The 57,671-nt window shown below is 42.0% G+C and carries 54 protein-coding genes and 3 pseudogenes (2 of these 57 cut by a window edge); 8 read left to right on the forward strand and 49 right to left on the reverse strand.

The annotated features are described in order from the left end of the window. Window positions 1-691 (forward strand): annotated as a pseudogene (locus tag STO1_RS09190) (transposase) (its annotated part extends 597 nt beyond the left edge of the window); the annotation flags it as partial. 264 nt (window positions 692-955) lie between these two features. On the opposite strand, the gene rpsD reads toward STO1_RS09190, so the two are convergent. The 10 genes from rpsD to STO1_RS09245 form a co-directional block, all read right to left on the reverse strand. Beyond that, window positions 956-1,567 (reverse strand): 30S ribosomal protein S4, encoded by a 612-nt coding sequence (rpsD, locus tag STO1_RS09195; protein ID WP_000092756.1) that lies wholly within the window; start codon window positions 1,565-1,567, stop codon window positions 956-958. Window positions 1,568-1,768: 201 nt separating this feature from the next. Then, window positions 1,769-2,803, reverse strand: a complete 1,035-nt coding sequence (locus tag STO1_RS09200) for a sensor histidine kinase (protein WP_096422898.1) — start codon at window positions 2,801-2,803, stop codon at window positions 1,769-1,771. After that, entirely contained in the window at window positions 2,800-3,498 is a 699-nt protein-coding gene (locus STO1_RS09205; protein ID WP_096422900.1) for a response regulator transcription factor, read from the reverse strand. Before STO1_RS09205 ends, STO1_RS09200 begins: the two co-directional genes overlap by 4 nt. Window positions 3,499-3,578: 80 nt before the next feature. Further along, window positions 3,579-5,699 (reverse strand): SSURE domain-containing protein, encoded by a 2,121-nt coding sequence (locus STO1_RS09210; RefSeq protein WP_096422902.1) that lies wholly within the window; start codon window positions 5,697-5,699, stop codon window positions 3,579-3,581. A gap of 157 nt (window positions 5,700-5,856) precedes the next feature. Then, window positions 5,857-6,522 (reverse strand): potassium channel family protein, encoded by a 666-nt coding sequence (locus STO1_RS09215; protein WP_001283890.1) that lies wholly within the window; start codon window positions 6,520-6,522, stop codon window positions 5,857-5,859. Between the two features lie 13 nt (window positions 6,523-6,535). Continuing rightward, window positions 6,536-7,915, reverse strand: a complete 1,380-nt coding sequence (locus STO1_RS09220; RefSeq protein WP_096422904.1) for a TrkH family potassium uptake protein — start codon at window positions 7,913-7,915, stop codon at window positions 6,536-6,538. A 33-nt stretch (window positions 7,916-7,948) separates the two neighbouring features. Beyond that, entirely contained in the window at window positions 7,949-8,713 is a 765-nt protein-coding gene (locus STO1_RS09225; RefSeq protein WP_096422906.1) for a nucleoside phosphorylase, read from the reverse strand. A gap of 272 nt (window positions 8,714-8,985) precedes the next feature. Beyond that, a complete protein-coding gene (locus STO1_RS09235) occupies window positions 8,986-9,609 on the reverse strand; it encodes a TetR/AcrR family transcriptional regulator (RefSeq protein ID WP_084940375.1) in 624 nt (207 codons plus the stop codon). 39 nt (window positions 9,610-9,648) lie between these two features. Next, entirely contained in the window at window positions 9,649-10,731 is a 1,083-nt protein-coding gene (locus tag STO1_RS09240) for an ABC transporter permease (protein ID WP_096422908.1), read from the reverse strand. Between the two features lies 1 nt (window position 10,732). Continuing rightward, the gene (locus tag STO1_RS09245) at window positions 10,733-11,449 is read right to left on the reverse strand and encodes an ABC transporter ATP-binding protein (protein ID WP_096422911.1); all 717 of its coding nucleotides are present in this window, start codon (window positions 11,447-11,449) and stop codon (window positions 10,733-10,735) included. Between the two features lie 422 nt (window positions 11,450-11,871). On the opposite strand from STO1_RS09245, the gene STO1_RS09935 reads away from it, so the two are divergent. Continuing rightward, the gene (locus tag STO1_RS09935; protein ID WP_231869998.1) at window positions 11,872-12,426 is read left to right on the forward strand and encodes a hypothetical protein; all 555 of its coding nucleotides are present in this window, start codon (window positions 11,872-11,874) and stop codon (window positions 12,424-12,426) included. Window positions 12,427-12,546: 120 nt separating this feature from the next. Here STO1_RS09935 and STO1_RS09260 read toward each other — a convergent pair whose 3' ends face one another. Next, window positions 12,547-13,782, reverse strand: coding sequence for a carbohydrate-binding domain-containing protein (locus tag STO1_RS09260; RefSeq protein ID WP_096422913.1), 1,236 nt, complete (start codon window positions 13,780-13,782; stop codon window positions 12,547-12,549). A gap of 284 nt (window positions 13,783-14,066) precedes the next feature. Next, window positions 14,067-14,630, reverse strand: coding sequence for a sugar O-acetyltransferase (locus STO1_RS09265; RefSeq protein ID WP_096422915.1), 564 nt, complete (start codon window positions 14,628-14,630; stop codon window positions 14,067-14,069). Window positions 14,631-14,806: 176 nt separating this feature from the next. Here STO1_RS09265 and STO1_RS09270 point away from each other — a divergent pair, with 176 nt between their 5' ends. The 3 genes from STO1_RS09270 to STO1_RS09280 are packed head-to-tail and all read left to right on the forward strand — an operon-like array spanning window position 14,807 to window position 17,074. Continuing rightward, complete coding sequence (locus STO1_RS09270; RefSeq protein WP_096422917.1) at window positions 14,807-15,112, forward strand: rhodanese-like domain-containing protein; 306 nt, start codon at window positions 14,807-14,809, stop codon at window positions 15,110-15,112. A gap of 20 nt (window positions 15,113-15,132) precedes the next feature. Continuing rightward, window positions 15,133-16,788, forward strand: a complete 1,656-nt coding sequence (locus STO1_RS09275; RefSeq protein ID WP_096422919.1) for an FAD-dependent oxidoreductase — start codon at window positions 15,133-15,135, stop codon at window positions 16,786-16,788. Continuing rightward, window positions 16,778-17,074, forward strand: coding sequence for a rhodanese-like domain-containing protein (locus STO1_RS09280; RefSeq protein WP_096422921.1), 297 nt, complete (start codon window positions 16,778-16,780; stop codon window positions 17,072-17,074). The genes STO1_RS09275 and STO1_RS09280 overlap by 11 nt, the downstream gene beginning before the upstream one ends. 306 nt (window positions 17,075-17,380) lie before the next feature. On the opposite strand, the gene STO1_RS09285 is transcribed toward STO1_RS09280, so the two are convergent. The 14 genes from STO1_RS09285 to STO1_RS09350 form a co-directional block, all read right to left on the reverse strand. Then, the gene (locus STO1_RS09285; RefSeq protein ID WP_000185157.1) at window positions 17,381-17,638 is read right to left on the reverse strand and encodes a metal-sensitive transcriptional regulator; all 258 of its coding nucleotides are present in this window, start codon (window positions 17,636-17,638) and stop codon (window positions 17,381-17,383) included. A 196-nt stretch (window positions 17,639-17,834) separates the two neighbouring features. Further along, on the reverse strand, window positions 17,835-18,377 hold the full coding sequence (locus STO1_RS09290; RefSeq protein ID WP_007522615.1) for a DUF3592 domain-containing protein: 543 nt from the start codon (window positions 18,375-18,377) through the stop codon (window positions 17,835-17,837). Window positions 18,378-18,453: 76 nt separating this feature from the next. Continuing rightward, on the reverse strand, window positions 18,454-19,092 hold the full coding sequence (locus STO1_RS09295; RefSeq protein ID WP_007522613.1) for a hypothetical protein: 639 nt from the start codon (window positions 19,090-19,092) through the stop codon (window positions 18,454-18,456). A 16-nt stretch (window positions 19,093-19,108) separates the two neighbouring features. Then, the gene (locus STO1_RS09300; RefSeq protein WP_007522611.1) at window positions 19,109-19,774 is read right to left on the reverse strand and encodes a hypothetical protein; all 666 of its coding nucleotides are present in this window, start codon (window positions 19,772-19,774) and stop codon (window positions 19,109-19,111) included. A 1-nt stretch (window position 19,775) separates the two neighbouring features. Then, window positions 19,776-20,348, reverse strand: coding sequence for a hypothetical protein (locus STO1_RS09305; protein WP_033583574.1), 573 nt, complete (start codon window positions 20,346-20,348; stop codon window positions 19,776-19,778). A gap of 304 nt (window positions 20,349-20,652) precedes the next feature. Further along, window positions 20,653-21,507, reverse strand: coding sequence for a VOC family protein (locus tag STO1_RS09310; protein ID WP_096422923.1), 855 nt, complete (start codon window positions 21,505-21,507; stop codon window positions 20,653-20,655). Between the two features lie 110 nt (window positions 21,508-21,617). Next, window positions 21,618-22,655: an aldose epimerase family protein gene (locus tag STO1_RS09315; protein ID WP_000649395.1), complete on the reverse strand. Its 1,038-nt coding sequence runs from the start codon at window positions 22,653-22,655 to the stop codon at window positions 21,618-21,620. A 146-nt stretch (window positions 22,656-22,801) separates the two neighbouring features. Then, window positions 22,802-23,797, reverse strand: a complete 996-nt coding sequence (gene lacD, locus STO1_RS09320) for a tagatose-bisphosphate aldolase (protein ID WP_096423012.1) — start codon at window positions 23,795-23,797, stop codon at window positions 22,802-22,804. 10 nt (window positions 23,798-23,807) lie between these two features. After that, a complete protein-coding gene (locus STO1_RS09325; protein ID WP_096422925.1) occupies window positions 23,808-24,974 on the reverse strand; it encodes an SIS domain-containing protein in 1,167 nt (388 codons plus the stop codon). Window positions 24,975-25,197: 223 nt separating this feature from the next. After that, window positions 25,198-25,602, reverse strand: coding sequence for a PTS sugar transporter subunit IIA (locus tag STO1_RS09330; protein WP_084437459.1), 405 nt, complete (start codon window positions 25,600-25,602; stop codon window positions 25,198-25,200). 3 nt (window positions 25,603-25,605) lie between these two features. Then, window positions 25,606-26,427: a PTS system mannose/fructose/sorbose family transporter subunit IID gene (locus STO1_RS09335; protein WP_000185293.1), complete on the reverse strand. Its 822-nt coding sequence runs from the start codon at window positions 26,425-26,427 to the stop codon at window positions 25,606-25,608. After that, window positions 26,414-27,319 carry a PTS mannose/fructose/sorbose/N-acetylgalactosamine transporter subunit IIC gene (locus tag STO1_RS09340; RefSeq protein ID WP_096422927.1) on the reverse strand — a complete coding sequence of 302 codons (906 nt, stop codon included), beginning with the start codon at window positions 27,317-27,319 and terminating at the stop codon, window positions 26,414-26,416. The genes STO1_RS09335 and STO1_RS09340 overlap by 14 nt, the downstream gene beginning before the upstream one ends. A 26-nt stretch (window positions 27,320-27,345) precedes the next feature. Then, window positions 27,346-27,822 carry a PTS sugar transporter subunit IIB gene (locus STO1_RS09345; protein ID WP_000156968.1) on the reverse strand — a complete coding sequence of 159 codons (477 nt, stop codon included), beginning with the start codon at window positions 27,820-27,822 and terminating at the stop codon, window positions 27,346-27,348. Further along, the gene (locus tag STO1_RS09350) at window positions 27,819-29,606 is read right to left on the reverse strand and encodes a glycoside hydrolase family 35 protein (protein ID WP_096422929.1); all 1,788 of its coding nucleotides are present in this window, start codon (window positions 29,604-29,606) and stop codon (window positions 27,819-27,821) included. The genes STO1_RS09345 and STO1_RS09350 overlap by 4 nt, the downstream gene beginning before the upstream one ends. Before the next feature lie 279 nt (window positions 29,607-29,885). On the opposite strand from STO1_RS09350, the gene STO1_RS09355 reads away from it, so the two are divergent. After that, window positions 29,886-30,644, forward strand: coding sequence for a GntR family transcriptional regulator (locus STO1_RS09355; RefSeq protein WP_162281877.1), 759 nt, complete (start codon window positions 29,886-29,888; stop codon window positions 30,642-30,644). Window positions 30,645-30,842: 198 nt separating this feature from the next. Further along, window positions 30,843-32,441: pseudogene (locus tag STO1_RS09360) on the forward strand (G5 domain-containing protein); the annotation flags it as partial. 57 nt (window positions 32,442-32,498) lie between these two features. Here the strand turns inward: STO1_RS09360 and purB are convergent. The 8 genes and pseudogenes from purB to STO1_RS09400 all read right to left on the reverse strand — a co-directional run bounded on the left by purB (window position 32,499) and on the right by STO1_RS09400 (window position 39,237). Beyond that, a complete protein-coding gene (purB, locus tag STO1_RS09370) occupies window positions 32,499-33,797 on the reverse strand; it encodes an adenylosuccinate lyase (RefSeq protein WP_000610728.1) in 1,299 nt (432 codons plus the stop codon). A 60-nt stretch (window positions 33,798-33,857) separates the two neighbouring features. Further along, window positions 33,858-35,267 carry a hypothetical protein gene (locus tag STO1_RS09375; protein WP_004262537.1) on the reverse strand — a complete coding sequence of 470 codons (1,410 nt, stop codon included), beginning with the start codon at window positions 35,265-35,267 and terminating at the stop codon, window positions 33,858-33,860. 361 nt (window positions 35,268-35,628) lie between these two features. Then, window positions 35,629-36,720 carry a 5-(carboxyamino)imidazole ribonucleotide synthase gene (gene purK / locus STO1_RS09380; protein ID WP_096422931.1) on the reverse strand — a complete coding sequence of 364 codons (1,092 nt, stop codon included), beginning with the start codon at window positions 36,718-36,720 and terminating at the stop codon, window positions 35,629-35,631. Then, a complete protein-coding gene (gene purE, locus STO1_RS09385) occupies window positions 36,707-37,198 on the reverse strand; it encodes a 5-(carboxyamino)imidazole ribonucleotide mutase (RefSeq protein ID WP_096422933.1) in 492 nt (163 codons plus the stop codon). The genes purK and purE overlap by 14 nt, the downstream gene beginning before the upstream one ends. A 31-nt stretch (window positions 37,199-37,229) precedes the next feature. Next, a complete protein-coding gene (locus tag STO1_RS09940) occupies window positions 37,230-37,346 on the reverse strand; it encodes a phosphoribosylaminoimidazole carboxylase (RefSeq protein WP_096423014.1) in 117 nt (38 codons plus the stop codon). A gap of 94 nt (window positions 37,347-37,440) precedes the next feature. Continuing rightward, window positions 37,441-38,703 (reverse strand): phosphoribosylamine--glycine ligase, encoded by a 1,263-nt coding sequence (gene purD, locus STO1_RS09395; protein WP_096422935.1) that lies wholly within the window; start codon window positions 38,701-38,703, stop codon window positions 37,441-37,443. A gap of 120 nt (window positions 38,704-38,823) precedes the next feature. Beyond that, window positions 38,824-38,892: pseudogene (locus STO1_RS10025) on the reverse strand (IMP cyclohydrolase); the annotation flags it as partial. 69 nt (window positions 38,893-38,961) lie between these two features. Beyond that, window positions 38,962-39,237 carry a helix-turn-helix domain-containing protein gene (locus tag STO1_RS09400; protein ID WP_033685261.1) on the reverse strand — a complete coding sequence of 92 codons (276 nt, stop codon included), beginning with the start codon at window positions 39,235-39,237 and terminating at the stop codon, window positions 38,962-38,964. A 114-nt stretch (window positions 39,238-39,351) separates the two neighbouring features. Between STO1_RS09400 and STO1_RS09405 the strand changes: the two genes are divergently transcribed. Further along, entirely contained in the window at window positions 39,352-40,524 is a 1,173-nt protein-coding gene (locus STO1_RS09405) for an AIPR family protein (RefSeq protein WP_096422937.1), read from the forward strand. Window positions 40,525-40,621: 97 nt separating this feature from the next. On the opposite strand, the gene STO1_RS09410 is transcribed toward STO1_RS09405, so the two are convergent. From STO1_RS09410 to plsX, 15 genes are all read right to left on the reverse strand, one after another. After that, window positions 40,622-41,973 (reverse strand): IS3 family transposase gene (locus STO1_RS09410; protein WP_096423016.1). Its coding sequence is split into 2 segments (ribosomal slippage): window positions 40,622-41,532 and window positions 41,532-41,973, totalling 1,353 coding nucleotides; the frame shifts between segments, so codons are not numbered across the junction. A 147-nt stretch (window positions 41,974-42,120) separates the two neighbouring features. After that, window positions 42,121-43,668 carry a bifunctional phosphoribosylaminoimidazolecarboxamide formyltransferase/IMP cyclohydrolase gene (purH, locus tag STO1_RS09415; RefSeq protein ID WP_096422939.1) on the reverse strand — a complete coding sequence of 516 codons (1,548 nt, stop codon included), beginning with the start codon at window positions 43,666-43,668 and terminating at the stop codon, window positions 42,121-42,123. Window positions 43,669-43,683: 15 nt separating this feature from the next. After that, window positions 43,684-44,229 carry a phosphoribosylglycinamide formyltransferase gene (gene purN, locus STO1_RS09420; protein WP_007522571.1) on the reverse strand — a complete coding sequence of 182 codons (546 nt, stop codon included), beginning with the start codon at window positions 44,227-44,229 and terminating at the stop codon, window positions 43,684-43,686. Beyond that, on the reverse strand, window positions 44,226-45,248 hold the full coding sequence (gene purM, locus STO1_RS09425; RefSeq protein WP_096422941.1) for a phosphoribosylformylglycinamidine cyclo-ligase: 1,023 nt from the start codon (window positions 45,246-45,248) through the stop codon (window positions 44,226-44,228). The genes purN and purM overlap by 4 nt, the downstream gene beginning before the upstream one ends. A 165-nt stretch (window positions 45,249-45,413) precedes the next feature. Beyond that, window positions 45,414-46,910: an amidophosphoribosyltransferase gene (purF, locus tag STO1_RS09430; RefSeq protein ID WP_007522567.1), complete on the reverse strand. Its 1,497-nt coding sequence runs from the start codon at window positions 46,908-46,910 to the stop codon at window positions 45,414-45,416. 93 nt (window positions 46,911-47,003) lie between these two features. Continuing rightward, window positions 47,004-50,729 (reverse strand): phosphoribosylformylglycinamidine synthase, encoded by a 3,726-nt coding sequence (locus STO1_RS09435; RefSeq protein WP_096422943.1) that lies wholly within the window; start codon window positions 50,727-50,729, stop codon window positions 47,004-47,006. A 14-nt stretch (window positions 50,730-50,743) separates the two neighbouring features. Then, on the reverse strand, window positions 50,744-51,451 hold the full coding sequence (gene purC, locus STO1_RS09440; protein ID WP_033583550.1) for a phosphoribosylaminoimidazolesuccinocarboxamide synthase: 708 nt from the start codon (window positions 51,449-51,451) through the stop codon (window positions 50,744-50,746). Window positions 51,452-51,617: 166 nt separating this feature from the next. Beyond that, on the reverse strand, window positions 51,618-52,967 hold the full coding sequence (gene comB, locus STO1_RS09445; protein ID WP_096422945.1) for a competence pheromone export protein ComB: 1,350 nt from the start codon (window positions 52,965-52,967) through the stop codon (window positions 51,618-51,620). Window positions 52,968-52,979: 12 nt separating this feature from the next. Continuing rightward, window positions 52,980-55,133: a peptide cleavage/export ABC transporter ComA gene (gene comA / locus STO1_RS09450; protein ID WP_096422947.1), complete on the reverse strand. Its 2,154-nt coding sequence runs from the start codon at window positions 55,131-55,133 to the stop codon at window positions 52,980-52,982. Window positions 55,134-55,568: 435 nt separating this feature from the next. Beyond that, the gene (locus STO1_RS09460; protein ID WP_061588472.1) at window positions 55,569-55,757 is read right to left on the reverse strand and encodes a hypothetical protein; all 189 of its coding nucleotides are present in this window, start codon (window positions 55,755-55,757) and stop codon (window positions 55,569-55,571) included. 38 nt (window positions 55,758-55,795) lie between these two features. Further along, on the reverse strand, window positions 55,796-55,966 hold the full coding sequence (locus STO1_RS09465; RefSeq protein WP_007522555.1) for a H354_08695 family bacteriocin-like peptide: 171 nt from the start codon (window positions 55,964-55,966) through the stop codon (window positions 55,796-55,798). A 231-nt stretch (window positions 55,967-56,197) separates the two neighbouring features. Continuing rightward, window positions 56,198-56,374 carry a class IIb bacteriocin, lactobin A/cerein 7B family gene (locus STO1_RS09475; RefSeq protein WP_007522553.1) on the reverse strand — a complete coding sequence of 59 codons (177 nt, stop codon included), beginning with the start codon at window positions 56,372-56,374 and terminating at the stop codon, window positions 56,198-56,200. A 282-nt stretch (window positions 56,375-56,656) separates the two neighbouring features. After that, window positions 56,657-56,833 (reverse strand): hypothetical protein, encoded by a 177-nt coding sequence (locus STO1_RS09775; protein WP_021164730.1) that lies wholly within the window; start codon window positions 56,831-56,833, stop codon window positions 56,657-56,659. Then, window positions 56,814-57,050 carry an acyl carrier protein gene (locus STO1_RS09480; RefSeq protein WP_007522551.1) on the reverse strand — a complete coding sequence of 79 codons (237 nt, stop codon included), beginning with the start codon at window positions 57,048-57,050 and terminating at the stop codon, window positions 56,814-56,816. The genes STO1_RS09775 and STO1_RS09480 overlap by 20 nt, the downstream gene beginning before the upstream one ends. Before the next feature lie 5 nt (window positions 57,051-57,055). Continuing rightward, on the reverse strand, window positions 57,056-57,671 hold the 3' portion of the coding sequence (plsX, locus tag STO1_RS09485) for a phosphate acyltransferase PlsX (RefSeq protein WP_096422949.1). Its footprint extends 377 nt past the window's final position; 616 of the gene's 993 nt are visible here — the last part of the coding sequence; its start codon lies off the right edge, out of view; it ends in the stop codon at window positions 57,056-57,058.

The following is a 57,671-nucleotide window of genomic DNA, read 5'->3' on the forward strand; positions in this document are numbered from 1 at the left end:
CAGGTCCGAAATAGCGTGAAAATCATTACCATGGACATGTTTAGTCCCTACTATGACTTAGCTAAACAGCTTCGATTTCTAATTTCTAGGCTCAGGCTGAAACAGGCCCCCAGACTGTTTCACTCCCAAATGCTAAAATCATGCTGGACCGTTTTCACATTGTACAACATCTCAGTCAGCCTATGAGTCATGTCCGTGTTCAAATCATGAATCAGTTTCATCGAAAGTCTCATGAATACAAGGCTATCAAGCGCTACTGAAAGATCATCCAGCAGGATAGCCGTAAATTTAGTGATAAGCGATTTTATCGCCCTACTTTTCGTCTGCACTTGACGAATAAAGAAATTCTAGGCAAGCTTTACAAGCTTTTGAGCTATTCAGAAGACTTGAAATACCACTATAATGTCTATCAGCTCTTGCTTTTTCACTTTCAGAACAAGGAGCCTGAGAAATTTTTCGGACTTATTGAGGACAATCTAAAGCAGGTTCATCCTCTCTTTCATACTGTCTTTAAAACCTTTCTAAAGAACAAAGAGAAAATCGTCAACCTCTCCAATTACCCTATTCCAACGCAAAATTAGAAGCAACGAATAATCTCATCAAACTCATCAAGCGCAATGCCTTTGGTTTTCGGAACTTTGAAAACTTCAAAAAACGGATTTTTATCGCTCTGAACATCAAAAAAGAAAGAGACTGGGACAAAAGTCTAACCTTAAATATAAAAAGCGAACAAAATCAGTTATCTGACACTCAGAATTCTGTCTTGTTCGCTTTTTTGTCTAATCTATCGATTTTAAAAATTTATAATAAAGAATTCCTAAAATCAAAATCTTTTTGTTCCAGACTCTTTCTAGATCTTAGCTGACTTCAACCCACTACAGTTGATAAAGAGCCGTTTTTTAAGACAAAGCAAAAAGCCCACTGTTGTAGGCTTTCTGTAAGATATTTCTTAAAATTAAAGCATTTTGTTGTAGAATTCAACGACAAGTGCTTCGTTGATTTCTGGGTTGATTTCGTCGCGTTCTGGCAAGCGAGTCAATGAACCTTCCAATTTTTCAGCGTCGAATGAAACGAATGCTGGACGTCCAAGAGTAGCTTCTACTGCTTCAAGGATAGCTGGAACTTTCAATGATTTCTCACGAACTGAAATCACTTGACCTGGAGTTACGCGGTATGATGGGATATCAACGCGTTTTCCGTCAACAAGGATGTGACCGTGGTTTACGAATTGACGAGCTTGACGACGAGTAGTCGCAAGACCAAGACGGTAAACAACGTTATCCAAACGACGTTCCAAAAGAAGCATAAAGTTGAAACCTAGGATTCCGCCTTTGATCTTAGTAGCTTGTACGAACAAGTTACGGAATTGTTTTTCACCTACACCGTAAGTGAAACGAAGTTTTTGTTTTTCAGCCAATTGCAAACCATATTCTGACAATTTAGAACGGTTGTTTGGTCCGTGTTGTCCTGGTACGTAGTTACGACGTGCCAATTCTTTACCTGTACCTGTAAGTGAAAGGCCAAGGCGACGAGCTTGTTTCCAAGATGGTCCTGTATAACGTGACATATGTATGTCCTCCTGATATAAATAATATTTGGCGGAAATAGTCACTTAGAAAGCCCTGATTCGTGCAGATGCCCTTCGCCTAAACAGCCAAGGTTACTTGTCATAAGACACCTGTTGACGAGCTTCATGCTTTCCTGCTGCTATTTCACACAAAGGCTATTGTACCATGAAAAGCTAGATTTGTAAAGGGGTTTTACGCCTTTATTTTAAATTAAGGCTGAATGTAAACTTGCTTCCTAAGCCATATTGACTTTCTGCTGTGATTTCCCCACCAAGCTGATGGGCTAGTTCTCGCGCAATCGCAAGACCAAGACCATGACCACCTGTCTTCATGTTACGCGAAGTTTCTACACGATAAAGTCGTTTAAAGATCTTTTCCAAATCCTCAGGAAGGATCCCCTGACCCTCGTCTTTCACACTGATTCTCAGCTCTTGTTCTGTTAATTGGGCAAGAACCTCGATTCTGGTTCCTGGTTCTGAATATTTAAAGGCATTGTTTAACAAATTGACCAGAATGCGGGAAAGTTTGTCAGGATGGCTCTTGATTTTCGCCAACTCAGGTGATACTTGAATGTAAACATCCCGCTCCTCTTGTTCAATCTGGAGTTGAAATTCACTCATTGACTCAATCAACAGCTGATCTAAAAAGACCTCTTCGACTTCCTCATCAGCAGTTTCTTGAGGTTGTGTATTGAGAGTCAAAACATCCAATTCCTCCACTAGCTTGTTTAGACGCTCAGTTTGCCGACCAATCGTGGTTAAGTAGTGGAGTCGCTCCTCTTCCTTAATAACTCCATCTAGAATTCCCTCCACAGTAACCTGAATAGAGGTAATGGGAGTTTTAATATCGTGAGAGAGCTGCGCAATCATCATTCTCTTTTCTTGCTCGCTCTCATCAAGTGATTGAAAGGTAGCTTGCAAATTGTGGGACATGTCATTAAAAGCCTGGCCCAGCTCTTGAAATTCTAATGGGCCTTTGGTTTCAATTTCTGCGCTGAAATCCTTGCCTGCTATATCCTGAGCTTGTTTTTTCAAATGTTTCAGAGAAGAAAAAACAGGCGACAAAAGAAAGATGCTCACTGCAGCGCCAATGAAACTAGCAATCAAGGTCATTCCAACTAGAAAGTAAACTTCACTTTTCTCGATCAACATTCGTTGGACTGCCCAGAAAACGACCAAAATCGTTAGCAGAGTCGACACTAGATACCCCACTAAAATATAGTTTTTTAATTTCATTTTCTACCTCTTGATCTTTCCATCTTATAGCCCAAACCCCAGACAGTTTTGATAGCAGGAGCATTTGAATTTGTATACTTGGTCAACTCTTGCCTCAAAGCATGGATATGAACATTGAGTGTATTGGTATCATCCACATAGTCCTCTTGCCATACCTTCTCGTAAAGTTCCGTCTTTGAAAAGACTCTCTCGGGATTGCTGGCTAATACCCATAGAAGTTCAAAGGATTTTACTGTCAATTCCAAAGGTTGCTCCCCAATGCGAACTTCATGAGTCACATGGTTGATTACCAAGTCACCAAACTCGATCTGTTCTGTCTCTCCTCCACGGCTAAGGCGACGCAAGATATTATTCACTCTTAAAACCAATTCGCGTGGGCTAAAGGGCTTGACTATAAAATCATCTGCCCCCAAACTTAAGCCATAAATCTTATCCTGTTCGCTTGTCTTAGCAGTTGTAAAGAGGAAGGGTTGATCCGGAGCGATATACTGAACTTCACTGATAAAATCATAACCGTCCATATTGGGCATCATGATATCTGTGATGATGAGGTCGATAGATTTTTTTCTGAAAAGTTCTAATCCCTCCTTGCCATCATGGGCGACTAAAACATCGTATCCTGCCTGTAAAAGATAGCGGTTTTGAATATCTAGAATATCTATCTCATCATCAACCAGCAAAATTGTCTTTTTCATCTGACACTCCTTCGATAAAAACAGTGTTATACTTGCTTTAGTATAACACTATTTTCTCTAATATTTAAATGATTTGAATCTTAATCTTCTCGTTTGGTTGTCAAACCCAAAAGTCCAACAAGGCCTGCCAAGGCTAGACCAAAGATACCAAGGCCAGCTGTAGCTGTTTTAGCTTCCCCAGTATTTGGTAGCATCGCTTTATCATCTTTTTTCATCATATTAGTCATTGGGCTAGAAGCTGGTTGATCGGTCTTCATGTCTGACATACGATGATTTGTGCCCATCATACCCTCAGTTGTACCTGTAGAGCCTGTTTCAGAAGGTTTCGTATTCATCTGACCTTGTTGAGATGGTGTTGACGCCATTTCTTTTCCACGAAGCTGAATCGTTACTTGACGAGTAGCTACTAGATTGCTCAAATCAGGTTTGCCATCTTTAGCTCCATAGACTTTAACAGTAGCTAGATATGTATGGGTTCCGTTAGCTCGAAGTTGATCCAGCAAGGCCTGACCATCTTTGCCAACCGTATTGCCATTCAAATCCACTTCGTAGAAATATTGGCCTTTAGCCAAGCCTTCAAGTGGCAATAGGGCAGGATTTTTAGCTGTTCCGTTGTCTGACCATGGGGCTTTGTCTGAAGCTTTTAACAAGAGGCGAGTCAACATACCATCTCCACCAAAAGCTTCGTACGGAATAACTTGGTTAACACCTGCCAAGAATGGACCTGGAACATTTGCTTTTTCAAGGTAGCTAGCTGGAACATCAATGCTATTTTTGATGTTATTAGCAACAGAGTCTTTAACCTGATTTGATGTGGTCAAGCCAGACTCTTTAACCTGATTTGGTGTGGTCAAACCATTCAAATTAACAGTCAAATCTTTAGTCGCTACCAGATTAGTTAAGTCAGGCTTGCCGTCTTTTGCACCGTACACCTTGATAGTAGCTTTATAGCTTTGTGTACCATTTTGTTTTAAGAGATCAAGTAGCTCTTTATCAGATTTACCTTGGGTGCCTGCTAAATCCACTTCGTAGAAGTAAAGGCCTTTGCCCAATTTTTCTACTGGTGGAAGAGCAGGATTTTTAGCTGAACCGTTGTCTGACCATGGAGCCTTGTCGGATGCTTTCAAGATCAGGCGAGTTAACATGCCGTCTCCAGCGAAGAATTCATATGGAATGACTTGGTTGACACCAGCTGTAAATGGGCCTGGGAAATTGGCTTTGTCAAGGTAGCTAGCCGGAACATCTACTGTGTCTTTAGTATTGTCAGCCACACCTTTTTGGACTTCAGCTGAGGTGGTCAAACCATTCAAGTTGACATCCAAATCTTTAGTTGCTACCAGATTAGTTAAGTCAGGCTTGCCGTCTTTTGCACCGTACACTTTGATGGTAGCTTTATAGCTATGTGTGCCATTTTGTTTCAACAAGTCAAGCAGCTCTTTATCAGATTTACCTTGGGTGCCTGCCAAGTCCACTTCATAGAAGTAAAGGCCTTTGCCCAATTTTTCTACTGGTGGAAGAGCGGGATTTTTAGCTGTTCCGTTGTCTGACCATGGAGCCTTGTCAGAAGCTTTCAAGATAAGGCGAGTCAACATACCGTCTCCAGCGAAGAATTCGTATGGGATGACTTGGTTGATACCGGCGGTGAAGGGACCAGGAAAGTTAGCCTTGTCCAAGTAAGTGGCTGGGACATCTACTGTATCTTTTGTATTGTCAGCCACACCTTTTTGGACTTCAGCTGGGGTGGTCGCTGGTTGTGCTTCACTAGCTTCACGGTCTTGTCCAGAAACTGTAGGCGCAGGACTTTCCACAGGTTTAACTGCATCTTCTGTTTGTTTCTTAGAGTCAGGTTGTGCTTGTACTTCTTCTTTTGGCGCTACTGCCGGCTCTTTAGCAGTTGCGTCCGCTTTTTCTGAAGAGCTTGTAGTATCCAAGCTTGCTTTAGGTGCTGAGTCTGCTTGTTCTGAAGGAAGAGCTACATCGACTGCTTTTTTGAGAACCTCTGCTGGTAAGTCGCTCTTTTCACTCACCGAAGCAGCGTCTGGCACGACTTGGGCAGGGGTCGGATTGACGACATCAGCACGTGCAGAACTTGGTTGACCAACTAGGACAAAGAAGCCACTAGCCACAACAACTGAAGCAACACCGACACTGAGACGGCGAATAGACCAACGAGTATATCTCTGATTTGGATTGAATTTCATAGGATTCTCCTTAGAGTTTTTCTTTATTTGATGGCTCTAGTATAATCTCCTAAAATTAAAAAGGATTAAGAAAAAGTTAAAATTTTTCTTAAATCCCTCTTATAAAATACTTATATTGATTCATTAATCATTGGGGAAGAAAACAGCCCTTCCTCTCCTACTCACTAAGCTCTGTTAGAGTATCCAAATGTTGGTTATTAATCACCGCCATGATATAGGCGCCTGACCGTAAAAGGTCATCGGGGCCGAATTGAACATCTAGAGGAGAATTTTCATAGTCACGAAATCCAAGTACATTGAGATTGTATCGCCCACGTAAATCTAGCTGGCTAAGGCTTTTCCCCGCCCAAGATTGGGGGATTCTCATCTCGACAATTGAAACATTCTTGTCCAACTGAAAGACATCTACGCTGTTATGAAAGAGAATTCTCTGCGCTAACGAACGCCCCATTTCAAATTCCGGTGAGATGACCGAGTCCGCACCAATTTTCTCCAGTACCTTTTTGGCCATATGACTTTTTACCTTGGCAATGACGGTCGGCACCCCTAGACTTTTACAGTGCATGACTGCAAGAACACTGGATTCTAGATTTTCCCCCGTTGCGACAACCACGGTATCGCAGGTGTCAATTCCAGCTGATAGAAGGAGTTCTTCATCCGTGATATCTCCAACAACCCCACGCGCCAGCACGGGTTCAAATTGATTAATGCGCTCCTCGTGGTCATCAATAGCAATGATATTCATATGATGCTTGGCAAGAGCAGCCAAAACACTACTCCCAAAAATTCCCAAACCTAAAATTCCAATTGTCCGATCTGACATCGTTTTTCCTTTCTTATCCGATAGTGATATCTGCTTTCATATAGTGAATCAAATCTTTCTTGTCTGGCTTATATTCTGCTAAGCTGACCAGTAGTGTCAAGGGGCCAATACGGCCAATAAACATCAGCAACATAACGATACTAAGGGCTAACTTACCTAACTCTGGTGTTAAATTTGCCGTTACCCCAACAGTAGCAAGTGCTGAAATGGTCTCAAACATGAGATAGATAAAGCGCGGATTTCCTTCTGCTGTTATCCCTAGTAAAATCAAGCCCAGTAAGAAAGTCAACAAGAAGATAATAAAGACACTGAAAGATTTTTGTACGGTTCGAGGTTCAATGGTCCTCCGAGCTACATTGGCATGAGGCAAGCCCAATAATTCACTGCGAGCAAAGACCAACAAGACAAAGAAGGTCGTAATCTTGAGTCCCCCTGCTGTCCCTCCAGGTGCCCCGCCCAGAAACATCTGCAAAATGTAGATCAGTAAGGTAACTGGTCGAGCCTGGGTGTAGTCAATAGAGGCAAAGCCTGCTGTCCTCATACTGACAGTCTGGAAGAAACTAACCAATAGTTTCTCTGGGACGCTGAGATTCCCAATCGTCCCTAGATTGTTCCACTCGATTAAGAGAGTCGATACTGTTCCAAAGAGCAAAATTCCCGCCGTTAAAAAGAGAACCAACTTGGTATGGAAACGCAGGCGGCGTTTTTTCTTTTTCCCAAACTGGATCGCTAGGTCAAACCAGACCATAAATCCTAGGCCACCCGTTATAATCAATCCTGCAATCACTAGATTGATCAAAGGGTCCGTCTGAAAGACTGCTAAACTCGTACTTCCAAAATTATCAAATCCAGCATTGCAGAAAGCTGAAATAGCCAAAAAGATAGAGGTTAGAATCCCTCGCCCCCATCCAAATTCAGGAATGAAGCGGAAACTCAGGAGAAAGGCACCGAGCCCTTCTACCAGAAAAGTCGTCAAAAAGATCGAGCGGATGAAGTCCCTTAAGGACTGGGTTTCCCCATAACTAAAACTTTCTTGAATAGTCTCACGGCTACGAAGACTGAGCTTTTGTTTCCCTTGGATATAAAAGATTCCAATAAAGGTCATAAGCCCCAATCCACCGATCTGGATCAACAGCATGCAAATCAACTGGCCCCAGATATTGTAAGTAGAGGCCACCGGCTGGGTGAAGAGCCCTGTCACACAGACCATGGACACAGTCGTAAAGAGATGGTCAAAGTAGGTCGCTTGTGACGTTGCTGCTTGAACCAAGGGTAGGCTTAAAAGGAGAGAACCCAAGAAGATTACTAGGGCAAAACTTAAAAAGATGCGACGAGCTGGTGATAATCGAACTAGCGTCGTCTTTATTTTTTCAAAAAATGATTTGAATACCATAGCTACATTGTACCATAAAAATAGTAAGAGCACTCACATGTGGTGCATAATAGCAAGACAGAGTTCGAGGGCCTTATCAAAAGCTTCTACGCCCCAGTCACGACTGTCGTAGTTATCTAGATCCGCCAGGGAATCTGCGGTAAAGAGCAGTTCTCCCCAGACAACCCTACGTAACTGAGCTACTGCCGCAAGAGCAGAGCACTCCATCTCCACAACAGCACAGCCTTCTTCCTTACGATAGGCAACCTTTTCAGCTGTCTCTCGGTAAAAACCATCTGTCGTCCAAGTCATAACCTCCTCGTAAGGAATGCCTCTTTGTTCCAAGACTTGCTCAATGGCAGAGATAGCCTCAATCTGCATCTCCATATAACGAAAAGGTGCTACATAGTGGTAGCTGGTCCCCTCATCTCGCAGAGCGCGAATAGGGATGAGAAAAGCATTCTCCTCTATATCGGCTAGGACGCCACAGGTTCCAGTGGAGATGATTTGCTCTACACCATAGCCAATCAACCAATCCATAAACTGGGCCGCTGGGGCAGAACCAACGGGCGCCTGGGTCAGACAGATCTCCTCACCCTTGTAGTTGACGACATAGACTGGATAAGTCTTGGTGGCAGAAACGAACTCACCAACACAGTCCGCTCCTGCTTCCTGAGCGTAGCGGTCAATCTCTTCCTCCAAAAATGCATAGATGCATTTCTTTGGCAACTTTAAGTCCAATCCCTCATGTGTTGGCATAAGGACCGCCTGGGGATTGTCATCAAACTCCAAAATGGGAATCGCATGTTTCTGAATCATAGCCCACCTCCTCTAATTTTGTACTATTGTATCAAAAGCTGGCGAAGTGTCAAGGAGTTGTCTTTAGCAAGCCAGAAATCTCCTCTTCCATACACTTGAGAAATCGTTGCACCGCTGGAGAAGTCGGTTTCTGTTTTGGCAAAGTCATTGAGGACTTATGAAGAATACCAAATCCAACAACAAAAAAGACATGAATCTGAAATAAGCAGAACATGTCTTTTTTAGCTTGTTTGAAAGTCAAGTAAATAAATCTTAGCTCTTCTAGAACTCCCTTATTTCCACAAACCACCTAAAATCTGTTTTTCTAATAAGTCTAGGTCCTCTTCCTTTATTTCTCCGTTGTCGCTAACGATATAAAGTTGAGCGAAGTAAGCCAACAATGGGCCAACACAAATACGAACCATTTGAGGAATCGTTAACTCTGGATTTACACGTGGATCTGCTATCAATTCCTTACGGAGTACTCGAAGTTTATCTTGAATAGCATTCCAGATAAAAATCTGTTCATTTTTTAGTTTTTTATTTGAAAAACTCTCCTGCAGAATGATTTTCATCAAAGCACGATTTTTTTTGAGATAGCTCATACGATCGTGGACGAGATAACGAACCCTCTCTTCTGTCGTTTCAAAAGCTAAGAGTTCCTCAAAAAAACTACCGAAAATGCCTGGGACTACAGGATGTAAAATAGCCGTCAGTAAATCATCCTTCGTCTTAAAATACTTAAACAAAGTTGCCTGGCTTAGTCCAGCACGCTCAGCTATGTGAAGAGTTGAGGTCCCATGGTAACTCCTAGTTGATATGAGATCCACTGCTGCCTGCATGATTTTTTTCTTTCCTTGAGGGTAATTCGCTTCTTCTAAGTAATCTTCAAACGATTCAAAAACAGTCTTATCCATCTAATCTTCACACCTTTTTAGCATTATTTATGTTGATTTCTAAACTTTACGATAACGACGCAATCCAACAATATTAAGAATTGTTAAAATGATCAAGAAAATCATTAAAACACCAAGATTTGACAAAATATCACCAAGATTGTGTCCGTAAAGAATAATCTGGCTTATTGCATCACCAGAATAGGTTAATGGCAAAAATTTCCCCACAGTTGGAGCCCATTCTCCCATGGATGACAATGGAATAATTCCTGAGAAAAAAAGTTGGGGCATAATCACGAGAGGAATAAATTGCATCATTTGGAATTCTGATTTTGCTAGAGTAGACAAGAGAATTCCAAAAGCTAGTGCTACAAGAGCCAGTACCACATTAACTATTATAACATTTAAAATATTTCCTACAACTTCTACATCTAGTAGCCAAATTGCTGCTAAAACGACAACTGCCGTTTGAAAAATCGCAATAATACCGTAAGACAACATATAGCCATAGACGATTTCAGATCGTTTCACTGGTGTTGCTAACAAACGTTCTAGTGTTCCACTGGTGCGCTCTTTCAAAAGTGCCATACCAGAAATCAAAAAGACAAAGAAGAAGACCACAAAGCCAATTAAAATTGGAATCATACGTGCAAAGAATCCAGTATTTTTATCTCCATATTGGTAAGATTCTTTGATTTCAGGCGCCTTTGCATCTAATTTCAATTGTGGAAGAGCCTGTTTGACACGAGATAATAACTGATCGGTGCCTTCATTGACGATACTTGTTCGTAACACTTGTCGTGTCATAGTTGTTTTAGAAGCATCTGTATTTGCGTAGTCGACCTGATACTCACCGTCTTTATAAGAAATCACAGCATCGACTTTTTCATTTGCTAGCGCTTCTTTGGCCTGATCTAAGTCTTGATAAGTCTCGATGTCCACATGATCAAGCTCATCCATTTTCGTTACCAAACCAGTTGGTAGATCTTGTGTCGCTAACTTGACATTCACGGTTGTACTAGCTGAAAACATGAGGTTCATCAGCCACATAATAAATACCGGCGCTACAAACATCATAGCCAAGGTTCGTTTGTCACGAAGCAATTCTTTGATAACTTTTTTAGCAATAGCAATGGTTCTCATCTTACTCTCCTTCTGCTTTCAAAAATACTTCTTCAATACTTGAAACTTGATAACTTTCTTTTAAGTGTTGCGGTGTATCAAAAGCAATGATTTTTCCGCCTAATAATAAGCCGACCTTATCCGTCAACTCTGCTTCATCCATAACATGGGTAGTAACTAATATCCCAACCCCATTGTCTCTAAGCGCGAATAATTCTTTCCAGATTTTCTTTCGAAGAGAAGGGTCGATTCCAACTGTCGGTTCGTCCAAAATCAAGAGTTGAGGATTTCCTAAAAGCGCGATAGCCAGCGACAAACGCCGTTTCATTCCTCCAGAATAACCAGATACCGCCTTGTTTAAGTAGTCTGTCAGATCTACTACTTGAGCTATATAAGCAATTTCCGCCTTCAGGTCTTTTTTAGAAAGCCCCTTTAGCTGACCAAAAAATTCCAGATTTTCTTGGCCTGACAAGGTCTCGTATAAAGCATCTGATTGGGCCATATAGCCAATATCTCCTAAAATATAGCGATTGGGCATAGTGTGATTTAACACTAAAGCTAGGCCTCCATCAGCCTTTTCCATTCCTAACGTAGTCTTAATCATAGTTGATTTACCAGCACCAGACGGACCAATTAAGCCTATAATTTCTCCTGGCTGCAATTCAAAGCTGACATGTTTCAAAACTATTTGATGGTCAAAAGATTTTACTAAATCTTGTAAATGTAGTAATGTTTTCATTTGCTTCCTCCTTTGTGAGTGATTACTCACTTACTAAATATGAACCTATTATAGTGAGTGCTTACTCACTTGTCAAGAAAAAAGTTGAAATTCTTTAAAAAATAAAGCACCAGATATTATTATCTGATGTTTATAATGCACATGTCTTATTTCTAAAAATGTTTTTGAACTTCCTCTCTATACTCCGAAATGGTCTTTCCTGTCCACTTTTTAAAGGCCTATTTTTCCTCTACTTTTCTCGGCTAATCCAACCATCGTCATTGCTATCGCAACTCTAATGACCTTGGTAATGGGAATTCATTTTACTCATTTTTATATGAAACAGACTAAGAAATTTTCAAGACCTAATTGAAACCAAATTAGCCCTTGGAAGTCAAAAAATCCTCGAACTCTACGCTGACCGTCTAGCAGAATCAGACCAAATGCGGCATGGCATTTCTAAGAATTCGGTTAAGGGACGTAACCTACAAGCTGCTTACGTGGATGGATTGACTTTGGGAAACTTCTTCGCCTTCAACCAAGAGCTAAATAAAATGGGCGACGAAGCGCTCCCTTTTAAAATTCACCCTGAACATTTTATATTTGCTGGGGTGCACGGTGGACAGGAAGTGATGAAGTTGATTGGAGAGTACGGACAACCAACTTATCAAAAAATCTTTATCAGTCTAGATGCTGAAAAACCAGTCATTCCTGATGCTGATACAAAAATTTCTATGGCAGGTGATACAGCTACTCTCATGTCCGATCCAAGCCTTGATATCAAGATGTATGGCATGCACCAGTTCAAGATGAAAAAAGGTAGACTTCGCATCAAATTAGGTGTCTTTTCCCCAGAAGCAGCTCCAAGCGAGATGGTACTCGGTCACCACGAACACCTAGCAGTTGAATTTTTCAATTCCCTCGCAATCGCCTATCAAAACAAAACATTTAGGGGAAAACTACTCAATACTCTCTTAAAATTCAAGAAATTTAAGTAAACAAAAACGGGAGACTTAACAATTTAGCCTTTGAAAGCTACGATTATAAAACCACTCATAAAATATGAATCTACGATACAAAAAGGATAACATTGCTCTTAGAATGCTATCCTTTTTTGTTTATCCTTGTCCGCCAGGAGCTGGTCCTCCACCTTGAGGACCTCCATTCGGTCCACCGCCTCCAGGCATAGAATTGACGATTTCCGTTTGTTTTTCGCCGTTGAGGTAGATATCTCCACCTGTGTAGGTCGCAGTTCCATCAAAGTCAAAACCTGTCTGACCAGTCATTTTAATGGTTCCGCCTGTGACCGTGATATTGCCGTTTGAGTCAATTGGGTCTGTATCCCCTTGACCAACTTCTACTGTCAGGTTACCACCGTTCATGGTAAAGAAAATCTCACTTTGTTGGGCGTTTTTATTAGCTGCATTGACTCCATCATCTGTCGAATAGATGGTAATGTCCCCACCGTTGATAGTGATGGACTTACCTTCAAGTCCTTCTGTCGAATTCTTGACGGTGTAGGTCCCACTATCGATGACGAGGTCTCCAGAAGCGTGGATGCCATCATCTCCTGCTGTAACGGTGATGTTGTTATTAGATAGGTACATGGTTCCGACTGAAGTATCCTCATCATTATCCACCTTGACTCCGTCTTCTTTAGCATCAATGATCATGGTCGTACCAGTGATATTGAGTTCATCATTTACATTAAAGGCATCGCCAAATGCTGTGATGTTATAGGTTCCACCTGTGATGTGGAGGGTGTCGTTAGCCTTAATACCATTATTTTTCTTTCCTTCTACATTAAGAGTTCCTTTCCCGTTGATGGTTAAATCCACCTTAGAAAAGAGAGCTGCGTCGGCTTTTTCGTCACTGTTCGAGCTTGAGTCAGAGAGACTGTTGGTGGTTCCTTCTGCCAGAGTCAGGTAGACGTGGCCGACTGATGTCGCAGATATCGCTGCATTGGTGTTGGTCATGGTGACACCTTTTAAGACTAGCTGAACATCTGCTGACTTATCTGCCTCGACCTTGATCTGAACTCCGTCAGACTGACCTGAAATTACATAGGTGCCAGATTTTGTGATGGTCACTGTTGAGCCAGAAACTGTCACGCCATCTCCAGAGACGTTTGCAGATGAGCCAGATAGCTCAATCTTAGAAGCTGTGCTTTCATCATAAGAAGTATCATAGTCCTTCTCTGTAAAATAGGATGATTGATTTGTCTTTGTTGAAGTTGTTGTGGCACTATTTGTCGTTTCATTGGTAGTGGATGTAGTTGTTGACTGGGCACATGCTGCCATCAGCACCATTGCCGTTAAACTCGTTGCGAGTAGGGCCCATTTTTTTGATTTCATACCTTTTTCCTCTCCTTCGTATGATATAGCTAGACAGTCTACTGAAGATTCCTGAAACAAAACTAAAACTTTTCTGAAAGTTTCCTTAAATTCAGTTTGGATTAGATTTCGCCTAGTAATTTTTTAGAAAGGGCTGCTAAAACAATTTTTGAACTCTAGACTACCTTTAATAGATTTTTAAAACCAACATCCCTCAGTGCGATGTTTCCTTGACCAAGAAAGCAAAAAAGAAGAAAAATTTATAAGATTAGAGTTCATAAAAAGAACAGCCTGGGCTGTTCTTTTTAGTTTTCTTTAACTGGGATTTCCTTAATGACACGCGCAGGATTGCCACCTAGGACAACATTGTCTCCGAAGGACTTGGTAATCACGGCCCCTGCTCCCGCCACTACGTTATTGCCCAGTGTCACTCCAGGAAGGACAATGACGCCACCTCCAGCCCAGAAATTGTCACCGATGGTGATGGGCTTGCCGTATTCGACCCCTGAATTGCGTTCATGCGGATCCAGTGGATGGAGTGGGGTTAAAAACTGACAGTTGGGGCCAAGCATGGCATTGTTACCGATGCGAATCGGACAAACATCCAGCATGGTCAAGTTCCAATTAGAATAAAAATTTTCCCCTAGATGAATATTGACTCCATAATCGACCACCAGACGTGGATTGACATAGAGATTTTCCCCAGTTGAACCAAACCAACTTTTGATAATCTCCGCCCCTTTCAAGGGATCTAACTCCTGGTTGAAATCTGCCTGCTTCTGACGTGCTGTCTGAACCAAGACCCGCAACTCGGGGTCAAACGGATGATAGGGCTCTCCCGCTATCATTTTCCGGTATTCACTGGTCATCTTAATACCTCACACTTACTTTGAGGTCATCATATCAAAAAGACTTTGAAAGGTCAAGAATAGCCTGCTTTCTAAACTCTCAAAACCAAGCCCTCTCCCAAGTCAAAACAACTTGCTTGACAAAAGCTTGACTTCATGGTTTAATATACCCCATAAGGGTATGTTTGGAGGTGCCTATGTTTCACTTATTTACAAAAATTGACAGTATTTCTACCAGCGAGTTAGAAGTTAAACTCAAGGAACCGATTCAACTACTGGATGTTCGAACGCCTACGGAATTCCGTAGAGGTCATATCAAAAACGCCAAGAATGTTCCTTTAACAGAAATCGGTTCTTACACACCTGCGACAAAAGAAACACTTTATGTCATTTGTCATTCTGGTGTACGAAGCAAACTAGCCGCTAAAAAGCTAAAGAAAAAAGGTTACGATGTCGTCAATGTTCGAGGCGGTATGAGCGCTTGGAAAGGTAAGGTCATCTAAAAGCATAAAGGAGAAAGTCAATGAAAGTTATCATTGTTGGAGGAGTTGCAGGCGGTATGTCAGCAGCAACCCGCCTCAGACGTCTCATGGAAGACGCTGAAATCACTATTTTTGAGAAAGGTCCCTTTGTTTCCTTTGCAAACTGCGGACTTCCTTACTATGTTTCAGGAGAAATTTCAAACCGTGATAGTTTATTAGTCCAAACTCCTGAAAGTCTCAAAGCACGCTTTAATCTCGATGTGCGACCATTTCACGAGGTCATCCAGATTTCGCCAGAAGAACACACTGTGACGGTGCGACACCATGGACAGGAATTCACAGAAAGCTACGACAAGCTGATCCTCTCTCCAGGAGCTAAACCGTTTGTTCCTGCCATTGAAGGTTTGGCAGAAGCTAAGAATGCCTACACGCTTCGCAATGTTCCCGATCTCGATGAAATTATGGCGGCCTTGGACAATCATCCAAAAGAAGCTGTCGTCATCGGTGCAGGCTTTATCGGGCTTGAAATGGCTGAAAATCTGGCGAAACGGGGATTGCAAGTCACCATCGTGGAGAAAGCACCGCATGTCTTACCACCATTAGATCAAGAAATGGCGGCCTTTGTCCAAGCAGAATTGGTTAAAAACGGCGTTCGCGTTATCACTTCTCAGTCTGCAACTCGATTTGAAGACCAGGGAAAAGTCATCGTTCTCGAAAACGGTCAAAAGATCACTTCTGACCTCACCATCCTTTCTGTCGGTGTTGAACCTGAAAATGAACTAGCTAAAGTTGCGGGGATTGAACTGGGACTACGTGGCGGTATCCTGGTCGACGAACACTACGAAACCAGTCAAAAAGATATCTTTGCAGTCGGGGATGCCATCGTCGTCAAGCAAGAGATTACAGGCCAAGATGCCCTCATCTCTCTCGCTTCTCCTGCCAATCGTCAGGGACGCCAAGTCGCGGACGTCATCGCAGGACTCGGTCGTATAAACAAGGGCAGCATCGGCACTGCTATCGTTCGTGCCTTTGATATGACCGCTGCTTCGACTGGTCTCAGCGAGCGTACTCTTCGTACCAACCAAATCCCATATAAAGCCCTTCATGTCAGTGGAAAAGACCACGCTGGTTATTATCCAGGCGCTACTGATATGACCTTGAAACTCCTCTTTGACCCAACCACTGGAAAAATCTACGGTGCCCAAGGAGTTGGGAAGAAGGGTGTTGATAAGCGAATCGATATCCTTGCAACTGTTATCAAGGGGAATCTCACCGTCTTTGACTTACCAGAATTGGAGTTCACCTATGCGCCACCATTTGGCTCTGCTAAGGATCCCGTCAACATGCTGGGCTACGCGGCCTTGAACCTAATCGAAGGTTTAAGTGACAATATTCAATGGTACCAGCTCGAAGACGAACTGGCAAAGGGCAAGAAATTCCTAGATGTACGAACAAGTGGCGAATTCCAAAGTGGTCGACTCAAAGTCGATACCATCCACATCCCCCTAAACGAACTACGGGAACGCTTGGATGAACTAGACAAGAACCAAGCCTACATCGTTAGCTGCCACAGTGGTTTGCGCAGCTATATCGCAGAGCGTATCCTCAAGCAAGCAGGATTTACCGTCCAAAACCTTGACGGCGCTTATTCACTATACAAAATGGCTAATCCAGAAGGAGTAGAATATGCTAACTAATATCAGCATGGCTGACTTTTATGAAAAATATCAAAATGAAAATCTAGATCTTATCGATGTCCGTGAAGTACATGAATTCCAAGCAGGACATGCACCAGGTGCCAAAAATCTTCCGTTAAGTAGCTTGGAGCAAGGCTACAAAGAACTCAAACTGGACCATGAATACCATGTCATCTGTCAAGGTGGAGTACGTTCCGCCTCTGCCTGTCAATTTCTCAGCGCCCAAGGCCTCAACGTTACCAATGTAGAAGGTGGTATGAATGCTTGGCCTGGTCAAGTAGAATAAGCAAACGAAGCTAGGCAAAAATCAATTTCAAGAGAAAATGAAGTAATACTCAATGAAAATTAAAGTGCAAACTAGGAAGCTAGCCGCAGGCTGTACTTGAGTACGGCAAGGTGAAGCTGACGTGGTTTGAATTTGATTTTCGAAGAGTATAAATCTCCCCACAATAAAACGCATAGTATCAAGGTTTTTCAACACCTGATACTATGCGTTTTTTAATTTTAAAGACTTTTTACTAGCCTCTCTTGATTCACATTAAACTATTCTAATAGTAGATAGACCTTTGCAACTCTTGTCTCAAAAATTAGTTTATTTCCGTTTGATTAGGTACTGAACAGCCTTTTCCAAGCGTTCCTTTTGAGCCTCAGGGTCCTCTAGCGGTTGGTTGATGCAAGCGGTGAGATTTTCGGTAATCATCATCTCAATCACGCGCTCAACACTGGAGCGAACTGCTGTCAACTGAGTAATGATATCTGCGCAGTCACGATCTTCATCGATCATCTTTTGAATCCCACGCAACTGGCCCTCTGAACGTTTCAGGCGTGTTATATACTTTGAGTTTGTCATTGATTTATCCTTGGTCACTTTTTCTTCATTATATCTCGAATACGGTTCTTTGTCAAAATTCTCATCCTATCTGTCTTTATAGGAGGCAAGCTTTTCTCTGGATTGGATAGAAAAATCTGCTGAACAGGAAAAAGGAGAACTAAGGCTGTTCTCCTTGAAGTACGATTGGGAAATCAAGTTTCCGATTAGTTATGCCTTATATCTTGGACAAAAAGGCTAGGATCACTATCCCATAGACTAGAACTAGAGCCAGCCCAAATCCGATACCAAACCACTTGTAAAACTTGTCCATTCCACTGTAACGTTCGACATAGGCCCTGGCCGGCTTGTCTGGATCATACCAGACCGTCAGCTCCGAATGAAGGGGGAAATGGGTCTGCATCAAGCGTTTGAAGGAAACAAAGGAGTTACTGTAGCGAGTGATTGAAGGCGCTAGCATATCTTCTCTTGTATAGTCCTTTAAAAATTTAGTAGTCCCCCACGGAATTGTGACCGTTTTGAACATAAAATACTGCAAGGTTTTCTTATAAGCAATCCCATCCACCGTGTATTCGACGATAGGTGGATACCCCTCACGAAAACGGCTATAGCCGATAACCGTTCCAGGAACGGATGACTTGGCAAGGCGGACCAACTTCTGATCCCGAAGATAGAGGAAAAGAAAGGTCCCACACACAAATACAAAAGATAGGAAGATGACGATTGTTCCAACTATCAAACCAATCACTTCTTTAGTCATATGAACTCCTCCTGTTATTCTATACAGTAAAATCTCAAAACTAACTCATCCAGAAAAGACATCGAAGCCCTGGAGTCTACTCTTCGGATTTTTCTTTTGACTGTTTTTCTCTTAAATCTTTCACAGATTTCGATATGATATCTCTCACCTGTTCGTCAGTAAGTCCTGGAATCTGGTAATAGGGATTATTGGACTCGCTTTTTGACGGTTTTGTTCCTGAATTTTCGGTTTTAGAACTTTGTTCAGTCGAAGACGAGGATTTCGACTCTGAGGAACTGGACGACTCAGACTCAGAAGGCTTGGACGTTTCAGGCGTTTTAGAATCAACCTTAGGTGGCTTGTTTACTTGGTCGTTCGGCTGTTTCACAGGTTTATAGAATAGCCCAAAAGACAACAGCAAGGCTATCAAGATCCCAATACCAGCCAAGGTTCTTTTATTTGCTTCAGCCGAGGGAACCTTTACTCCCTTTGTACTGAGTATTTTCCATTCTGGATGCTCTTTTTCTATAGCTTTTTTCTGTCTCCTAAGAGGACCAAGTAGAAAATGATTAAAAGGCACAATCGTTACCATAGCCACCGTTATAAGCGGGACATAATTGGAATGACTTGATACCAGTAGAACATCGAGTATAGCGAGAAGAATGAAGAGGAAACGCCCCACAAACTTACGAACTTGATGCTCTTTTTTGATTTGCAAATATCTCTCTTGTGACATCATTATCTCCTCTTTTCTATTTCTCTTCCCTAAATAATACTTTTCCCTGCTTGTATTTTCGTACGGCTAAAATCCAGCGGATTGGATTGTTTTGAAATAGTAGAAGAACCACGCTAATTGGGACGATCGTTGCTCCGATTGGTACCATGAACATGGACGGCTTAAACCATTCCTGTTCATAGTAAGGAATGAAAGTCGCAGGTATAGCAAAAAATACAACAATAACAAAAACAAATAGAAGAACGAGGATAACAAATAGATACAAGATGATTTTATCAACTGTTGGTTCCTTATCTGGTGACTTCCTCCAAAAAGTACTACTTTCAACCGCATCTTTAAACTGTTCTTCACTTGCTGGAACAAGCGACTTAGCCCCACTGTAGAAAAGTTTTTCAAATCCATAAACACTTCCGATAAAAACAAAAAGGATTGCGGCTAGATGGATAGGAATCATCCACTCACTCAATCTAAAGGGCATTATCAAGGAACGAATCCAAATACTGATGATAGCAACTAGCAAGAAAGCAAAAAAGAGAATCCAAGACCACTTGGATTTCTTTGAACTGATGGCGCCTTCACTATCTGGCAAGTTGCTAGATTCTGTCGTTAATGCCTCTCTCGTCCTTGTGTTATAGTAGATGGATTGCTGGCTTCCTTGGCCTATATAAATGATTTTTCTCATCTTACATTTCTCCCTCTTTTCCTCGGCTATCGTCCTGTAATGTCTCCATCAGCTCTTTGAACAGTCGTTTGCGCGTTTTCATCTGAAATTCATAGACAATATAAACAAGTGAAAAAATCCCTAACATATACATCATCAAGAACAGAAAATCAGAGTAGGTAAAATAACGATAGATGGAAAACAGAATCATGAGAAAACAAAAAACCTCAACTAGGACTGTCCATCTAGATTTTCTTCTAAGTGTTTTAATATTGGCTTTTGTTAACCTAACTTTTCTAAATCTATCTGTCTTCATTTTACGTCGGGTAGATTTGGCAAGGAGAATTGTCCCGAAAATTAAAAACAGAGACATCAAGATAAAGAAAAGCAGATTGAAAGGTGATGAGACATCTCCAAAGGTTTGGTTGAGCAACTTCGACAGCCGTTGCAAGGAAAAGACTGCAATAGGAGCTGCAATGGCTGAATAATTCATGCCTTGTTTTACTTCATAGAATACTTGATTTCTCAGATCATAATAAATAAAATAGTCCTCCAGAGGGCCCATATTGATTAATTTTTTTACACTTGTGTCCATCTTATTTCCCGTCTCCTAAACTCAATACGGATGTTCAAACAGAGTTCGACTTTCTCTTAAAAGCTTCGTGACAACGATTGCGAGCATTCTAGCCGATTTTTCGGCCTTTGCCTTCCTAGAGAAAGAAAAGTTTATTAGTATTATAGCATGAACCCCCAGAAAAGGGAAAATATCCCTGACCGATACCTTAGCTAGAGTCAAAAAAGGCTTCGTCATTTCATACAAAAGCGAACAAGTCCGCGTTCTAAAAACAGAATGCGAGCCTGTCCGCCTTTTTCTATGTATATGATGTGTTTTCTTCATCTCATCGTGCCAAGCGAATGCGGGTCACAATCCCGTCTGGGTCTATAAGATCCAACTCACTCGAATGTAACCACTTGATCGGAGCTTCCACCTCTTGTGCTTGCTCAACGATGGCTAAGAGTTCTTCCTTGCTTTCGACCTCAAGGACGTAGTAGGACAAGCCAGGCAAGCCCGATTTACGCGGAGCTAGACCTTTTCCAGCCCATTCGTTGACAGCCAGATGGTGATGGTACTTCCCGGCTGCTATCCAACTGGCACTAGGAATAGTAAATTTATCCTCTAGCCCTAACACTGTTTGATAAAACTGACTCGCCGCACGGCTATCCTTAACCGATAGATGGATATGCCCCATTCTCGTCCCTTCAGCTAGGAGAAAGGGATCTACCTTTTCCCCTAACTCATAAATGTCCTGTGCCGCAAGGGCCTCTGTCACACCGATAATGCGGCCGTCTTCTCGAATATCCCATGAAGACACTGGCTTATCACGGTAGAGTTCAATGCCATTTCCTTCCAAATCCTCCAGATAAAGGGCCTCACTGTATCCATGATCCGCACCTCCGACCAGAGGAATGCGCAAATCACTTAGGTGTTTCAGGACATCAGCCAAGGCTTTTCGTGTCGGCAACAAAATTGCCAGATGGTAGAGCCCATAATGCTCCCTTACTTCCCCAGCTTTTTCTGTCTGAATCAAGTGGACCAAGGCTTTTCTACCAAGTCCCAAAATCGCTTCTGTCTCTGTTTGAGATAAAATCTCCAAACCAATAATCTGGTGATAAAAAGCCGTTTGACTCTTCAAATCCTTGACATTTAAAACCACCTCGGCTAGGTAAATGTGGCTCTGGTATGCATAAGTCATAGGGTGTCTCCTTTTGTTTGTTGTAACTTTATCCGTTACATCAATTATACACTATTGAGATAAAATGTCAACGAAGTCAACTCAAAAGAGCTGGAAACCAGCTCTTCTTTTTATTTGACAACAAGCTCGTAGCGAGTTTTGCTGGTAAAGGTTTCCCCTGCTTTGAGAATAACTTGGTCTTTGAGGTCACTGTGAATGGCATCTGGTAAAGCTTGCGCTTCAAGGGCAATCCCATTGTGCTGAATCATTGGCTGACCAGCTATGATGACACTCTCATCTACAAAGTTTGCTGAGTAGACCACAAAGCAAGGAGCCTCTGTCTTGAAAAGTAGGAAACGACCTGAGTTTTGGTCATAAAGGAAACCAGCATTGTCATGACCTGCAGGAAGGGCAAATGGGTGATCCAAACCAGATACCAGCTGGATTTGCTCATCTTTCTCTGCAAAGATATCCTTCAACAAAGCACCATTGTAGATGTGTTTAACAACATCACGAGTGGCATCTGGAGTCTTAGCTGGAACACCGTCTGGAGCGATTGGGTAAATGCCCTCCGTATTTAGCTGAAAGACATGGCGGTCAACTGTCTGCGTGAAATCACCAGACAAGTTGAAGTAGCTGTGATTAGTTGGATTGACCAGCGTATCCTGATCTGTCGTCACCTTATAGCTGACTTCGTAGGCACCAGTTTCTTCCAAGTGGTAGCTAATCCAAATCTTGAGATTGCCAGGAAATCCTCCTGTCCCGTCTGTACGCTCGGTGTAGAGAGTCAAGCCATGGTCGCTCACTTCTACCAATTCAAACAAGCTGGAATCCCAACCTGTTGAACCACTGTGGTTACAGTTGCTAGCATTGTTGACTTCAAGATCATAGGTCTTGCCATTGAGCTCAAATGTCGCACCAGCGATACGGCCTGCTACTGGGCCCACACTAGCTCCATGCTTGGGACTATTGCCTACATAGCTAGCAAAATCATCAAAGTCTAAGATAACATTGGCAAAATTTCCAGCCTTGTCAGGTGTGACATAGCGCAAAATGGTCGCACCATAAGTCATAACTTCAAGCTGATAACCACCATCAGTCTCAAAGCGATAGGCCAAGACATCCTTGCCCTCATGATTTCCAAATACACGCTCTGTGTATGCTTTCATTTTCATCTCCTGTTTTCTATTTCTATTAAGTAAACAAACTATAGAAAGCATATTCACCATCTATGGTTGTAGTTCCTATTTTCAGAATCCTTTGTCAGGAAACCTTAAGTCTCTTCTTAACAAAAGAAGATTCTTCTATTCTTGTTTTATGCTTCCACACGTTCTTTCCATGAAGTCGCTGTTGTTTTAAGAACCTTGTTGAGTTCGTCAATGTTCTCAAAACCTGTTGTACGCAACCACTCACGAGCTGCTGCTTCGCCATGTTTGATGTATGCTTCGACTGATCCAGCCCATGTTGCACGGCCGCAAAGAACTCCGTTGAAGTTTGCGCCTGATTCGTGGGCAAATACTAGCGTTTCTTGGAAGAGTTTAGCTGATACACCTGCACTCAAGTAGATGTATGGCAAGTTAGTAGCTTCGTCTTGAGCTTTAAAGAAGGCTGCTGCTTCTTCACGTGTATGAACGATTTCACCATCGCCAAAGCCTTCAACATATTTGACGTTGACTGGAACTTCCACTTTCAAAACATCGATGTTAAAGCGTGGGTCTGAGAAGACCTTCATGGCACCGATAACCTTGTGTGGTTTCACTTTGGCGTATTCTGCAGAACCTGCGTCAGCGATTTTTTCATCGTAAGCCAAGATTTCAAGGAAGAATGGAATGTCTTCCGCCACACACTCAGAACCAATTCGTTCAATGTAGGCTTGTTTTTGTTGGTTGAGTTCATCAGAACTATCTACGTCATAGTAAAGCAAGAATTTGACAGCATCAGCGCCTTGTTCCTTGATACGTTTGGCAGACCAAACATCCAAGCAGTCAGGCAAGCGTTTGGTGCTTGTTGTGTCGTATCCTGTTTTCTCATAAGCAAGGAGAAGACCAGCATTTGGTGCAAGAGCTTTTGTAGCTGGAAGTCCATACTCTGGGTCTAGAAGCATAGAGGATGCGTATTTTGTCAATTCATCTGCTACCAAGACTTTGAGTTCTTCCATTTGAGCCACTGTTGGCTCTTCTGTTTGGTATTGAGCCATGAGGCGTTTCAAAGCGCCACGTTGGTCAAAGGCAAGAGCTGAGATAATGCCGTTCTCGTCAGAGAGTTTTTGCAAGCAGGCTACTTTATTGGAACTTAATTGTAATTTACTCATAGATACTTCCTTATTTTTGATAGTCATGAATGATCACACCTTGTACCACACGGTTTACGGTACCTGTAGGAGATGGTGTATCTGGTTTATTTTCTACCTTGAGTGAAGTCAATAGGGCAAAGAGTTGGGCATAAACGATATAAGGGAAGACACGGTAAATATCGTTCAAGACACCGCCACAACCAAGGGCTACTTCTTTGACATTTTCAAGACTAAAGGCTTGATCACTCAAGAGCACAACACGACGAGCAATCTGGTCACCAGCCACTTCACGAACCAAGTCCAAGTCGTACTTGCGAGTGTAGTCTGTCGTTGTACCAAAGATCAAAACAACTGTATCTTCGTTGATAAGAGATTTTGGACCGTGACGGAAGCCAACTGGACTTTCATACATGGTCGCAACTTGACCAGCTGTTAATTCCAAAATCTTGAGCTGAGCTTCATGAGCAAGTCCAAAGTAAGGACCAGCACCCAGGTAGATAACGCGGTTAAAGTCGAGGTCAACCAGCTCTTTAACATCTGCTGCATTGTCTAGAATCTTACGCGCAAGGCTCGTCACAACTTCAAAACGTTCAGCTTTCACAGCAAATTCTGTAGGGTCAAACACCAAGAGAGCTGTCAACATCATGGACGTAAAGCTAGAAGTCATGGCAAATCCAGCATCATTAGAGGCAGCTGGTTGCAAGAGCAAAAGATTGCGGTCATCGCCATGAGCTTGAAGAGCCAATTTACCATCTGCAGCACATGTAATGGTCACTTGATAGAGGTCATCAACCAAGGCTTTGGCCAAATCAACCGTCGCCACACTTTCAGGTGAATTCCCACTACGAGCAAAGGAAACAAGGACAGTCGCCACATCTTTTTTCAGATAGGTTTCTGGATTGGCAACGATATCTGTTGTCGCAATAGCATTGAAATTCCATTTGCGTTCATCATAGACTTCCTTAAAGTATGGTACCAAGGTATCTCCCACATAAGCAGAAGTACCAGCACCCGTCAAGATAACCTTGATATAGTCATGTTTATCAGCAATTCCTTGTAGGAAGGCTGCAATTTCTTCTCGTTTCGCTTGATAAGCTTCAAAAGCCTCTTTCCATACATCAGGCTGTTGGTAGATTTCACGAGTCGTGATTTCTGCACCCAGTTCAAGTAATTCTTCTTTTGTGTAATTTAGCATAGAGTTCCTCTAATCTATTGTTGTTTCATTCCTATTGAAAACATGGGAATGGGAGTGACTCCCATTCCCATGTTTATTCTATACAAGCTGTTCTAACGGTTTAGCCGTTGTCACATCTTATACTCGATGAAAATCAAAGAGCAAACTAGGAAGCTAGCCGCAGGCTGTACTTGAGTACGGCAAGGCGACGCTGACGTAGTTTGAATTTGATTTTCGAAGAGTATTATTCATCTTCGTCATCATCGAAGCCTGCTAACAAATCGTTGACTTTTACGATGCTTTCTGCAGCACGACTCTTATAGTCCGCATCCATGCCAGTTAGGCTTGCATTGATAAATTCAATGACCATCGGAAGGTTCATTCCTGCATAAAGTTCAATGTCACGACCTTCCATAATCAAACGGCTCACCACGTTACATGGAGTTCCACCAAGAAGATCCGCAAAGACTAGGAAATCATCCAATCCTTCAACAGCAGCTTCAAATTTAGCAGTAAATTCTTCTGGTCCATCTTCTGGAAGAAGAGCAACCGCATGAATGTTGTCTTGTGGTCCCATAATCATTTCTGTGCTACCTTTAAGTTCTTCACAGAAACGACCGTGGCTCACTAAAATCAATGATTTAGTCATAAATTATGCGCCCATTCCAAGTGCAAATTTACCAAAGGCAGAAAGAGCCAAGGCAAGCACGATAATGATACCGATAGCTTTTGTAGAGTTCATACCTTTCTTACCAAGCAACCAGAAGATAAATGCAGTGAAGATTGCTGGAAGCAAACGTGGGAAGATTGAGTTCAAGATGTCTTGGAAGTCAATCATCTTTTCACCGATTGGTAATTTGTATGAAATTTCAAAGTTGATCATTGTTGCTACAAGAGCACCCATCATGAATACACCAAGTACAGATGCAGCTTCAATCAAAGCTGTCAAAGTACTTTGCATGTTGTTGATAAGGTTAACCCCTTCTTTGTATGCAAATTCCAACTGTTTCCAACGGAAGATGTCATACGCTACTGCAACTGCAATCCAAAGGAAGATACCCCAAGGTTGACCAGCAATAGCCATTGTTGCAGCGATAGATCCCATGATAGCAGGTACAAGTGAACCAAAGATAGTATCTCCAAGAGGAGCGAATGGTCCCATCAAACCTGTCTTGATACCGTTAACCGCATCTTTTGAACCAACGCCATCTTTTTCTTCCATAGCAAGGTCAAAACCAGCGATAATTGTGTGGAAGAATGGTGAAGTGTTGAAGAATTGAGTATGAACTTTCATCATTTCTTTCAACTCAGGAGTTCCATCTCCATACATTTTACGCAATTGTGGCAAGATCATGTAAAGGTAACCTGATGCTTGCATACGTTCGTAGTTCCATCCCAATTGGAAAGTGAACAAGCTACGTTTGTTAATTTGATTAAAATCTTCTTTTGTTAATTTGTAATTAGAATTCGTCATCTTCAATTTCCCCACTTTCTGATGGTGTAGAAGGTGCTGCTACAGCAACTTTTTGGCTGTTCTTGAAGTGAACAACCGCAAGGAAGATACCTACGATAGAGATACCGATCATAGACAATCCTTTGAAGTTGTTAGCAAAGCCAATTTTTTCAGCAACTTCAGCAGGAAGAGTGCCAATGATTCCAGCAACTGCTCCACCAAGACTTGTTACGTTTGAGTAAAGAACAGTCAACATAGCTGTCAAACCGAATCCCATAGCAAGGTAGTGAAGGTTACGTTTAACTGGAAGGTAACGAAGCAAGATTGCAAATCCAAGACCTGGAAGCATACGACCTGCAAGTGTCAAACCGTCTGCAACCCATTGGTATTCTTTAACAAGGTTTACAACACCTTGTACGAATTCTCCACCAAAAGCAAGAGCGAAGAATACTGGAAGGGCACGTGAAAGAGCCCATGGAATCGCACCAAGTAGGTAGTTGCGTTCGATTCCTTTGTAGTCAAAGCGTTCAATCGCAGCGTCAATACGGTGTGCGAAGAATGTAGTAGTCATACGACCAAGTACGTCGAAGTAAGTCAAAAGTGCTGCTACTGGTACAGCGATTGTAGTGATCGCAAGGTCTGTTTCTATACCTTGTGAAACTGAGAAAGCTGTCGCAAGAACCGCACCAGAAGTTGCGTCGATACGAGAAGCACCACCGAAGGTACCTACCCCAAGTACGAACAACTGCAAGCTACCACCGATAAACAAACCAGTTGTCAAATCTCCCATAACTAAACCAGTAATGAAACCAGCGAATACAGGGGAACCTGCAGATGAAACGATTGTCAACTCATCACAGATTTGATAAGCTGAGTACAAAGTGAGAAGTAAAATTTGCCACCATTGTATCATAACAATGACCTCCTAAAAATTTTTTCCTATTTTAATAAGCTCAAAAAGTCTGAAACTGGATCATTTGGAACCATTTGAGCAGTGAGTTTCACACCTTTTTCTGCTAGTTTGTGGAAATCTTCCACATCCTTGTCTACCACGTTGATAGAACGTGTGATAGAGCGAGTTTCTGGTGTTTGAGACATATTGCCGACGTTGAGTGTTTCAAGCGGAACACCTGCTTCGACCAAACCAAGGAAACGGTCTGGTTTACGTGCAACGATAAAGAGACGTTGGCTATCGTATTTACCAGCAAGGATATTTGCTGCTGCTTTCTCAACTGGCAAGATACTGAGTTTCACACCTGGTGGTGTCGCAAGTTTCAAACCACTCTTTTCAATATCGTTGTTAACAACTTCGTCGTCTACAACCATAATGCGTGAAACATTTAGTTTTCCAGCCCAAAGATTGGCTACTTGACCGTGGATCAAACGTCCATCGATACGGCATCCTACAATTGTCATAAGTTTTCCCCCTTTATGTGTTTTAGTGTAGGTTTACGAGTTAAATGAATCTCTTCTTTATATTCGCCCTCAGTTTCAAAGATGATGATGCGGTTAGCACCTTCCTTGAGATAACTATGAGGGATATAAAGTGAGAGGGTCGGGCCGACGTTCCAGAAACGCCCTAGGTGACGCCCGTTGACAAAGGCAACTCCCTTACCAAACTCAGACAAGTCTAAGTAGGTATCCTTCGGCTCTTCAACAGTAAAGTCGAAAGCGTAAAAGGCTGGTTGTCCTTCTGTCCATCCTTTTGAAAAATCAATCTTCTCAGGATTATCCAGTGGCAGTGGATATTGTTTCCAATTCAGTAAGAAATGTAGATCCTTGCAGACACCTGTTCGAATTCCTTTACGCTGCGTATCTGCCAAGAACTTATGACCGTAGTTGACACGCCCCATATTTTCAATCAAGATGTCAATCTCTGAAAAGCCTTCTCGATTGCCCTGACAGTAGATATCTTCACCAATCTCTGTCTGGTATTGAGTAGCAATCCATTGACCATCTACAAAGAGTTGAGCTCGGTCACGTCCATCGATGATACGGAGACGTTCCTCTTCTGCATCCCAACTTGCCTCAGTGCGGTAGAGAAGGTAGCCATAGCTTTGACCAAGTTCTTCCATCGCTTTTGGATAGAGGCTTTCAGTAGGACTAGAGAGACTATCCAGGGTTTCAAACAAGGAAACTTTTTCGACCAATGGAATGGATCCTATCTCCATGCTTTCCTTATAGAGTGGTTCCAACTGTGGATACTCTGGGAAGTGGGTTGCCATCATCTTCTTGACTGCTAAGTATTTAGCAGTTGGATTTCCTTCTTCATCGAGAAGGGCATCATAGTCGTAAGATGTGACTTGTGGCAAATCCAGAGTTCCTCGAGCTGAGCAACCATTCATGAAACCAAAGTTTGTTCCACCATGGAACATGTAAAGGTTGATAGAGCCTTGTTCCAATACCTCTCGAACAGCTTCTGCCAATTCTTTAGGATCACGAGTGATGATGGGTTCTTTCCAACGGTTGAACCAACCATCCCAGAATTCCATACACATGAGGGGCCATTTCTTGCCATGCTCATCAAAGAATTCCTGCATCTGTGAAAAGTTGTACGGAGCTTTAGAACCGAAGTTTCCTGTCACTAAGAGATCGTCTTCGATCAAGGTTCCGGCTTTCAGAGTAGCCCTCCATGGGCCATCTGAAGTAAAGAGTGGGCAATCAATCCCTCGGTCTTCCATCAATTTTCGAATTGCTCGTAGATAAGACTTATCTTCTCCATAAGAGCCATATTCATTTTCGACTTGCATCATAAGAATGTTTCCACCATTATCCAACAAGCGAGGCACAAGCCTTGGCAATAATTGGTCATAATAGCGAGCAACAGCCTCGATGTAGGCCGGGTCGGACGAGCGAATTCGCATGTCCTTTGTCAAGAGCCAAGCCGGCAAGCCACCAAATTCCCATTCCGCACAGATAAATGGAGACGGGCGTACAATGGCATAGAGACCCAAATCTTGTGCAATTTGAAGAAATCTCTCCAAATTTCTGGCACCTTCAAAATCAAACTCCCCTTCAACAGGTTCGTGTAAATTCCAAGCCACATAGGTCTCGACTGTATTAAAGCCAAGCGCCTTTAAGTTATAGAGAGAATGATACCAATCCTCTGCTGGAATCCTAAAATAATGAATGGCGCCGGACAAAATCTTGAACGGTTTTCCGTCTAAATAGAAATCGTCCTCAATTTTAAATCTGGTCATGTTATTACCTCTGACGAATTAAGTTTGCGCTTTCATTTATTATAATATTAACTATAATCAAATCTTTTGCATTTGTCAATAGGTTTTAGAAAATTATTTAAAATTTTTCTATTTTTTTACTTACCGTTTACCGAAATTATCTAAAAATAGCATGAAAACGATCTTTTTATGTATGATAATTCACAAGGTTATAAAATGGAATTTTTTACATGTAACATAACATTTTTAGTCTATTATTTTAATTTTTTTTACCTAAATACTACTATTTTGTCTGTATTTATGGTAGAATCAAAATTGGAGAAAGAGAATCGAGGTGAAATTATGGCTATTCCAAAATACCAATATATTAAAGATGAATTAAAAAACAAAATCATCTCTGGTCAATTTGCAAGTGGAGATAAATTTTATACAGAAGCAGAATTGATCGCGATGTATGATGTTAGTTCAATCACTGTTGTGCGTGCTTTGAATGACCTTGCAAAAGACGGCTATATTGTCCGCCAACAAGGGAAAGGGACTTTCGTTTCACGTGCCCGCAAGCACAAACTCGTTGAATTTTCAGATGTCGAAATCTTTGAAACAAAAGATGATAAAGTCACTGTCCTTTCTATCGAGCGCGGAAACAAGCTTGAATACCTAGAGAAGCTTGGATTACGTGGAGATCAGTTCTACTACAAAATTGAACGTACCCGTCAAACAAATGGCGTAACTTACATCTACCACACATCTTATATTCCTGAACAATACATCAATGCCAACTATCCAAATCTTGACTATTATAGTTCTATCTATAAACGTTTCAAATTGGATTACCGCATTCACATGAACGATGAACATTTTGAGGAAATCAATGAAATCGCATTTCCAACACCAGAGCATGTTGCTTCTGTACTTGGAATCGATACGCAATTTCCAACTGTCTTCCAAACGAAGACTACTAAACTTGAGGCTACTGGCCAAGTCCTCGCCTATAGTGAAACGTATAAGCGAGCAGACTACTACAAAATTAAATTCCTCTCATGTAATCGAGGTCATTAAGAGAAAGCTTGAGCCCAGCTCAGGCTTTTTCTATATTCATTATAGCACGAGAAAGAAGTTGTGAGAACGCTATGGAGGACTCTTATTTAATTAGTAGCATTTTTACTAAAAACAAGTTAAATACTTACTTCATTTTTCCTTCTATTTTGTCTTTTATTGGCAATTTTCTTCTAAATCTTATGTTTTCCTCCATTCATCAAATCTCACGGTCTCAAGCCAATGGCATTCAACGATGGTTTCTACTACGAGGACAAGGATGATGTTGAGTTTGACAAGGATGTCATCATCTCTTACTGGTCTAAAGGATGGTGGGGCTACAACCTTGCATCTCCTCAGTATCTAGCAAGCAAAGGCTACAAACTTCTTAATACCAACGGAGATTGGTACTACATTCTCGGTCAAAAACCAGAAGATGGTGGTAGCTTCCTTAAGAAAGCTATTGAAAATACCGAAAAAACTCTATTTAACCAGCTAGCTTCAACTAAATATCCTGAAGTTGACCTACCTACTATTGGTAGCATGCTTGCTATCTGGGCAGACAAACCAAGTGCTGAGTACAAGGAAGAAGAAATCTTTGAACTCATGACTGCCTTCGCAGACCACAACAAAGACTACTTCCGTGCTGACTACAATGCTCTCCGTGAGGAACTTGCTCAAATCCCTGCAAACTTGGATGGATACAGCAAGGAAAGCTTGGATGCCCTAAATGCAGCTAAAGAAGCTCTCAACTACAACCTCAACCGTAACAAACAAGCCGAGTTAGACGCTCTCGTAGCCAAACTCAAGGCAGCCCGCCTAGGCCTTAAACCAGCAGCAACCCACTCAGGAAGCCTCGATGAAAACGAATTAGCTGCCAATGTCGAAACCAAACCGGAACTCATCACAAGAGCAGAAAAGATTCCATTTGAAGTTATCAAGAAGGAAAATCCAAATCTCCCAGCTGGTCAGGAAAAAATCATCACACCAGGTGTAGAGGGCGAACGCACTCATTACATCTCTGTCCTTACTGAAAATGGGAAACAAACAGAAACGGTTCTAGATAGCCAAGTAACCAAGGAACCTGTGACCCAAGTGGTTGAAATCGGCGCCCCTATTACGCACAAAGGGGATGAACATGGTCTTGCTCCAGCCGCAGAGACAAAACCAAGACTGGACATCCAAGAGGAAGAGATTCCTTTCACTACCGTGACACGTGAAAATCCACTCTTGCTCAAGGGGAAGACTCAAGTCCTTACCAAAGGTGTTAACGGTCGTCGCAGTCATTACTACTCTGTAAGCACTACTGCTGATGGCAAAGAAGTGAAGACTCTTGTTGATAGCCTTGTAACGCAAGAAGCAGTGACACAAGTCATTGAAGTCGGAACCCTTGTTACCCATGTAGGGGATGAACACGGTCTTGCCCCAGCTGCAGAAGCAAAACCTAGACTAGACATCCAAGAAGAAGAGATTCCTTTCACTACCGTGACACGTGAAAATCCGCAATTGCCAAAAGGACAAAGTCAAGTCGTCGTTTCCGGAGTAAATGGTCGCCGTACCGTCTTCTACTCTGTTAGCACTACTGCTGACGGCAAGGAAGAAAGAACCCTTGTCAATAGTGCGGTATCGCAGGAAGCGGTCGCTCAGGTTGTCGAAGTCGGAACTGCCGTTGAGAAAGCTGAGCAAGCTGAAGCAACTACTAGCAAAGCAGATGAAAAACAACTCCCTGCAACAGGAAGTCAAGACTCTGCAGGCTTGGTCGCAGCAGGACTCATGGCCACACTAGCAGCCTACGGACTCCCTAAGAGAAAAGAAGATTAAACCCCTTCGACAAGAATACAAAAAAGCGAGATTGAATCTCGCTTTTTATTGTTAGGATTAATCACCAAGTCCGATACGTTCAAAGATATCATCCACACGTTTAGTGTAGTATGCAGGATTGAAGATTTCATCGATTTCATCTTGAGTGAGGCGTGATGTCACTTCTGGATCTGCTTCGAGAAGCGGTTTGAAATCTACTTGGTTATCCCAGGAGTAGGCTGTTTTCGGTTGCACCAAATCATAAGCTTGCTCACGTGTCATACCTTTCTCAATCAAGGTTAACATGGCACGTTGGCTAAAGATAAGACCAAACGTAGAGTTCATGTTACGGATCATGTTTTCTGGGAAGACCGTCAAGTTCTTGACGATATTTCCAAAACGGTTGAGCATGTAGTCGATCAAAATAGTCGTATCCGGTGTGATGATACGCTCAGCAGATGAGTGGGAAATGTCACGTTCGTGCCAGAGAGCGACGTTCTCATAGGCTGTCACCATGTGACCACGGATGACACGCGCCAAACCTGTCATATTTTCAGAACCGATAGGGTTGCGTTTGTGAGGCATTGCTGAAGAACCTTTTTGACCTTTAGCAAAGAACTCTTCCACTTCGCGCTGCTCAGATTTTTGCAAACCACGAATCTCAGTCGCCATACGCTCGATTGAAGTCGCAATGCTGGCAAGAACTGCAAAGTACTCAGCGTGAAGGTCACGAGGAAGGACCTGTGTTGAGATTTCTTGAGCACGGATACCCAGCTTGTCGCAGACGTATTGCTCTACAAATGGTGGGATGTTGGCAAAGTTCCCAACCGCACCAGAAATCTTACCAGCTTCCACACCAGCAGCTGCATGCTCGAAACGCTCGATGTTGCGCTTCATTTCGCTGTACCAAGTCGCCAATTTAAGACCAAAGGTTGTCGGCTCAGCGTGCACACCGTGGGTACGACCCATCATGATGGTGAACTTGTGTTCCTTAGCCTTATCAGCGATGATATTGGTGAAGTTTTCAAGGTCACGACGGATGATATCGTTTGCCTGCTTGTAAAGATACCCGTAGGCCGTGTCCACCACGTCGGTAGAAGTCAAACCATAGTGGACCCACTTACGCTCTTCGCCAAGCGTTTCAGAAACCGCACGCGTGAAAGCCACCACATCGTGACGAGTCTCTTGCTCAATCTCCAAAATACGGTCGATGTCAAAGTCCGCTTTTTCACGAATCAAAGCTACATCTTCCTTAGGGATTTCCCCCAACTCAGCCCATGCCTCGTCAGCCAGGATTTCCACCTCAAGCCAAGCACGGTATTTATTTTCTTCACTCCAAATGTTCGCCATTTCTGGGCGAGAGTAACGGTTGATCATGTTATTAATTTTTCCTTTCCTCTTATTTTTCACTTATGTGGACTGTAACAAGAAAATTACTTATAAAAGTTCGATGTGATGTCGATAATCTCTTGTTAATAATTTCTTACTTATAGAATCTCCATCACCATTTAATAAATAGTCTATTGTATCTTTAACACGATCTGATGAGTATGTTTTTGTGCTTAATTCCGTAATTATATCCTTTAATATCTGAACTTGATTGGAAGTCAAAGACTGATTAAATTCTTGCCTTTGAATATATAAATAATTCAAAAATAGCTTAACTTGATCTTGATTAAGAATGTTAAAGAATTTTTGGTAATATGGAAGTCCACTCCTAGACACTCCATAAAAATTACCTAATCTACAGATTAAAACCACTGAAATTAATTTTTCTGCTACAGAGTCTGGAATATCACTGGATTGCTCAATATAAGACATGATATCTTTTATTTTTGGTCCTTCGTGATAAAAATTATCGTATGAGTAATGTATATTTTCAAGTTCATCTATCATTGAACTCAAAGCAATACTCCTCGTACTATTTGATTTATATCTATTACCATCACAAATATCGAAAAATTCCTTTGCTTTCGACTCTTTATCTTTTTCAAGATTTAAAGAATATGAATCAATATCTAACCCCAGTTCGTATTTCATTCTATCGTCCGAATTTTTCCAAACAATCGGAGCAATCATTCTAATATTATTTGTTAAAGCATCAGATTGAGAACTTACATATTTTTTAAAGAGAATCTTTAATAAATTATTAGTTAAAGTTACTGAAATATCTTTTATTTTATTATCCAGTTGTGATAAATAAGCATCATCTATATTCAAGCCTTCTTGGCCAATTCCATTAATAATCTTCTTTACTTCTAATGAATTCGGACTAGTCTCATCTAAAAACACATTTTTAATGCAATCCTCAACCCAACCTACCAATATTAGGGGGCCAATCACTTCTCTTGTAGGATGTGAACCGCCAATATTATTTCTCATATCTAAAATATGAAGTAATTTTTTCTTCGTAATTTCAGATATTATTTCTAATTTACTACAAGCTTGAACTAGCTCTATGTCTTTTAGTAGGACAAAATCTTCTCTTCCAGAAAAAAAGGTTCGTTTATTACCGGAGACAGCACTATCAAAAAACAAATCTAGACCATATGACTCTGCTTTATTCCTAAGTGTTTCTACAACCTCATTCCATAAATCATTTAAGGCTGAATCAAAACGACCAATAGCAACGCTCGAAATAAATTTTGACATATATAAAGCATTTTTCCTATGACTTTCTGGAATAGAATTTAAAAGATCAGGTAAGTTAGCAGATACTCTATTTTTATCAGCAGTTGATGCGATAACATCTTCATAAGGAAGACCAAATTGTTTTAAATAATTCTCAAATGGAGAAGATTCAACTATTTGCAACGAATCCACTGGTTGTTCAATAATATCAGTCATAACAATACTCCTTTTTGTAGCTCTAAAACTTATCAGTAGTACTATACTCAATAATAAAATAATTTAATCAACTTTGGCATAATATTAAGATTATAGCTTCTGGATAATTTCTGAGTCTACTACCTTTCTATATTTTTCGTAAAAATGGTTAACAATTATTTGGAGATACTTTTAGTAAATATTATACCCCTGAAATAAAATTTTTTATTATATCTTGCTATTTATTTAAAAACCAACTATTTTTCATCAATATAAAAAATACTTTTCAAAACAATAATTACAAATCGTATATCATTAAGTAAAAGCTTGAACAGTTAGTCATACACAAATAATACTAAAATTATCACAAACATTAACTGTTCTAAAAATCAATCCCTTTACCAAATTCTTCAACCTTATCCGGCACATCACTAAACAAAGTCACATGCCCCATCTTGCGGTTGTGCTTCGCTTCTATTTTACCATACATGTGGAGGTGGACGCTTGGATTTTCTGTGACATATTTTTCAGCGACCTCGACGTGTTGGCCGAGAACATTAAGCATGACAGCAGGCGCATGCAGTTTAATGACTGGCAACGGTGCTCCGAGAACACCTAAGATATGGGTGTCAAACTGCGAGAAGTCACAGGCTTCGATAGAGTAGTGTCCTGAGTTGTGTGGACGTGGCGCAATTTCATTGACAATGATGTCATCAGCCATCGCAAACATTTCCACACAGAGCGTTCCAGACAAGTTGAGTTGCTCAGCGATTCTCACGGCCATGGCTTTAGCCTTGTCTGCTAGACTTTCTGAAATGCGAGCAGGCACGATGGTCTTAGACAGGATATTGTTGCGGTGGATATTTTCCTGAACAGGGAAAACCGTCACATCCTTGCCATTTCCTGACACTATGACGGAAATTTCAAGATCAAAGTTGACAAATTCTTCCAAAACACAGTCTGCTGAATCCGCTAGTGCATAAGCTTCTTCCAAGTCTGCTTCCGAGCGAATAACCTTTTGCCCATGCCCGTCGTAGCCACCAGTCGCAGTCTTTAGGACATAATTTTTAGAAAGGTCAATATCTGCCAAATCTTGACTAGAAGTCACGACCTTGTAAGGGGCAACAGTGACTTGAGCCTTGTTTGCGAGAAAGTCCTTTTCAAAGATGCGATTTTGAGAAATGCGGAGCAGGTTCGTTCCTTGAGGGAGTTGTCCCTCCTTGATGACAGCATCCAAACCGTCAGCATCGACATTTTCAAACTCATAAGTGAGGACATCGCAACGCTCAGCCAACTGACGGAGGGCATCCACATCATTATAAGGAGCCACGATTATCTCCGCCACGCGAGAGGCTGGGCAATCCGCCGCAGGATCCAGCGCGATGACCTTGTGCCCCATATAAATGGCAGAAATAGCCATCATCTGACCCAGCTGACCGCCACCGATAATTCCGATTGTTTTAGATGAGCTCATTTGTAGACTCCTCTGCGATTTTTCCTTGTTCTTCTGCGAAATCTGCCAAAGCTGTCGCGATAGCCTGATCCTCTACTGACAGGAGACGGAGGGCAAAGAGTGCCGCATTGGTCGCACCCGCTTCACCAATGGCCATAGTTGCCACTGGCACACCACCTGGCATCTGTACGATAGAGTAGAGCGAGTCCACGCCACTAAGAGCACGTGATTTGACTGGTACACCAATGACAGGCAGAGTGGTTTTTGCTGCGACCATACCTGGTAAATGGGCTGCGCCTCCAGCACCTGCAATAATGACCTTGATACCGCGACTCCGTGCTTCCTCGGCATGTCTAAACATGAGGTCTGGTGTCCGGTGGGCAGAGACAACTTTCTTTTCGTAGGCTACACCGAAGCGGTCTAGGATTTCGGCGGTTTTTTGCATGGTAGCCCAGTCGGATTTGGAGCCCATGATGATGGAAATAATTGGTTTAGTCATAATTTTCCTTTTCTTTCCTTTCTTTTTTCAATCACCTTAAGTTGTGAGGGACGGCAGCAGCCACCAAAGGTGTCTCATGCCTAAATTGGAAGCCCAAGGTCTTCCAATTTCCCTGAACGATTGGCTTATAATCCAATCGTTCTTTCACAACAGCGGTAATTGTTATTTTATTGCTCGCTGATGCTCGCAAGTTATGCAATCATTATCGTATTTGGCGACTTCGTCGCGTTATTCTTATATCTTTACTTAATTGCCTTGCTTCCGATATCTGTTCGGTAGAAGAGGCCTTCTGTTTTTTGTTGGGAGAGTTCTTGGTAGATGCTTTCTTGGGCTTCTTTGACGGTATCTGCTGTGGTGACGAGCATATAGACACGTCCGCCATTTGATAGCAGTGCTCTGCTATTTTCCGCAAACTTAGCTCCTGCATAGTAAGTGATGATGTCGCCCTCTGTTTTTGCTGGCAAGTTGACACCTTTTTCATAGTCTAGCGGGTAGCCATTGGATGCGACAACCACACCCAGAGTCACACCCTTGTCCGTCCACGTGATGTTTGGCTCCTTCCCATCGAGGATATCCGTAACATTTTGTGCAAAGTCAGATGTCAAACGAGGCAAGATGATTTGCGTTTCAGGATCTCCGAAGCGAGCGTTAAACTCGATAACCTTAGGTCCATCAGCTGTCAAGATAAGACCTGCGTAAAGGACACCAAGATACGGACGACCTTCTTTGATCATCCCTTCAAGAACTGGCTTGACAATGGTGTCAACCGCCGTACCAACCACGCTCTGTGACAAGTGAGGAACTGGCGCATAGGCACCCATGCCACCAGTGTTAGGCCCCTTGTCGCCATCATAGGCACGTTTGTGATCCTGAGCTGTTGGCATGATGTAGAACTTGTCACCATTGACAAAGGCAAAAAGTGAAAATTCCTCACCTTCAAGAAACTCCTCGATAACCACACGCGCCCCCGAGTCACCGAACTTATTGTCCAAAAGCATCTCGTGAGCGGCTTCGACCGCTTGCTCAACTGTCTCGGCAACGACGACACCTTTCCCAAGAGCCAATCCATCCGCCTTGACCACAATAGGGGCCCCTTGCTTTTCGATGTATGCCTTAGCTTCCTCAAAAACTGAAAATGTGCCATAGGCTGCTGTCGGAACGCCGTATTTGACCATGATTTCCTTAGCAAAATCCTTGGACCACTCCAGCTCTGCCGCCAATCTTGTCGGACCAAAGGCTTTGAGACCAGCTGCATTAAAATCATCGACAATCCCAGCAGCAAGAGCATCATCCGGCCCAATGAAGGTCCAAGCGATATCGTTGACCTTTGCAAATTCAATTAACTTAGAATGTTCGGAAATAGATATATTTACTAAATCAAGTCCATCTAAGGTCATCCCGTCATTCCCAGGTGCCACAAAAACTTGCTCAACGTCTTTAGACTCCAATAACTTCTTAGCAATCGCATGTTCACGACCACCCGAACCGACAACCAACAGTTTCATCTCTTAACCTCTTTTGCGAATTATTTACTAACATTATACCACAAACGTTCGTTTTAATCTTGTTTCACTTAGCATTTTAAGCCAAAAAAGGAAAGAAACTGTTTTCTTCCCTTTTGCTTCTTAATGTCTAAAATGTCTCACTCCTGTAAAGACCATAGTCAAGCCATATTTATCAGCCGCTTCAATAGAGTATGTTTATAAATTAAATTTTTAATAATAAAGACAGGTTTCGAAAATCTAAGTTCAAATAGAAATTGATTAAAGTAAGTCCAATATTTCTTTAACAAATTCAAGCTCATCAATCTCTAAAGCAATAGATAGGTTACGAATATTTTCTAACGATGGAATATTTTTACCGTTTTCGTAGTTACATAGCGTTTTTTCACTAATCCAATCATCACAATCAAAAAATTTTTGGCTACGATCATCTATAAATCCCTGTCTAGATTTTGGTAAATCCGTTAAGCTCGCTCTATGTTTTCTTATTAAATTTCCTATTTCTCTGTGTTGGGTTTCATTTTTTCTCAAAGTCATATTTTTATTATACCAAAAAGAACCTAGGTTCCTTTATTTATTTTTAAAAAAAGATATAATGCTAGTATAGCAATTGAAAAATCAACTTGCTGAATAAATTTTAGGAGGCTTACTATGAGCTCAACATTTAATTTTAAGGCTAGCGCCGTTCGAACTATCGAATCCCCGTCGCAAAAAGGTGTCACTACCTATTTTGTATATCTCAACTTTAGAGATCTCCCTTCCAACTTACCGATGGAAGTCAATCCGAGACAACCTAAAATGACTACAGCTGTTGCCAAATCGTTAATTAATGCTGTCAAATCGCCTGATACTGATTTCGATATCAATAATCGAGGAATAGTAATTGTTGCTAAACAATTCAAATTCACACCCAATCAAAATTTGGTATCTTTAGATCTAGGAGATGACCCTCAAAATTACGGAATCCTGGATGGTGGTCATACATACAAAGCGATTATAGATAATAGAGATCAGATTCACTCCGGACTAGATAAGTTTGTCAAACTTGAAATTATTGTTGGAGAACAATTGACAGTTTCACGTATAGCCGATGCACGAAACACTTCTGCTCAAGTTAGTGATATCGCATTGTTTGAACTAGACGATAAGTTTGATCTAATTAAAGACTCGTTGTCAAATGAACAATACGCTTCAGAGATTGCTTATAAAGATAACGAGAATAAAAGAATTCCAATTGCTGAATTAATTCGTTTGATGTTTACTTTCAATATTAAACGTTTCCCAGATGATAGTACTGCACCAGTATCTGCGTATTCTGGAAAACAAGCAGTATTCAAAGATTACCAAAAGGAATTCGGAACAGACAATAATATCTATGAAAAATTAGCACCTTTTCTTCCTGACTTAGTTGATCTTTATGAACTAATTCAAAAGGAACTTCCTAACAAATACCAAGAATACAAAAATTCTGAAGGAAAGAATGCAGCATTCGGAAGAATTCGTGGAGTTGAGGGCTCTGGAAGTTATTATACTGACTTTACTGAACAATCTATCAATTACAATATCTCTACTGGTTTTCTGATGCCTATTTTCGGTGCTTTTAGAGCATTACTTAGAGAATCCGATGGAAAAATCAGTTGGGAATTCGATCCTAAAGATGTATGGAAAATTGCTGGGACAAGACTGGTACAAAATACTTTCGATACAGATACTAACCCTCAACAAATTGGAAAAAGCAAAACACTATGGCAAGCTAATTATAGAATCGTTGATAGTGTCAGAAAAGATTTGCTTTTAGACAAGCTTTTGAATGAAAGAAATTAAGATAAAATTTTTTATAGAAGAATCTGCACAGTTTATGTAATTTAACTATCAAAAAAGCGCTCAACTTTGTACTGACCCCAAAAAGTTAGACAAATAATTATTGAAAGGATTTAGTTCTGTACTGCACAGGACTAAGTCCTTTTAGTTTTACCTTAATTCGTTTGTTGTTGTAATAATCAATATAGTCTACAATGGCTTGTTCCAATTGCTTAAGCGACTGAAACGACTCCTCATAACTGTAAAACATCTCCGACTTCAAAATACCAAAGAACGACTCCATCATGCCGTTGTCTGGGCTGTTGCCCTTGCGTGACATGGAGGCTTGAATTCCCTTACTCTCTAGGAACCGATGATAAGAATCATGTTGGTATTGCCAGCCCTGGTCGCTGTGTAAAATGGTATTTTCATAGTATTTCTCTGTGAATGCCTGTTCTAACATACTCTTCACTTGTTCTAAGTTGGGCGAAGTAGAAAGATGATAAGCAATAATTTCACTGTTAAAGCCATCTAAAACAGGGGATAAATAGAGTTTCTGTGTGCTATTTGGAATGGCAAACTCCGTTACATCTGTATAGCACTTTTCCATTGGTTTGGTTGCTTCAAATTTGCGTTGAATGAGATTATCTGCTTTCTTGCCAATCTCTCCTCGGTAGGAAGAATACTTCCGTTTACGACGAATTCGAGCCGTTAGACCAAGGACCGTCATCAGACGTTGAACTTTCTTATGATTCACTACAAAACCACGATTTCTGAGTTCGAGAGTAACTCGGCGATAGCCATAATTTCCTTTATGGTCATTATAAATAGTCTGAATTTCGGTTTTAAGCTCTTTATCTTTATCAACCCCATCCAGTTGTTTCAACTGATAATAGTAAGTTGGGCGAGCTAAACGTGCTGTTTCAAGAAGTAAATCTAGTCGAAATCCTCCTGAAGCCATTTCTCTAACTGTTTCTGCCTTTCTCGCTCTAGGGCTTCGTCCCTTTCCTCTAACTCTTTTAACTTTTTTAGGTAGGCCACCTCAGTCCGTAAGCGTTCATTCTCCTCCTGGAGTCGTTCTAATTCTGTCATTTCTTCCCAAGTTTTCTTTCGTTTACGTCCCATTTTAGCTGGTCTCCCTCTTATTTTCTCAACAATAGTATACCCGTTTTTCTTGTATTGCGCCAGCCAATTTGGAAGCATACCACGATTTGGGAGAGCATATTTGAGAGAAACTCTATCTTGAGACCAGTTTTCATGTAAAACTTTATCAATCATTTCTTGTTTTAATTCTGGGGAATAGTATCGATTCTTCCCCTTTTTAACGAACTCTATTCCGTAACGATCAATCAATTTAATCATGTACCTAAGATTAGAATTGTTTATCCCAAATTTATTTGAAAGCTGCTCTAAGCTATATCCTTGTTTTCTAAGTTCATAGATCTGAACTTTATCATCATAAGTTAATTTCATAGTAAAAACACCCCAAAAGTTAGATTTTTTCTGTCTAACTTTTGGGGTGCAGTTCACTTTGACTTGAGTGCTTTTTCTATATTTTAAAATTTTTATCATTAATACTGTTACACGATAAAATAAATTTAACGAAAAATGAATAAAATTTTAATGTCTAAAATGTCTTACTCCTGTGAAGACCATGGTCAAGCCATATTTATCCGCTGCTTCGATGGATTCTTGGTCACGGACAGATCCACCTGGTTGGATGATGGCTTTAATGCCTGCTTTGGCGATTTCTTCCACGTTATCTGCAAATGGGAAGAAGGCATCAGAAGCAAGGACTACGCCGTCAAGACGGTCTTTAGCTTGGTCAATAGCAATACGGACTGAAGCCACACGGTTGGTTTGACCTGGCCCAACGCCAAGTGTCATGTGATCATTGGTCATGATAATTCCGTTTGATTTGACGTACTTAATAGCCTTCCAAGCAAACTCAAGAGCAGTCGCCTCTGTCTCGGTTGGTTGACGTTTGGTCACCACTTGCCAGTCAGCTGGGCTTTCTTTGACAACGTCTTGATTTTGAACAAGGAGACCACCAACAACACCTGTGTATTCTGCCTCTACCTCACTAGCATCTTGAGCATCAAATGGCAAGGCAAGGATGCGCAAGTTTTTCTTTTTATTGGTCAAAATGGCTAGCGCTTCATCCGTATAGCTCGGTGCGATGATGATCTCGAGGAAAACGCCGTGCATCTTCTCAGCTGTCGCAGCATCCACCTCACGGTTAAGGACGACAATTCCACCAAAGATAGACACTGGGTCAGACTCATAAGCATAATCCCAAGCTGTTTCGATGTCATCAGCTTGACCAATTCCACATGGGTTCATGTGTTTGAGAGCCACAACGGTTGGACGGTCTTTGAAATCACGAATGATACGAATCGCCGCATCAGCGTCACGAATATTGTTGAATGACAATTCCTTACCGTTAAGCTGTTTAGCGGATGCAATGGAGTATTCCGTAGGAAGAGCTTTTTGGTAGAAGTCTGCATCTTGTTGAGGGTTTTCACCGTAACGCATGGGTTGCTTGAGGTCATAGGTCAAAGTGAGTTTTTCAGGTTTGCTTTCACCCACTTGAGCTGTGAAATACTCTGCAATCAAGGCGTCATAAGCCGCTGTGTGACGAAAAACCTTGGCTGCTAAACGTTGGCGAGTTTCATAAGTCGTTTCACCATTTGCTGCCAATTCATCAAGCACCACTGCATAGTCAGCAGGGTCTACCACAACCGTCACGCTGGCATGGTTTTTAGCTGCTGAACGAAGCATAGACGGCCCACCAATATCGATGTTCTCCACCGCATCAGCGTAGGTCACATCTGGTTTGAGAATCGTTTCCTTGAATGGGTAAAGATTTACTACAACGAGGTCAATCAATTCGATATTATTGTCCTTAGCCGCTTGAAGGTGGCTATCCAAGTCACGACGAGCGAGGAGCCCACCATGGATATTTGGATGGAGGGTCTTAACACGACCGTCCATCATTTCTGGGAAACCAGTCACATCATCGATGGCAACCGTGTCCACCCCAGCATTGTCAAGGACAACCTTGGTCCCACCTGTTGAGATAATGTCCCAACCAAGTTTTTTTAGTTCTTGGGCAAATTCAACAATGCCCGCTTTGTCTGAGACGCTGATTAAGGCGCGTTTAGTCATGTTTTTTCCTTTCATTTACTTGTCCAACAATTCTCTAATAGCCTCTGGATACAACTTGTACTCCGCTTCATGAATGCGAGCTTCAAAGTTTTCAATCGTATCACCAGCTAGACGTGGTACACGCACTTGTTTGATAACCTTTCCTGTATCCACTCCGGAATCCACCCAGTGAATGGTCACGCCGCTCTCAGCACCCCCAGCATTCCAAGCGTCCTCAATCCCATGAGCTCCTGGAAATTCGGGCAGGTAGGCTGGATGAATGTTGATAATTCGGCCCTCATAAGCTGCCAATAAGGTTGGCCCAACGATTTTCATGTAGCCAGCGAGGCAAACCAAGTCAATCTGGTGTTCTTCCAAGAGTTCGACAAGAGCAGCTTCGTAGTCCGCCTTGTTCTCAAACTCCTTGAGTTCAAAAGCATAGGACAGGACGCCGAGCTTTTCTGCACGCTCGAGCACATAGGCGTCACGATGGTCTGAAAAGACAAACTCTACCGGAAATTCTTCGGCAATCACCTGAAAATTCGAGCCATTACCAGAGGCAAAAACCGCTATTTTTTTCATTTGATGATGACACTTTCGTTTTCTTTCTTAACGATGCGACCAATTTCATAGACTGGTTCATCCAGCAATTCTTTGACACGACTTACATTTTCAGGGCTAACTGCCAACATGAGTCCAACTCCCATATTAAAGATTTCAAACATTTCTTGGTGCTTGATTTCACCGTATTTTTCAAGAGCCTTGAAAATCGGAAGCACTGGGACCTTGTCTTCTTCAATCTCCGCAGCTAGGTCAGCCGCAAACATACGAGGGACATTCTCGATAAATCCACCACCTGTGATGTGGGCAATACCGTTGACCAAGCCTTCCTTGATGAGTGGTAATACATCCTTGACATAGATACGAGTCGGCTCAAGCAGCACTTCCTTGAGTTGCTTGCCTTCTAATTCTGGCAAAACTTCCTCACCTGTGTAGTCCGCAAAAACACGACGCACGAGTGAATAACCATTTGAGTGAATCCCACTTGAAGCAAGCCCGAGAAGGACATCACCTTCAGCTACTTTTGAGCCGTCTATGATTTGAGATTTTTCAGCCACACCGACTGCAAAACCAGCCAAGTCGTAGTCATCTTCGCCATACATACCAGGCATTTCAGCCGTTTCCCCACCGATGAGAGCAGAGCCTGCCTGCACACAACCTTCTGCCACACCAGCAACGACTTGTTCTAGTTTAGCTGGTTCATTCTTCCCTGTCGCCACATAGTCGAGGAAATAGAGAGGTTCCGCACCTGCAGCGATGATATCATTAACACACATGGCTACACAGTCCTGCCCAATCGTATCATGCTTGTCGTACTTGATAGCCAACATGAGCTTGGTCCCAACGCCATCAGTCCCTGAGATCAATACTGGCTCTTTGACACCTGTTTTTGAAAGGTCAAACATGCCACCAAAGCCACCAAGAGCTCCCATGACACCTGCACGCTCCGTACGAGCCACGTGCTTTTTGATCCGTTCAACAACTTCATAACCCGCTTCAACATCCACTCCAGATTGAGCATAAGCATTCTTATTTGTCATTTTTATATTCCTTTTCTTTGAGAAGAGTGCGAAGTATTTTTAGATAAACAGTTATTTTATCTAAAAATACTAGTCAGGGCTCTAGCTTTGGTCCCATAGGGGAAAGCGTCTACTGACAAATGCTTTAGCTTTTAGTCAGTAGTGAGACGTGAGGCATAAGCATTTTTATTTGCCATTTTGTCTCCTCTTCCTTTCCTTTAATGGAGAATCTTTAGCCGTCTGTTTGTAAAAACTGGTCTTGTCACCCAAGCTTCTTTGATAGTCTTCCTCATAGTCGTAGAGAGGAGTTGGGTAGTCGCCATCAAAATAGGCGACACAAAGACCACCGTTTGGCGCATCTGTTTCGATGCCGATAGAATCAATCAAGCCATCAATCGAAAGATAGGTCAGGCTATCCGCACCAATGATTTGGCGAGTTTCTTCGACCGTATGATTGGCCGCAATCAGCTCCTGACGCGTCTGGATATCAATCCCGTAAAAACATGGATAAGCTAGCGCTGGACTGCCAATAGCAACATGAACCTCAGACGCACCTGCTTCTTTCAAAAGCTGAACGATACGACGAGAGGTCGTCCCACGAACAATGGAATCATCAATCATCACCACACGTTTGCCTTTGACAACACCCGAAACAGCAGACAGTTTCATCCGCACCCCTTGCTCCCGCAATTCTTGAGTCGGTTGGATAAAGGTGCGTTGCGTGTATTGGTTCTTGATGAGACCCATTTCATTTGGCAGACCAGATTCTTCTGCAAATCCCATAGCTGCGCTGAGCGAGGAATTTGGCACACCGACCACGATATCCGCTTCGTGCTTGAACTCACGCGCTAATTGGGCCCCCATACGTTTGCGAGCTGTATGGACGTTGACACCATGGATATTAGAGTCAGGACGAGCAAAATAGATATACTCCATAGAGCAAATCGCCAATTGGGTATCATTCGTATAGCTATCGTACTGGATGCCATTGTCATCCACAATCACAATTTCTCCTGGTTTTACATCACGAATCCACTCGGCACCGATGACCTCAAAGGCACAGGTTTCAGACGAAACCACCACCGCTCCATTGGCCATTTTCCCGATTGAAAGCGGACGAAAGCCATTAGGATCAAGCGCAGCAATCAACTTGTCTTCAAACAGCAGGATATAAGCAAATCCACCTTTGACAAGGCTGAGCGCCTCTTTGATTTTGCCCATCAAGTTCGGATTGTGACTTCGACGAATGAGGTGAGCCAAGATTTCCGAGTCCGAAGTTGAACTGAAAATAGCTCCTCTTTGTTCCAATTCTTTCTTGAGCGATTCGGCATTGGTCAAGTTTCCGTTATGAGCCAATCCAAACTGCATATCGTGAAAGCGGAAGAGGAAGGGCTGGATATTATCTACAGAAGCTTCGCCAGCAGTCGCATAACGAACATGCCCAATCGCGCTCGTTCCAGTCAGTTTATCCAAATTAGCTGGATTTCTAAACACTTCTGATAAAAGCCCCATATCACGATGACGCTTCAATTGTCCCTGATCATTGGAGAGGATTCCTGCCCCTTCCTGACCACGGTGCTGAAGACTATGGAGACCAAAATAGGTCAATTTAGCAGCATCTGGATGCCCCCAGATACCGAAAACACCACATTCTTCATTAAGAGATTTTACTTCGTATGTCATTTTTTATACCTAATTTTTATTTGTGTAGCACCAAGAGCTAAATCTACATGACTTTTACATTACTGATACTATCTATTAGAAAATCTGTAAGTCTTATTTTCCAGTAAAGTATTTAACCGCCGACGCGAACAGGTGCTGGTCTTTATTTCCTGGAATATTTTGGAAAAGACCATCTTCATAACGTTCTGAGTGTCCCATTTTACCGATGATTTGACCATTCTTGCTAGTAATTCCTTCGATGGCATTTACAGAACCATTTGGATTGTACTTAGAGTCCATGCTTGGTTTGCCGTCAAAATCAACGTATTGGCTGAAAATTTGTCCATTGTCACGGAGCTCAGCGAATTCCTCAGCCGTCACGACAAACTTCCCTTCACCGTGCGATACTGGAATGGCGTGGATATCGCCCACTTGCACTCCAGCCAACCATGGTGAGTTGGTATTGGCAATCCGAGTTTCCACCATCTTGGCCACGTGCTGGTTGGCATCATTGTAGAAGAGGGTTGGACTAGTGCTGCTTGCATCCTCGAAGTTACCGTATGGAAGAAGACCTGATTTGACAAGAGCTTGGAATCCATTACAGATACCAATAATCAAGCCACCACGAGCGATAAAGCTATCAATCGCTACACGCACTTTTTCATTGAGCAGGATATTGACAATAAACTTAGCTGATCCATCCGGCTCATCCGCAGCTGAGAAACCACCTGCAAAGAAGAGAATGTTTGCCTTGCCGATATTGTCAACCATGGTTTCAACCGACTTGACAATAGCCTCTTCATTCAAGGTCACAAATGGCACCAAGTTGACCTCTGCACCTTCTTTTTCGAAGGCCTTTGCTGAATCATATTCTGAGTTGGTTCCTGGGAAGACTGGGATGTAAACCACAGGTTTTTCAATGGTTTCTTTAGCTTTGATAACTTCGTTAGAATCGACAGCTGGAACTTCTTCCAGTTCTTTAGCTTGGGCAAATTCTGTTGGGTAAACTTCTTCCAGTTTTCCTTGGAAGGCACTGTCAAGTTTCTGTCTATCTAGCTTCACACCGTTGACAATCAGTGTAAAGTCTGCTTTTGTTTGTCCAATTTTCTCTACTCCAGTAATCTCTTCAAGAGATGTGAAGACAAATCCGCCTAATTGAGCTGTCAAAGAACTTTCAAATTCAGGCAAGGTCACCTCTGCACCGATATGGTTCCCAAAGGTAGCAAGAGCCAAACTTTCAAGGATACCACCATATTTAACAGCTGATGCAGATGTCACTTTGTGATCCTTTTGAAGGGCTTCAAACTGAGCAAAATTAGACTTAATCAAGTCAAAATCAATCTCTGCTGAGAGGGCTTGACCTGGGATGTAGTAGATGTTTTCACCAGCAGTCTTGAATTCAGGCGAAAGCACCTTACGGCTATCTGCTGTCGTTACCCCAAAGGCAACCAAGGTTGGCGGTACTGTCAATTCTTCAAAGGTACCGGACATAGAGTCCTTACCACCGATAGATGGCAAACCAAGTTGAATTTGTGCTTCGATAGAACCTAGAAGAGCCGCTACTGGCTGACCGAAACGCTCGGCTTGCTTGTCCATACGCTCGAAGTACTCTTGGTAAGAGAAGCGAGCCTTGGACCAGTTTGCACCAGTCGCAACCAAACGAGCGGTTGCTTCGATCACTGCATAGGCAGCACCGTGGTATGGAGACCATTCTGCTACATAAGGATTGAATCCTTGAGCCATAACAGACGCAGTATGAGTCACACCATGTTGAACTGGCAATTTTTGTACAGATGCCTCAGTCGGTGTGAGTTGGTAACGACCACCAAGCGGGTGATTGACTGTAGAACGACCGACCGAACAGTCAAAGATAGTTTGCAATCCTTTTTGACTCGCATGGTTGAGATCAGATAGAACCGCAAGGGTATCAGCTTCAAGTGTGTCAGCAGATGTTTGACGTTCTTCTGGAAGTTCGACATCCTTGTCCACCACCTTTGCATCAACGACTACACGCACACCGTTTGTATCAAGGAAACGACGTTCCAAGTCGACGATGGTTTCCCCATTCCAGTGCATGACAAGATTTGGTTTTTCAGTCACTGTTGCCACAACAACAGCGTCAATATTTTCTTTATTACATTCTGCAACGAAGGCATCTACATCCTCAGGACGCACCACAACTGCCATCCGTTCTTGTGATTCAGAGATCGCAATTTCTGTTCCATTCAAGCCTTGGTATTTAAGAGGAACCTTGTTGAGGTCGATTTCAAGACCATCTGCCAATTCACCGATAGCCACACAGACACCACCCGCACCAAAGTCGTTAGATTTCTTGATGAGACGAGTGACATCGCCATTGCGGAAGAGGCGCTGAATCTTGCGTTCTTCGATGGCATTTCCTTTTTGAACCTCGGCACCAGCAGTCTCCACAGACTCAACCGTTTGAACCTTAGAAGACCCTGTCGCACCACCGACACCATCACGTCCTGTCTTACCACCAAGAAGGATAATCACATCTCCCGCTTCCGGTTTTTCACGGACAACATTCTCTTTTGGAGCAGCCCCAACAACAGCACCCAGCTCCATGCGTTTGGCTACAAATCCTGGGTGGAAGTACTCACGAACGTAGGTCGTTGCAAGACCAATCTGATTCCCGTATGAAGAATAACCATGGGCCGCTGTTTTAGAAATCACTTGTTGTGGCAATTTACCAGCACGAGTTTCCGAAATCGGTGCTGTAATATCACCAGCACCTGAGATACGCATGGCTTGGTAGACATATGAGCGACCTGACAATGGGTCACGAATAGCACCACCGATACAAGTAGCCGCTCCACCAAATGGTTCAATTTCCGTTGGGTGGTTGTGGGTTTCATTCTTGAACATGAGGAGCCATGGCTCTTTCACTCCATTCACATCCACTTCGATTTCTACTGAGCAAGCATTGATTTCGTCTGACACTTCCATATCATCCAAACGTCCATTAGCACGCTCATAACGACCAAAAATAGTCGCCATATCCATCAAGGTTTGCGGTTTTTCAGAACGACCTAATTCCTCGCGCATAGCGATATATTTGTCATAGGTTGCCTGTAATTGTTTTTGAAATTTAGAAGCTGAGAAATCAATGTTCTTCAACTCAGTCTCAAAAGTCGTGTGACGACAATGGTCAGACCAGTAAGTATCCAAAACCTTGAGTTCAGTCTCAGTTGGCACGCGCCCGATTGACTTGAAATAGTCTTGGATAAAGAGCAAATCATCCACTTCCATAGCCATCCCTTGCTCGGCCTTGTAGCGGGCAAAGTCTTCTGCTGTATAGCTTTCAAAGAAAGTCAATTTTGGAATGGTCTTGTCTGACTCTGAAAATTCCTGTTTGGCAATCCCTGTTTTGATGTCCTTGAAACGTGAATCCACTGGATTGAGCAGGTAGTTCTTGACCGCGTCCAATTCAGTCGCATCAATATCTTTATTAACCAAGTAAAGTTGAGCTGTATTGACCGTTACGTCACTAGAACTTCCCAGCAAAAGCAAGGCTTCCTGTGAAGATGCCGCACGCTGGTCAAACTGCCCCGGCAAGCTTTCGATGGCAAAGAAAGCATAATTGGAAAGATCAGCCTGCACAACCGCTTCATCCAAGACATGGTCTGTCACCTGCTCAGAGAAGATATGTTTTTCTGCAGGTGCAAACAAGTCCTCTGACAAGTCAAAAACATCATAAACTTGCACAATGCGAATACTTTTCAAAGTTGACAGTCCCAAGTTGTGCTGGAGTTCTCTTACCAAACTCTCTGACTTGACCTGAAAATCAGCCTTTTTTTCAACAAAAATACGTTTATCCATCAATTCTTATTCCTTTATTTCAGCTCTTGCAATTTTTCCCAAACAACTTCGTAAACGTCTGTTAGTTCACCTAGACCTCTACGGAAAACATCCTTGTCCATGTGGTTACCATCCGCATCCCATAAACGGCAGTTATCTGGCGAAAATTCGTCTGCCAAGATAATCTTGCCATCCTTGTCAAAACCAAACTCTAGCTTAAAGTCAATCAATTTGAGGCCAATCTCAGCAAACCAAGCCTTCAAGAGCTCATTGATACGACGGGTTTCTTCCTTCAAGTAAACAATCTGCTGGTCATCCGCAATTTTAAGGAATTTCACATGCTCGTCATTGATAAAGGGATCATCCAAATCATCATTTTTATAGTAAAATTCGACAATTGGAGTCTCAAATGCGATACCTTCTTCTACGCCAAAACGTTTTGAAAAGGAACCAGCCGTGTAGTTGCGGAGCACAACTTCCAAAGGAATAATCTCCACCTTTTTATTGAGTTGTTCCGTGTCCGAAATTTTCTCCACAAAGTGAGTCGCCACACCAGCCGCATTTAATTTCTCAAAAATAAAAGATGAAATCTGATTATTCAAGACTCCCTTGCCCGCAATCTGCTCCTTCTTGATACCGTTGAAGGCAGTCGCCTGGTCCTTGTAAGTTGAAATAATGAGATTTTCATCCTCTGTTGTATAGATGTCTTTAGCTTTTCCCGAATAGATTAGTTGTTTTGACATTTTAAAGTTCGCCTTTCGTTTTACTTGAGCACATTCTACCACAAAAGTATGAAAAATTCAAGATTTTTACGAATAAATAACGTTTTCCTATTTTAAGCATAAAGAAAAACTGCAAGATAAGCTTCTCTTACAGTTTTAAAATCATTTAACTCTAAAAACACGAACATTACTCTTGGTTCAAAAATTGATCCAAATAATAACGTAGATAACTTTTCCTGCCTGTAATCATCTGCAGGCGACCTTCCACCCCATAGCGAAGTTGTTCTGCCTGCTCAGGAGTCAGACTGGTCTCCGCCTCTATTTTAAAGAAATTTCCCTTTTCAGTCTTGGTAGCTGTCGCATCAATATTCGTAATGGCAGAAACAAGAACGAGCTCTTTGTTGGCATCTTTGCTTGTAGTGAAACGAACAGAATCACCGACCTTGAGCCTTGCAACATCTTTTGAACTGAGATAAGCTGTGAGTTTAGTTTTACCTTCTCGTTCCAAGGCTGGGTAGAGTTGAGCGAGCAAGGTGCCTTCTGCAACCATGGTAGAATCACTGGTTTCAGGATTAAGGTGAAGCACACCGTCCTCGCTTGCTATAATTTTCCCCTTGTCCAGCAGACCTCCTTGGACTTTCTTACCCGACTCTGCCTCCAAAATTTTCTGATCCAAAAGGGTTAATTCTTGACCGACTTTGACTAGGTGCTGAGACTTGAGGGATTCAAGCTGACTATCCAGTCCACTTGCGTAGGCTTGTTGAGCTCCAGAACCCGCATACTGCACACGATAAGTAGCTAAACCAGACTCTAGCTGGGCGATTTGTACATCCACCTGAGCAATAACTTGCGATTTAGCTCGTGGATCTTCTGCACCTTGATTTTTATAGGTCTGATAAAATGAGTAGGCTACATTTTGACTATCCAGTTGATCTCCTGTTTCAATCGCCGACTTAGCTGTCTGGTAATCGCGAATTTTAGCCTCTGTTTGACTAATGAGGTTGCCGATTTCGGCTTGGGTTTGACTAGCTGCCGCATTCTGCGAGGAGATGTTGGCATTTTGCTGCGAAACATTGCTCCTAAGACTACTAGCTTGGCTGAGATAGTCTCGAAACATCTCCTGATATCCAAACTTATCCTCCTCTGGAAAGTGGTTCCCCCCTTCTTGCAGGCTCTTCTGCAAATACTCCAACTGCTTTTTTTGATCCTTGAGCATGTCCAACTGACTAGCATAGGCCTCCGCTTGGACAGCTTCCGCCCCTTGCTGGTACTGAACGAGTAGATCACCCTGCTTGACAAGTTTGTTCTCTTCTAGATAATTGGCCACAATACGTTGATTGCTAGTCGACTGGATGTTGGAAATGATTCGACTAGGTTCGATAGTAGCTCTAGTAGACAAACTGATCTCCTTCTCTGCAAAGACTGCAAATCCAAACAGAAACACGAGCAAAAGCGACATGGGTACAATCACGCGACTGGAAAAATTATGGTAACGACGATGGTAAAACTCTGCGCTTTCTAAAAATTCTGGTTTCATCTTCTCCTCTTTCTAGCTATTGACCAAATGGGCGTAAAATTCACCTCGGGCAAGCAAGTCTGCATGGTTGCCTTCTTCGACAATCTTGCCCTGATCCAAGACAACAACCCTCTCTGTCCGCTCAGCAATGGTCAAGCGGTGAGCAATGAAAATCAAGGTCTTGTCTAAAGCCATGAGATTATCCACGATCCGCTTCTCTGTCAAGATATCCAGACTGCTGGTCGCCTCGTCCAATATCAGAACAGGCGCATCCGTTAAAAGAGCACGCGCCAAAGCAATTCTCTGCCGTTGCCCCCCAGAAATACCTGCCCCATCCGAAGTCAATTCTGTCTGATAATTCAGCGGCATCCGCTCGATATCTTCTCGAATCTCAGCCAATTCAACCGCTCGTAAGATATCTTCCTGAGTCGTCCCTTCCTTGGCTCCAAGGAGCAGATTCTCCAAAATCGTCCCATTAAAGACATAGGGCTGTTGAGGTAGGTAGTTGATATACTGACGCAAGGATTTTTTATCAATCTGATTGAGATTGACACCACCCAGGCTAATCTCTCCCTGACTAGGGTCATAGAAATTAACCATCATCTTGGCTAAGGTCGTCTTACCTGACCCTGAAATCCCCACAAAAGCTACCTTAGACCCTTGCGGAATGGTCAAATTGATATCCGACAAGACATCACGACCATAGCCATACTTATAGTGAACCTGCTTGAAGGTCATCTCTCCCTTCATCATGCTCAAATCTTCTACCGTTTTCTTCTCCTCAAACTCCGAAGCTACTAGATAAACCTCATTTAAGCGATTATTGGCAACCTGCGCTGTCTGAAGTTTGGTTTGTAGGTTAATGATATTTTCCAAAGGATTGGTAAAGTAAACAAGCAGGGTGTTATAGGTAATCAGCTGGCCCAAACTCATTTTCCCATCCATGACCAGAATAGCTCCCAGCCAGAGAACGGCAACATTGAGCAGGAGCTGAGCAACTTTTTTCAGAGCCTTTTGCTGACTTTCTGCCCGACTATAGGTAAAGGATTTTTTCAGATAAGCTACAAATTCCTTATCAATCTTTTGATAGCGTGAGCTTTCACTGGTCAAGGACTTAATCGTCTCAATACCATTGATGTCCTCAATGATAGAGGAAGACAGAACCGCATTGGCTTCCATGGTATCCCGATTCATCTTTTCAAAAGGCTTCATAAAGGCAAAGATGATCACGGTATAGATGGGAAGTGCCAATAAAGTCATGAAAAAGAGATTGGTATTTTGTGAAAATAAAACAAGTGAGATAATCAAAATCGTCGACACATCCAAAAAGATAGACAGAATGGTCGACGCTAGCGCATCGATGATGCTATTGGCGTCCGTAAAGCGAGATACGATCTCTCCTGTCCTGCGTGTCGCGAAAAAGGACATCGGCAGATGAAAAACATGCTTGATATAGGACAAAATCACATCGATGGACAACCGTTGCCCCAGAACAAGTAAGAGGTATTCTTGCGCATAAGACAAAATCTGCTGGAGGATATAGACGATGACTAGTCCTATTGAGATAATGCCCAAGGTCGAGCGCATCTGGTCTGGCACGTAACTATCAATGATGGACTGAAGGTAGTAGGAACCCACAATATTGATCAAGGTTACCAAGAGTGTCGCTAGGACGATATTGGTAATCAAGCCACGCTGTTTGAGTAAGATCGGCAAGAAGGATAGGAGTCCCTGTTTTTTCTCCTTATGAGGTTTATAGTCCGGTGATGGTGCCATAAAAATACTAACCCCTGTCCATTCTTGCTCAAATCGCTCACGGGAAATCTTGGTCAGCTTAACACTAGGATCTGGATCAGCGATATGAATGTGCTTTTTATCCTGACCTATCACCACATAGTAGTGGAGCAACTTCCCTTCCTTGAGCACATGGGCCACAAAAGGAAAGGTCAAATCGGACAAATCAAAGAGTGTCATATCCGCCTTGATAGCCCGTGTTTCAAAACCAATCTCCTCTGCTACCTTTACAAGACCCAATGCAGTTGTCCCATCCATGGTCGTCTTGGCTAACTCTCGCAAGTGAGCTAAGGAGTAATAACTACCATAGTAGCCAAATACCATGGCCAAGGAAGCCACGCCACAATCCATCTGATCCACCTGGGGACGATAGTGCCTTTTCCCAAATTTCATATCCATCTCCTTTTTCTATTAATCTCTTTAAAAATTTGTAAGATTATTTTAACCAAATAAGGATAAAAACAGGAAAATATTCCTAAATAAACCATTTTTGTACCTAAAACGCACCTTAAAAAACATAAACTATCATTTAAATGTAAAAAGGCAGAACAAAAGTTCTGCCTGTTTAAAGTAACCGTTAAAAAATGAATGCCTAGAAATAAACTATTCTGAAATGATATTTCTATAAAGCGAGATAAATGTCATCAAGGATGATGAAATTCTAGGTATGTCAAAACATTCAAACCACGTAGGTAGATTTATTTTGTTTATATTAGCCACGATTCTAATCATTAGATAAGCCATTGAGCTAGACAATACAATAAACTCTAGCCAAGCTTTTTGTAGTAATTGAACGACTTTCATCTCAAACTCCAATCTGATGGTCCATCAATTCCCAATCGTACTTTCTTTTGTTTTGTACTTGTATCCTACATAAAACAGACCAAGCAGAATTGGATAGGTTTCTGGATAAAACAAGGTATTGATCGGATTTTTCATAATCAAATACGTTGCGATATAAAGAATGATCGATACGACAAAATACCCCTCAGCAAATCCTAATAAGAATTGTTTCATAGCAGACTCCTATTTACTAAAAAACAATCTACTATTTTTTATCCACCTCGTGCTGCCGACTGATAACCATTATATGCCCCCCAAGCTAACAGTCCGATAGCCAAAATACCACCACCAACCACAAGTAACACTCCCCCACCATCAACTTCTTGCAATTCAATATCACTTAACGTAGTATAATTTTGTTCAATAGTTTGTAAATTTGACATATTTGTCCTCCATTTTAATAATAAAAATTAGTTTTCTTTTAATACACCGATAATAATCATCAATACACTCATAACAAATGCAGACAACAGGCCTTTAGTAGTACTGTTGAAAAAAGGTCTATCAAAAACGTAATAATTATATGCAGACAATCCTAAACCAACGGCAGTCACCACAATTGTAATAACGAGTAGTATAATCCAAAATGTTTTCTTGCTCATATTTATCAAAAACTATGGATGAGTAATGTAGTAGAATGTTTTACCAGCAGCTTCACCAACTTGATAAATCCCCCAGCCAATCGCAATACCCACAGAGACTACCTCCCAAGCAATCCCCCCATCCACATCCATCAACTCTTCTTCTGTAAGAGCTACAAAGTTCTGTTCCATTTTGTCAAAGTTTGTCATCTTTTTTCTCCTTTATTTCTATTTTTTAGTTTACGACTTCTAGATCTTAAACCATTTTTAAATCCAGATTGGAAAAATAACTGAAATCATTTCTCCCCTTCCTTTTCTTCTCACTTATCTATTCGAAAAATGATTGAAAATGAGCAGGTAAATTTCATTTATTTCAAATACCATTTGATAAACCATGGCAATAAGATTGGTAAATACATCGCGTAATCTCCTTCCCTTTTTCCTTACCTATCTATTCGAAAAACAATTCAAAAACGAACAATTCATTCATTTTTATTTTAAAAACCACTTAATGAACCACGGATAAAGACCGGTCACATACATAAACATTCCTCCTTTTATCTTTCTCATCTCTTTATTCGCAATTTCTACCAAAATTTTCTCTTTTTTCTGCAAATAAAAAACAACATGACTTGCATGCTGCTTTTTGCTATTCTTTACTTTTGACAACTTCTACCACATCTCCTACACTTTGCAGTTGGTCAATTTCCTCATCACTGATTTCAATCCCAAATTCATCTTCTAGTGTCAAGACAAACTCCATCAAGTCCACTGAGTCTGCATCTAGGTCATCTTTCAAACTCAAGGCCTCTGTTACGACAAAATCCTCTCCCTGTCTTTCTTGGATAATGGTTACAATACGGTCAAAAATTTCTTTTTCTGTCATCTTTTTTATTCTCCTGAAAATTCACGCGCAGTCTGGGCAACTACGTCTGTTTCTAGCATGGTACGAATCTGGCGAATCGTACTATACACAGCCTTGGCATCACTTGAGCCATGAGTCTTGACAACCGGTGCCTTAACACCAAACAAGACCGCTCCACCAACATCTGAATAGTTGAGTTGCTTTTTCAAACCTTTAAGGCTATCCTTGAGAAGAAGAGCACCTAGTTTCGCTCGAAGACCACCACCTGTGATAGCTGTCTTAAGCAAGCCCATGATACCCATGGCTGTCCCTTCAATAGATTTGAGCACAGCGTTTCCCGTGAAACCATCTGCCACAACAACATCCGCAACGCCATTCATCAAATCACGCGCTTCCACGTTTCCGACAAAATTCAAGCTTTCATCAGCTGCTAGCAAGGCGTAGGTTTCCTTACGAAGGGGATCACCCTTGCTACTCTCTGTTCCATTATTGAGCAAACCAACACGTGGTTTCAAAATCCCACGAACATTTTTCGCATAGAAGGAACCCAAAACAGCGTATTGGTGCAGATGATGGGCTGTATTTTCCGCATTGGCACCGAGATCTAGCATATCAAACCCTTTGCCATCAATGGTCGGCAAG

Source organism: Streptococcus oralis subsp. tigurinus, from assembly GCF_002356415.1.
In the GTDB taxonomy this organism is placed as follows: Bacteria; Bacillota; Bacilli; order Lactobacillales; family Streptococcaceae; genus Streptococcus; species Streptococcus oralis_F.

Excerpts from the sequence above, each read along its gene's own strand:
- rpsD (WP_000092756.1), bottom strand. The coding sequence starts at position 1,567 with ATGTCACGTTATACAGGACCATCTTGGAAACAAGCTCGTCGCCTTGGC.
- STO1_RS09200 (WP_096422898.1), bottom strand. The coding sequence starts at position 2,803 with ATGAAATTAAAAAACTATATTTTAGTGGGGTATCTAGTGTCGACTCTG.
- STO1_RS09205 (WP_096422900.1), bottom strand. The coding sequence starts at position 3,498 with ATGAAAAAGACAATTTTGCTGGTTGATGATGAGATAGATATTCTAGAT.
- STO1_RS09210 (WP_096422902.1), bottom strand. The coding sequence starts at position 5,699 with ATGAAATTCAATCCAAATCAGAGATATACTCGTTGGTCTATTCGCCGT.
- STO1_RS09215 (WP_001283890.1), bottom strand. The coding sequence starts at position 6,522 with ATGTCAGATCGGACAATTGGAATTTTAGGTTTGGGAATTTTTGGGAGT.
- STO1_RS09220 (WP_096422904.1), bottom strand. The coding sequence starts at position 7,915 with ATGGTATTCAAATCATTTTTTGAAAAAATAAAGACGACGCTAGTTCGA.
- STO1_RS09225 (WP_096422906.1), bottom strand. The coding sequence starts at position 8,713 with ATGATTCAGAAACATGCGATTCCCATTTTGGAGTTTGATGACAATCCC.
- STO1_RS09235 (WP_084940375.1), bottom strand. The coding sequence starts at position 9,609 with ATGGATAAGACTGTTTTTGAATCGTTTGAAGATTACTTAGAAGAAGCG.
- STO1_RS09240 (WP_096422908.1), bottom strand. The coding sequence starts at position 10,731 with ATGAGAACCATTGCTATTGCTAAAAAAGTTATCAAAGAATTGCTTCGT.
- STO1_RS09245 (WP_096422911.1), bottom strand. The coding sequence starts at position 11,449 with ATGAAAACATTACTACATTTACAAGATTTAGTAAAATCTTTTGACCAT.
- STO1_RS09935 (WP_231869998.1), top strand. The coding sequence starts at position 11,872 with ATGCGGCATGGCATTTCTAAGAATTCGGTTAAGGGACGTAACCTACAA.
- STO1_RS09260 (WP_096422913.1), bottom strand. The coding sequence starts at position 13,782 with ATGAAATCAAAAAAATGGGCCCTACTCGCAACGAGTTTAACGGCAATG.
- STO1_RS09265 (WP_096422915.1), bottom strand. The coding sequence starts at position 14,630 with ATGACCAGTGAATACCGGAAAATGATAGCGGGAGAGCCCTATCATCCG.
- STO1_RS09270 (WP_096422917.1), top strand. The coding sequence starts at position 14,807 with ATGTTTCACTTATTTACAAAAATTGACAGTATTTCTACCAGCGAGTTA.
- STO1_RS09275 (WP_096422919.1), top strand. The coding sequence starts at position 15,133 with ATGAAAGTTATCATTGTTGGAGGAGTTGCAGGCGGTATGTCAGCAGCA.
- STO1_RS09280 (WP_096422921.1), top strand. The coding sequence starts at position 16,778 with ATGCTAACTAATATCAGCATGGCTGACTTTTATGAAAAATATCAAAAT.
- STO1_RS09285 (WP_000185157.1), bottom strand. The coding sequence starts at position 17,638 with ATGACAAACTCAAAGTATATAACACGCCTGAAACGTTCAGAGGGCCAG.
- STO1_RS09290 (WP_007522615.1), bottom strand. The coding sequence starts at position 18,377 with ATGACTAAAGAAGTGATTGGTTTGATAGTTGGAACAATCGTCATCTTC.
- STO1_RS09295 (WP_007522613.1), bottom strand. The coding sequence starts at position 19,092 with ATGTCACAAGAGAGATATTTGCAAATCAAAAAAGAGCATCAAGTTCGT.
- STO1_RS09300 (WP_007522611.1), bottom strand. The coding sequence starts at position 19,774 with ATGAGAAAAATCATTTATATAGGCCAAGGAAGCCAGCAATCCATCTAC.
- STO1_RS09305 (WP_033583574.1), bottom strand. The coding sequence starts at position 20,348 with ATGGACACAAGTGTAAAAAAATTAATCAATATGGGCCCTCTGGAGGAC.
- STO1_RS09310 (WP_096422923.1), bottom strand. The coding sequence starts at position 21,507 with ATGACTTATGCATACCAGAGCCACATTTACCTAGCCGAGGTGGTTTTA.
- STO1_RS09315 (WP_000649395.1), bottom strand. The coding sequence starts at position 22,655 with ATGAAAGCATACACAGAGCGTGTATTTGGAAATCATGAGGGCAAGGAT.
- lacD (WP_096423012.1), bottom strand. The coding sequence starts at position 23,797 with ATGAGTAAATTACAATTAAGTTCCAATAAAGTAGCCTGCTTGCAAAAA.
- STO1_RS09325 (WP_096422925.1), bottom strand. The coding sequence starts at position 24,974 with ATGCTAAATTACACAAAAGAAGAATTACTTGAACTGGGTGCAGAAATC.
- STO1_RS09330 (WP_084437459.1), bottom strand. The coding sequence starts at position 25,602 with ATGACTAAATCATTGATTTTAGTGAGCCACGGTCGTTTCTGTGAAGAA.
- STO1_RS09335 (WP_000185293.1), bottom strand. The coding sequence starts at position 26,427 with ATGACGAATTCTAATTACAAATTAACAAAAGAAGATTTTAATCAAATT.
- STO1_RS09340 (WP_096422927.1), bottom strand. The coding sequence starts at position 27,319 with ATGATACAATGGTGGCAAATTTTACTTCTCACTTTGTACTCAGCTTAT.
- STO1_RS09345 (WP_000156968.1), bottom strand. The coding sequence starts at position 27,822 with ATGACAATTGTAGGATGCCGTATCGATGGACGTTTGATCCACGGTCAA.
- STO1_RS09350 (WP_096422929.1), bottom strand. The coding sequence starts at position 29,606 with ATGACCAGATTTAAAATTGAGGACGATTTCTATTTAGACGGAAAACCG.
- STO1_RS09355 (WP_162281877.1), top strand. The coding sequence starts at position 29,886 with ATGGTAGAATCAAAATTGGAGAAAGAGAATCGAGGTGAAATTATGGCT.
- purB (WP_000610728.1), bottom strand. The coding sequence starts at position 33,797 with ATGATCAACCGTTACTCTCGCCCAGAAATGGCGAACATTTGGAGTGAA.
- STO1_RS09375 (WP_004262537.1), bottom strand. The coding sequence starts at position 35,267 with ATGACTGATATTATTGAACAACCAGTGGATTCGTTGCAAATAGTTGAA.
- purK (WP_096422931.1), bottom strand. The coding sequence starts at position 36,720 with ATGAGCTCATCTAAAACAATCGGAATTATCGGTGGCGGTCAGCTGGGT.
- purE (WP_096422933.1), bottom strand. The coding sequence starts at position 37,198 with ATGACTAAACCAATTATTTCCATCATCATGGGCTCCAAATCCGACTGG.
- purD (WP_096422935.1), bottom strand. The coding sequence starts at position 38,703 with ATGAAACTGTTGGTTGTCGGTTCGGGTGGTCGTGAACATGCGATTGCT.
- STO1_RS09400 (WP_033685261.1), bottom strand. The coding sequence starts at position 39,237 with ATGACTTTGAGAAAAAATGAAACCCAACACAGAGAAATAGGAAATTTA.
- STO1_RS09405 (WP_096422937.1), top strand. The coding sequence starts at position 39,352 with ATGAGCTCAACATTTAATTTTAAGGCTAGCGCCGTTCGAACTATCGAA.
- purH (WP_096422939.1), bottom strand. The coding sequence starts at position 43,668 with ATGACTAAACGCGCCTTAATCAGCGTCTCAGACAAAGCGGGCATTGTT.
- purN (WP_007522571.1), bottom strand. The coding sequence starts at position 44,229 with ATGAAAAAAATAGCGGTTTTTGCCTCTGGTAATGGCTCGAATTTTCAG.
- purM (WP_096422941.1), bottom strand. The coding sequence starts at position 45,248 with ATGACAAATAAGAATGCTTATGCTCAATCTGGAGTGGATGTTGAAGCG.
- purF (WP_007522567.1), bottom strand. The coding sequence starts at position 46,910 with ATGACATACGAAGTAAAATCTCTTAATGAAGAATGTGGTGTTTTCGGT.
- STO1_RS09435 (WP_096422943.1), bottom strand. The coding sequence starts at position 50,729 with ATGGATAAACGTATTTTTGTTGAAAAAAAGGCTGATTTTCAGGTCAAG.
- purC (WP_033583550.1), bottom strand. The coding sequence starts at position 51,451 with ATGTCAAAACAACTAATCTATTCGGGAAAAGCTAAAGACATCTATACA.
- comB (WP_096422945.1), bottom strand. The coding sequence starts at position 52,967 with ATGAAACCAGAATTTTTAGAAAGCGCAGAGTTTTACCATCGTCGTTAC.
- comA (WP_096422947.1), bottom strand. The coding sequence starts at position 55,133 with ATGAAATTTGGGAAAAGGCACTATCGTCCCCAGGTGGATCAGATGGAT.
- STO1_RS09460 (WP_061588472.1), bottom strand. The coding sequence starts at position 55,757 with ATGAAACAATTCTTATTAGGATTTGCTGAGGGGTATTTTGTCGTATCG.
- STO1_RS09465 (WP_007522555.1), bottom strand. The coding sequence starts at position 55,966 with ATGTCAAATTTACAAACTATTGAACAAAATTATACTACGTTAAGTGAT.
- STO1_RS09475 (WP_007522553.1), bottom strand. The coding sequence starts at position 56,374 with ATGACAAACTTTGACAAAATGGAACAGAACTTTGTAGCTCTTACAGAA.
- STO1_RS09480 (WP_007522551.1), bottom strand. The coding sequence starts at position 57,050 with ATGACAGAAAAAGAAATTTTTGACCGTATTGTAACCATTATCCAAGAA.